This is a genomic window from [Clostridium] saccharolyticum WM1, assembly GCF_000144625.1.
Taxonomy (GTDB): Bacteria; Bacillota; Clostridia; order Lachnospirales; family Lachnospiraceae; genus Lacrimispora; species Lacrimispora saccharolytica.
In genome coordinates this window covers 922,436-980,106 of record NC_014376.1, presented here as the reverse complement: position 1 = coordinate 980,106, position 57,671 = coordinate 922,436, and the positions used below count along the sequence as shown (strand labels likewise).

Annotated in this window: 57 protein-coding genes (2 of these 57 running past the window's edge); 4 read left to right on the top strand and 53 right to left on the bottom strand. The window is 45.0% G+C overall.

Annotation, left to right across the window (positions count from 1 at the left end):
* The 15 genes from recO to mtaB form a co-directional block, all read right to left on the bottom strand.
* Nucleotides 1-287, bottom strand: partial view of a DNA repair protein RecO gene (gene recO / locus CLOSA_RS04675; protein ID WP_013271619.1) — the beginning only. It extends 379 nt beyond the left edge of the window; the window shows 287 of its 666 coding nt (coding positions 1-287); it begins with the start codon at nucleotides 285-287; its stop codon lies beyond the left edge, outside the window.
* A 17-nt stretch (nucleotides 288-304) separates the two neighbouring features.
* A complete protein-coding gene (gene era / locus CLOSA_RS04670; RefSeq protein WP_013271618.1) occupies nucleotides 305-1,210 on the bottom strand; it encodes a GTPase Era in 906 nt (301 codons plus the stop codon).
* A 174-nt stretch (nucleotides 1,211-1,384) separates the two neighbouring features.
* On the bottom strand, nucleotides 1,385-4,309 hold the full coding sequence (locus tag CLOSA_RS04665) for an insulinase family protein (protein ID WP_013271617.1): 2,925 nt from the start codon (nucleotides 4,307-4,309) through the stop codon (nucleotides 1,385-1,387).
* Between the two features lie 187 nt (nucleotides 4,310-4,496).
* Nucleotides 4,497-5,321 carry a YdcF family protein gene (locus CLOSA_RS04660; RefSeq protein ID WP_013271616.1) on the bottom strand — a complete coding sequence of 275 codons (825 nt, stop codon included), beginning with the start codon at nucleotides 5,319-5,321 and terminating at the stop codon, nucleotides 4,497-4,499.
* A gap of 467 nt (nucleotides 5,322-5,788) precedes the next feature.
* Entirely contained in the window at nucleotides 5,789-6,523 is a 735-nt protein-coding gene (locus tag CLOSA_RS04655) for a DUF3307 domain-containing protein (protein WP_013271615.1), read from the bottom strand.
* Entirely contained in the window at nucleotides 6,513-7,382 is an 870-nt protein-coding gene (locus CLOSA_RS04650; protein WP_013271614.1) for a SatD family protein, read from the bottom strand. Before CLOSA_RS04650 ends, CLOSA_RS04655 begins: the two co-directional genes overlap by 11 nt.
* A gap of 222 nt (nucleotides 7,383-7,604) precedes the next feature.
* A complete protein-coding gene (locus CLOSA_RS04645; protein ID WP_013271613.1) occupies nucleotides 7,605-8,834 on the bottom strand; it encodes a peptidase U32 family protein in 1,230 nt (409 codons plus the stop codon).
* A gap of 59 nt (nucleotides 8,835-8,893) precedes the next feature.
* Complete coding sequence (locus tag CLOSA_RS04640) at nucleotides 8,894-9,535, bottom strand: O-methyltransferase (protein WP_013271612.1); 642 nt, start codon at nucleotides 9,533-9,535, stop codon at nucleotides 8,894-8,896.
* On the bottom strand, nucleotides 9,532-9,927 hold the full coding sequence (locus CLOSA_RS04635; RefSeq protein WP_013271611.1) for an endolytic transglycosylase MltG: 396 nt from the start codon (nucleotides 9,925-9,927) through the stop codon (nucleotides 9,532-9,534). The genes CLOSA_RS04640 and CLOSA_RS04635 overlap by 4 nt, the downstream gene beginning before the upstream one ends.
* A 92-nt stretch (nucleotides 9,928-10,019) precedes the next feature.
* Nucleotides 10,020-11,687 (bottom strand): ribonuclease J, encoded by a 1,668-nt coding sequence (locus tag CLOSA_RS04630; protein WP_013271610.1) that lies wholly within the window; start codon nucleotides 11,685-11,687, stop codon nucleotides 10,020-10,022.
* A 15-nt stretch (nucleotides 11,688-11,702) separates the two neighbouring features.
* Nucleotides 11,703-12,170, bottom strand: a complete 468-nt coding sequence (locus CLOSA_RS04625; protein WP_013271609.1) for a Fur family transcriptional regulator — start codon at nucleotides 12,168-12,170, stop codon at nucleotides 11,703-11,705.
* Nucleotides 12,171-12,275: 105 nt separating this feature from the next.
* Entirely contained in the window at nucleotides 12,276-12,557 is a 282-nt protein-coding gene (locus CLOSA_RS04620) for a DUF1292 domain-containing protein (protein ID WP_013271608.1), read from the bottom strand.
* Nucleotides 12,547-12,987: a Holliday junction resolvase RuvX gene (gene ruvX / locus CLOSA_RS04615; protein ID WP_013271607.1), complete on the bottom strand. Its 441-nt coding sequence runs from the start codon at nucleotides 12,985-12,987 to the stop codon at nucleotides 12,547-12,549. The genes CLOSA_RS04620 and ruvX overlap by 11 nt, the downstream gene beginning before the upstream one ends.
* Before the next feature lie 261 nt (nucleotides 12,988-13,248).
* Nucleotides 13,249-13,509 carry an IreB family regulatory phosphoprotein gene (locus tag CLOSA_RS04610; protein ID WP_013271606.1) on the bottom strand — a complete coding sequence of 87 codons (261 nt, stop codon included), beginning with the start codon at nucleotides 13,507-13,509 and terminating at the stop codon, nucleotides 13,249-13,251.
* Nucleotides 13,510-13,589: 80 nt separating this feature from the next.
* Entirely contained in the window at nucleotides 13,590-14,954 is a 1,365-nt protein-coding gene (mtaB, locus tag CLOSA_RS04605; protein WP_013271605.1) for a tRNA (N(6)-L-threonylcarbamoyladenosine(37)-C(2))-methylthiotransferase MtaB, read from the bottom strand.
* Between the two features lie 152 nt (nucleotides 14,955-15,106).
* On the opposite strand from mtaB, the gene CLOSA_RS04600 reads away from it, so the two are divergent.
* Complete coding sequence (locus tag CLOSA_RS04600; protein WP_013271604.1) at nucleotides 15,107-15,340, top strand: HPr family phosphocarrier protein; 234 nt, start codon at nucleotides 15,107-15,109, stop codon at nucleotides 15,338-15,340.
* 143 nt (nucleotides 15,341-15,483) lie between these two features.
* Here the strand turns inward: CLOSA_RS04600 and thiI are convergent, their stop codons facing one another.
* The 10 genes from thiI to hrcA form a co-directional block, all read right to left on the bottom strand.
* Nucleotides 15,484-16,662, bottom strand: a complete 1,179-nt coding sequence (gene thiI, locus CLOSA_RS04595; RefSeq protein ID WP_013271603.1) for a tRNA uracil 4-sulfurtransferase ThiI — start codon at nucleotides 16,660-16,662, stop codon at nucleotides 15,484-15,486.
* 46 nt (nucleotides 16,663-16,708) lie between these two features.
* Nucleotides 16,709-17,863, bottom strand: a complete 1,155-nt coding sequence (locus CLOSA_RS04590; RefSeq protein ID WP_013271602.1) for a cysteine desulfurase family protein — start codon at nucleotides 17,861-17,863, stop codon at nucleotides 16,709-16,711.
* A gap of 76 nt (nucleotides 17,864-17,939) precedes the next feature.
* Entirely contained in the window at nucleotides 17,940-18,677 is a 738-nt protein-coding gene (locus CLOSA_RS04585) for a 16S rRNA (uracil(1498)-N(3))-methyltransferase (protein ID WP_013271601.1), read from the bottom strand.
* A gap of 114 nt (nucleotides 18,678-18,791) precedes the next feature.
* Nucleotides 18,792-19,748: a 50S ribosomal protein L11 methyltransferase gene (gene prmA / locus CLOSA_RS04580; protein ID WP_013271600.1), complete on the bottom strand. Its 957-nt coding sequence runs from the start codon at nucleotides 19,746-19,748 to the stop codon at nucleotides 18,792-18,794.
* A gap of 9 nt (nucleotides 19,749-19,757) precedes the next feature.
* On the bottom strand, nucleotides 19,758-20,504 hold the full coding sequence (locus CLOSA_RS04575) for a sulfite exporter TauE/SafE family protein (RefSeq protein ID WP_013271599.1): 747 nt from the start codon (nucleotides 20,502-20,504) through the stop codon (nucleotides 19,758-19,760).
* Between the two features lie 577 nt (nucleotides 20,505-21,081).
* The gene (locus CLOSA_RS04570) at nucleotides 21,082-21,636 is read right to left on the bottom strand and encodes a hypothetical protein (protein ID WP_013271598.1); all 555 of its coding nucleotides are present in this window, start codon (nucleotides 21,634-21,636) and stop codon (nucleotides 21,082-21,084) included.
* A gap of 39 nt (nucleotides 21,637-21,675) precedes the next feature.
* Nucleotides 21,676-22,812: a molecular chaperone DnaJ gene (gene dnaJ, locus CLOSA_RS04565; protein ID WP_013271597.1), complete on the bottom strand. Its 1,137-nt coding sequence runs from the start codon at nucleotides 22,810-22,812 to the stop codon at nucleotides 21,676-21,678.
* Between the two features lie 133 nt (nucleotides 22,813-22,945).
* Nucleotides 22,946-24,808 carry a molecular chaperone DnaK gene (gene dnaK, locus CLOSA_RS04560; RefSeq protein WP_013271596.1) on the bottom strand — a complete coding sequence of 621 codons (1,863 nt, stop codon included), beginning with the start codon at nucleotides 24,806-24,808 and terminating at the stop codon, nucleotides 22,946-22,948.
* Nucleotides 24,809-24,876: 68 nt separating this feature from the next.
* The gene (grpE, locus tag CLOSA_RS04555; RefSeq protein WP_013271595.1) at nucleotides 24,877-25,527 is read right to left on the bottom strand and encodes a nucleotide exchange factor GrpE; all 651 of its coding nucleotides are present in this window, start codon (nucleotides 25,525-25,527) and stop codon (nucleotides 24,877-24,879) included.
* 11 nt (nucleotides 25,528-25,538) lie between these two features.
* The gene (hrcA, locus tag CLOSA_RS04550; RefSeq protein ID WP_013271594.1) at nucleotides 25,539-26,588 is read right to left on the bottom strand and encodes a heat-inducible transcriptional repressor HrcA; all 1,050 of its coding nucleotides are present in this window, start codon (nucleotides 26,586-26,588) and stop codon (nucleotides 25,539-25,541) included.
* Nucleotides 26,589-26,857: 269 nt separating this feature from the next.
* On the opposite strand from hrcA, the gene CLOSA_RS21670 reads away from it, so the two are divergent.
* The gene (locus CLOSA_RS21670; protein ID WP_013271593.1) at nucleotides 26,858-27,424 is read left to right on the top strand and encodes a 3D domain-containing protein; all 567 of its coding nucleotides are present in this window, start codon (nucleotides 26,858-26,860) and stop codon (nucleotides 27,422-27,424) included.
* 285 nt (nucleotides 27,425-27,709) lie between these two features.
* Nucleotides 27,710-28,432 carry a 3D domain-containing protein gene (locus CLOSA_RS04540; RefSeq protein ID WP_013271592.1) on the top strand — a complete coding sequence of 241 codons (723 nt, stop codon included), beginning with the start codon at nucleotides 27,710-27,712 and terminating at the stop codon, nucleotides 28,430-28,432.
* Between the two features lie 109 nt (nucleotides 28,433-28,541).
* Here the strand turns inward: CLOSA_RS04540 and hemW are convergent, their stop codons facing one another.
* From hemW to gpr, 4 genes are all read right to left on the bottom strand, one after another.
* The gene (gene hemW / locus CLOSA_RS04535; RefSeq protein ID WP_013271591.1) at nucleotides 28,542-29,765 is read right to left on the bottom strand and encodes a radical SAM family heme chaperone HemW; all 1,224 of its coding nucleotides are present in this window, start codon (nucleotides 29,763-29,765) and stop codon (nucleotides 28,542-28,544) included.
* Nucleotides 29,755-31,569 carry a translation elongation factor 4 gene (gene lepA / locus CLOSA_RS04530; RefSeq protein ID WP_013271590.1) on the bottom strand — a complete coding sequence of 605 codons (1,815 nt, stop codon included), beginning with the start codon at nucleotides 31,567-31,569 and terminating at the stop codon, nucleotides 29,755-29,757. Before lepA ends, hemW begins: the two co-directional genes overlap by 11 nt.
* Nucleotides 31,570-31,675: 106 nt before the next feature.
* Nucleotides 31,676-33,082 (bottom strand): stage II sporulation protein P, encoded by a 1,407-nt coding sequence (locus CLOSA_RS04525; RefSeq protein ID WP_013271589.1) that lies wholly within the window; start codon nucleotides 33,080-33,082, stop codon nucleotides 31,676-31,678.
* A 56-nt stretch (nucleotides 33,083-33,138) separates the two neighbouring features.
* Nucleotides 33,139-34,116: a GPR endopeptidase gene (gene gpr, locus CLOSA_RS04520; RefSeq protein ID WP_013271588.1), complete on the bottom strand. Its 978-nt coding sequence runs from the start codon at nucleotides 34,114-34,116 to the stop codon at nucleotides 33,139-33,141.
* 303 nt (nucleotides 34,117-34,419) lie between these two features.
* Between gpr and rpsT the strand changes: the two genes are divergently transcribed.
* Nucleotides 34,420-34,683, top strand: a complete 264-nt coding sequence (gene rpsT / locus CLOSA_RS04515; protein WP_013271587.1) for a 30S ribosomal protein S20 — start codon at nucleotides 34,420-34,422, stop codon at nucleotides 34,681-34,683.
* Between the two features lie 117 nt (nucleotides 34,684-34,800).
* On the opposite strand, the gene CLOSA_RS04510 is transcribed toward rpsT, so the two are convergent.
* From CLOSA_RS04510 to CLOSA_RS21655, 24 genes are all read right to left on the bottom strand, one after another.
* Nucleotides 34,801-36,474, bottom strand: a complete 1,674-nt coding sequence (locus tag CLOSA_RS04510) for a glycoside hydrolase family 13 protein (protein WP_013271586.1) — start codon at nucleotides 36,472-36,474, stop codon at nucleotides 34,801-34,803.
* Nucleotides 36,475-36,487: 13 nt separating this feature from the next.
* On the bottom strand, nucleotides 36,488-38,206 hold the full coding sequence (locus CLOSA_RS21665; RefSeq protein ID WP_013271585.1) for an amylo-alpha-1,6-glucosidase: 1,719 nt from the start codon (nucleotides 38,204-38,206) through the stop codon (nucleotides 36,488-36,490).
* Nucleotides 38,207-38,218: 12 nt separating this feature from the next.
* Nucleotides 38,219-41,191: a beta-phosphoglucomutase gene (gene pgmB, locus CLOSA_RS04500; protein ID WP_013271584.1), complete on the bottom strand. Its 2,973-nt coding sequence runs from the start codon at nucleotides 41,189-41,191 to the stop codon at nucleotides 38,219-38,221.
* Between the two features lie 17 nt (nucleotides 41,192-41,208).
* Nucleotides 41,209-42,033 (bottom strand): carbohydrate ABC transporter permease, encoded by an 825-nt coding sequence (locus CLOSA_RS04495; protein ID WP_013271583.1) that lies wholly within the window; start codon nucleotides 42,031-42,033, stop codon nucleotides 41,209-41,211.
* A gap of 12 nt (nucleotides 42,034-42,045) precedes the next feature.
* Nucleotides 42,046-42,942 carry a carbohydrate ABC transporter permease gene (locus tag CLOSA_RS04490; protein ID WP_013271582.1) on the bottom strand — a complete coding sequence of 299 codons (897 nt, stop codon included), beginning with the start codon at nucleotides 42,940-42,942 and terminating at the stop codon, nucleotides 42,046-42,048.
* Between the two features lie 154 nt (nucleotides 42,943-43,096).
* Nucleotides 43,097-44,461: an ABC transporter substrate-binding protein gene (locus CLOSA_RS04485; protein ID WP_013271581.1), complete on the bottom strand. Its 1,365-nt coding sequence runs from the start codon at nucleotides 44,459-44,461 to the stop codon at nucleotides 43,097-43,099.
* A 22-nt stretch (nucleotides 44,462-44,483) separates the two neighbouring features.
* Nucleotides 44,484-45,503 (bottom strand): LacI family DNA-binding transcriptional regulator, encoded by a 1,020-nt coding sequence (locus CLOSA_RS04480; RefSeq protein ID WP_013271580.1) that lies wholly within the window; start codon nucleotides 45,501-45,503, stop codon nucleotides 44,484-44,486.
* A gap of 578 nt (nucleotides 45,504-46,081) precedes the next feature.
* Nucleotides 46,082-46,939 (bottom strand): CPBP family intramembrane glutamic endopeptidase, encoded by an 858-nt coding sequence (locus CLOSA_RS04475; RefSeq protein WP_013271579.1) that lies wholly within the window; start codon nucleotides 46,937-46,939, stop codon nucleotides 46,082-46,084.
* A gap of 195 nt (nucleotides 46,940-47,134) precedes the next feature.
* Nucleotides 47,135-47,965, bottom strand: a complete 831-nt coding sequence (locus CLOSA_RS22050) for a peptidoglycan recognition protein family protein (RefSeq protein WP_013271578.1) — start codon at nucleotides 47,963-47,965, stop codon at nucleotides 47,135-47,137.
* Nucleotide 47,966: 1 nt separating this feature from the next.
* Nucleotides 47,967-48,122, bottom strand: a complete 156-nt coding sequence (locus CLOSA_RS22570; protein ID WP_013271577.1) for a hypothetical protein — start codon at nucleotides 48,120-48,122, stop codon at nucleotides 47,967-47,969.
* 75 nt (nucleotides 48,123-48,197) lie between these two features.
* Nucleotides 48,198-48,617 (bottom strand): phage holin family protein, encoded by a 420-nt coding sequence (locus tag CLOSA_RS04465; protein ID WP_013271576.1) that lies wholly within the window; start codon nucleotides 48,615-48,617, stop codon nucleotides 48,198-48,200.
* A 10-nt stretch (nucleotides 48,618-48,627) separates the two neighbouring features.
* The gene (locus tag CLOSA_RS04460; RefSeq protein ID WP_013271575.1) at nucleotides 48,628-48,768 is read right to left on the bottom strand and encodes an XkdX family protein; all 141 of its coding nucleotides are present in this window, start codon (nucleotides 48,766-48,768) and stop codon (nucleotides 48,628-48,630) included.
* Nucleotides 48,761-49,165: a hypothetical protein gene (locus tag CLOSA_RS04455; RefSeq protein ID WP_013271574.1), complete on the bottom strand. Its 405-nt coding sequence runs from the start codon at nucleotides 49,163-49,165 to the stop codon at nucleotides 48,761-48,763. The genes CLOSA_RS04460 and CLOSA_RS04455 overlap by 8 nt, the downstream gene beginning before the upstream one ends.
* A gap of 135 nt (nucleotides 49,166-49,300) precedes the next feature.
* The gene (locus CLOSA_RS04450; protein ID WP_041708466.1) at nucleotides 49,301-50,362 is read right to left on the bottom strand and encodes a hypothetical protein; all 1,062 of its coding nucleotides are present in this window, start codon (nucleotides 50,360-50,362) and stop codon (nucleotides 49,301-49,303) included.
* Complete coding sequence (locus tag CLOSA_RS04445) at nucleotides 50,355-50,789, bottom strand: hypothetical protein (protein WP_013271572.1); 435 nt, start codon at nucleotides 50,787-50,789, stop codon at nucleotides 50,355-50,357. The genes CLOSA_RS04450 and CLOSA_RS04445 overlap by 8 nt, the downstream gene beginning before the upstream one ends.
* Before the next feature lie 18 nt (nucleotides 50,790-50,807).
* Nucleotides 50,808-51,203: a phage tail protein gene (locus CLOSA_RS04440; RefSeq protein ID WP_013271571.1), complete on the bottom strand. Its 396-nt coding sequence runs from the start codon at nucleotides 51,201-51,203 to the stop codon at nucleotides 50,808-50,810.
* A 46-nt stretch (nucleotides 51,204-51,249) separates the two neighbouring features.
* Nucleotides 51,250-52,185 carry a phage tail protein gene (locus tag CLOSA_RS04435; RefSeq protein WP_013271570.1) on the bottom strand — a complete coding sequence of 312 codons (936 nt, stop codon included), beginning with the start codon at nucleotides 52,183-52,185 and terminating at the stop codon, nucleotides 51,250-51,252.
* Nucleotides 52,178-53,326 (bottom strand): baseplate assembly protein, encoded by a 1,149-nt coding sequence (locus CLOSA_RS04430; RefSeq protein WP_013271569.1) that lies wholly within the window; start codon nucleotides 53,324-53,326, stop codon nucleotides 52,178-52,180. Before CLOSA_RS04430 ends, CLOSA_RS04435 begins: the two co-directional genes overlap by 8 nt.
* A complete protein-coding gene (locus tag CLOSA_RS04425) occupies nucleotides 53,326-53,625 on the bottom strand; it encodes a GPW/gp25 family protein (RefSeq protein ID WP_013271568.1) in 300 nt (99 codons plus the stop codon). The genes CLOSA_RS04430 and CLOSA_RS04425 overlap by 1 nt, the downstream gene beginning before the upstream one ends.
* Before the next feature lie 10 nt (nucleotides 53,626-53,635).
* Nucleotides 53,636-54,025 (bottom strand): phage tail protein, encoded by a 390-nt coding sequence (locus tag CLOSA_RS04420; protein ID WP_013271567.1) that lies wholly within the window; start codon nucleotides 54,023-54,025, stop codon nucleotides 53,636-53,638.
* Nucleotides 54,022-54,435 (bottom strand): phage baseplate assembly protein V, encoded by a 414-nt coding sequence (locus CLOSA_RS04415; RefSeq protein ID WP_013271566.1) that lies wholly within the window; start codon nucleotides 54,433-54,435, stop codon nucleotides 54,022-54,024. Before CLOSA_RS04415 ends, CLOSA_RS04420 begins: the two co-directional genes overlap by 4 nt.
* 13 nt (nucleotides 54,436-54,448) lie before the next feature.
* Nucleotides 54,449-55,636 (bottom strand): LysM peptidoglycan-binding domain-containing protein, encoded by a 1,188-nt coding sequence (locus tag CLOSA_RS21660; RefSeq protein WP_049791639.1) that lies wholly within the window; start codon nucleotides 55,634-55,636, stop codon nucleotides 54,449-54,451.
* Between the two features lie 81 nt (nucleotides 55,637-55,717).
* A complete protein-coding gene (locus tag CLOSA_RS04405) occupies nucleotides 55,718-55,918 on the bottom strand; it encodes a tail protein X (RefSeq protein WP_013271565.1) in 201 nt (66 codons plus the stop codon).
* Between the two features lies 1 nt (nucleotide 55,919).
* Nucleotides 55,920-57,671, bottom strand: partial view of a phage tail tape measure protein gene (locus CLOSA_RS21655; protein ID WP_081443001.1) — the 3' portion only. Its footprint extends 1,068 nt past the window's final position; the window shows 1,752 of its 2,820 coding nt (coding positions 1,069-2,820); its start codon lies off the right edge, out of view; it ends in the stop codon at nucleotides 55,920-55,922.

Genomic DNA, 57,671 nt, shown 5'->3' with positions numbered 1-57,671 from the left:
AAATAAGAGCCATAGCAGGTTCCTTCCATATCCAGAGAAAGGGCATCAAAGTAATTGATGATCTCCGCCGACCGAAGGGTATAGGAATCCCTGCCCTCATACAGGGAAAACTGCCCGAAGGCAAAGGGGCGGCTTACTGCCATAAGAGGACTTCCCGGTCTTCTGGACCCTCTGGCAAATGCGGTGATTTTTCCTCTTTCCCTGGTGAGTATTACAAGGCGCTTATCCATCTCTCCAACCGGGGACACACGAATCACCATCCCCGTCATGGTCTCAACTTCCCTCAATTCCTACCACCACTTTTTTAAATTTCTTTTTCATTATATCCATAATTCTTCATATACAGCTCGCTGTCACGCCATTCCTTCCGGACCTTTACCCAGAGCTGTAAATTTACCTTTGTATCCATCAGGTCTTCGATTTCCCTGCGGGCAGCGGTTCCGATTTTTTTCAGCATGGTACCGCCTTTTCCAATAATGATCCCTTTGTGGGAATCCCTTTCGCAGATAATATCAGCTTCAATATCCATAATGCCGTTATCCCGTTCTTTCATCTTTTCAATGGTCACCGCGATTCCGTGGGGTATCTCGTCGTTTAAAAGGCGAAGAGCCTTTTCCCGGATTAGCTCTGCTGAAATCTGGCGCATAGGCTGGTCGGTCACCGTATCTTCGTCGTAATACTGCGGCCCTGCTGGAAGATATTTATAAATAAGCTCCAGCAGGAGATCCGTATTCTTATCCTTTAAAGCGGAAACCGGAACAATTTCAGCAAACCGGCAGACATCCTTATAAGCACTTATAAAGGTCAGAATCTCCTCCTGATTTTTCACCGTATCAATTTTATTAATAGCCAGGATCACCGGTGTTTTTACTTGATTTAACTGCTCTGCAATATGCTGCTCTCCCGCACCGATGTAGGTGGTGGGTTCCACCAGCCATAGCACCACATCCACTTCCTTTAAGGTTCGTTCTGCAACGCTTACCATATATTCTCCCAGCTTGTTCTTAGCCTTATGGATACCGGGAGTATCAAGAAAAATAATCTGCCCTCTTTCATCCGTATACACGGTCTGGATCCTGTTTCTGGTAGTCTGGGGCTTATCAGACGTTATCGCGATCTTCTGTCCGATGAGATGGTTCATCAGGGTAGATTTCCCAACATTCGGGCGCCCGATCAGGGTTACGAAACCTGATTTATAATTGTTTTCCATATAAGTTCTCCTTTCCTCTTTCGTGTCCATGGTTTTTGGACATAGAGGTATGCCTGTTAAGGCGTTTCCTCTTTCGTGTCCATGGTTTTTGGACATAGAGGTATGCCTGTTAAGGCGTTTCCTCTTTCACGTCCATGTTATTTGGACATAGGGGAACGCCTGCAAGGCGTTTTATCATGAGTGGAACAGGTTCTTGGTCTCCCCAAACAGCTCCTTATCCGCGGACATTCTTTCTTCATTTCCAATGACGCATAAGCTTCCCGTATCCAGAACGGCTTTTACAAGAGGTGCTAAACTGCGGATGTCTTCCTGAGTCGCGGTTAATACCTCTTCCCGCTCTTTTTCCATCATTTCCCGGTCCACGCCGGATAAATAGGCGGAAAGACCGCGGTTACCTTTGGTGGACGGAGGGTACGGCACATCCATATCGCTGATGGTGCCGATGACATATTTTGTCATATCCCGGTCCGATGACTGGAAATTTTTCAAATACTCTACGATCCCATCATAGATCCGGTTCGTTTCTCCTACATTGGGATCCCGGTAGGAGGTGAAATACCCTTCTCCGGATCGTCCGAATCCGCTCATACAGCCATAGGCTCCGCCCTTCACTCTTAAATGGATCCACAGATAATCATAGCTTAAAATGACCTTTAAGATCTTAAGAGCTCCGGTATATTCCCGGCCGCTGCCTGCAAAGGTTCCGCATCTTGCCACATAATTGACCTGGGAAGCCGTATAGAAGCCTTCGTTCCTGTTTCCTGCCGTAAAAGCAAAAGGATAATGTTTTGCCTCTCCTTCAGGCAGTACATCGGTAAGCTTTTTTAAAGCCTCGGGAAGCAGCCCATAGCCTTCCTCATCCGCGGTATAGCTGACCAGCATGTTTTTCCCGGTAAAAAGCTTCTTCATGACCGCTTTCAGCCGTTCAATGATCTCCTTCTTATGGGAGGGGTATTCTTTCTCCAGATTTTCCAGAAATTCATAGTATCCGATTCCTCCGGTCAAATCGTTATAGCTGGAGGTAGGGGAATAATAGGAAGTGGCTCTGGCAACCGCTGCCGAATGGCAGGAGCCTTCCAGCTTCATCCTGGCCCTTGATCTGGTCTCACTGATAATTTCACCCACCCGCTTTTCATCATCCAATATGGAACGGGTCAGGATCTCACCCAGAATGGAGAATCCAAAATCCACCTTCTCATAAAGCACCCTGGCACTTGCTACGAAAAATCCTTTAAACTCTCCCTTATTTTTCAAGTCAGGATAAGAGGTCACGCTGAAGCTGACGCCGCCGCTGTTTAAATGGATCTCACTGGTCAGGTCTCCGTAGGTGAAGTTTTCCGTATTCACATACCCAAGCAGGGATTTTAAAAATCCCACATATGGCAGATCCTCGTAAGGAACTGCAGAAGTATCGAAAAGCACTTTCAAGTATCCGATACCAGAGGTAAACATCTCATGATGGATCACCTTAATGCCATGGGCTGATTTTTCCTCCCATAGGATCTCTTCCGGCTCTCTGGTAATGTCTTCTCTCCGAAGCATGGGGATCATTTCCAAGGTCTCCTGGGGAGAGGGCGTTTCCTGGTATTCCCTTAAAGCCCTGGTCTGTTCCACCAGATGGAGAAGCTCCTCCTGGGAGAGAGAGGCTTTATAGACTGCCAGCTTTTTAGCTACCTTCTCCTCTTCCATTGCCGATAAATTCTTTTTGGGGCTTACGGTTAAGAAGGCTTCAAAAGGATTATCCAGAAGGTATTCCCTGATAAGCTGTTCAAAATATCCGTCATCCACCACTTTTTTCAGATAATCAAAGGTATCCTGATATTCCAGATGCATAATAGGATCTCCGTCATACAGCCAGCTGTCCATGCATTGAAGTCCATACATGAGTCCCTTTGGCGCTGAACCGTAATCCGCCTCACGGTAACGGAATTCGTAAAAATTCATTCCGGCTTTCAGGCTCTTCTTATTGATTCCTTCATCCGCAAGCTTTCTTAAGGTTCCTTTTACAACGGCAAGAAATTCCCCTCGCTGCTCCTTGTTGGCATTTTTAGCAATGACGGAGAAATAAGGCTGAAGAATACCGTTGTCATATCCGCCTAAAATGTCCTGCCCAATCCCTGCGTCAATGAGTGCCTGCTTTAAGGGAGCACCCGGAGCATCCAAAAGGGTGTATTCCAGGATCTGAAAGGCTATATAAAGCTTGGGATCCAGCCCTGTTCCCACTGCCGTACTGATGGAAAGATAGGTGGCATTTTCTTCGGATTGTCCTTCGGTGATGGAATAAAAGGTCTCTGCTTCCACCGGTTTTAGAAAGGGCTTCTGCCTTGGAATCCTGGATTCAATGACTGTTTCATCGTATTGGCTTAAATACTTCTCATCAAGCCATACCAGCTTTTCCGCCATATCCATATCTCCGTAGAGGTAAATATAGCTGTTGGAAGGATGATAATATCTCTTATGGAAAGCCAGAAAGTCCTCATAAGTCAGATCCGGTATAAAGGCAGGATCCCCCCCTGATTCCTGACCGTAGCAGTTATCCGGGAACAGGGTTTTTCTGGTATAACGGTCCAGCACTTCCTCCGGGGATGAAAATGCCCCCTTCATCTCATTATATACGACTCCGTTATATATCAGATCAGACTCCAGGCTTTCCAGCTCATAATGCCAGCCTTCCTGCATAAAAATCTTTGGTTCCTTATAAATATTGGGATGAAGCACTGCATCCAGGTACACGTTCATTAAATTCTGAAAATCCTTATCATTGCAGCTTGCCACCGGATATACGGTTTTATCAGGATAGGTCATGGCATTTAAAAAGGTGTTAAGGGAGCCTTTCACCAGCTCCACAAACGGATCTTTAACCGGAAACTGATCCGACCCGCAGAGTACACTGTGCTCCAGAATATGGGCAACTCCTGTGCTGTCTGACGGCGGAGTACGGAATCCAATGGAAAACACCTTGTTCTCATCATCGCAGGATATGCAAAAAATCCTTGCCCCACTTTTTTTGTGTCGGAGCACGCATCCCGATGCATTGATTTCTTTCATTGCTTTTTCTTCCACAACCTCATAGGCTGCAAGGTTTTTAAATAGATTCATTCTGTAATTCTTCCTCCTGCATTCTATTATACGTAAGTCCCCAGTGCATCCGGTGAATTTGCAAAATTCGCCGGCTCACAGGGATTCGCCCTATGAAACAGGCCATGAGAAGATTTTTAATGTGCAGGCACGACGAAAATCTTCTCATGGCCTGTTTCGTACTGCTCGTTGCTTACGTGGATATTAATTACATGTTGCCCACTAATTTGTCTTTTAATATGGCCGCGCATTCTCTGACGCAAAAGTGTACGAAAAGAACAGGGTCGGATCCGCAGGATATGCCGTAGATATCCGGAATTCCCCATTTTTTCCCGATCTGCTGTGCCCGGTACACATGAAAATCACTGGTAAGAACTCCGATCTTAATGGGCTTATCCGGCACCTCCGCAAAAGTTCCGGGTTCCATGAAAATCGGATTATTTTGCCTGCGTGCTTTCCTCTCCGCCTGATCTTCTTCAATGGCTACACGGCTGTATGCAATATTCTCAACGGTACTGGTAGACCGGGTTTCTAAAATCAGCTGTTCCTCATTGACTCCGTTAAAAACAAGATAATCCCGCATGGCTGCGGCTTCGCTTACAGGCTCATCCGCTCCCTGGCCGCCGGAAAGCACTAATATCACGGACGGATTCTCATCGGCGTACTCAATGGCCTTATCCAGCCGCTTTTTCAAAGACTTACTGATTCCTGTCTCCTTTACCCTGGCTCCCAGTACGATGACATAATCCAGATTGGAAGCATCCCGGGCAGCAACTCCCGTAAATACAAGAAACTCCACCACCATAAATACCAGAATACCGGTACAGCACATGGTGATCACCGACACCGGAATCCACAGAGGGATCTTTTCCTTATGCTTCACATAGGTTTCCCATCCCAACGGCAGCAGTATGCATACGGCGGCGAACATAAGCCAAATAAAGGAAAGGGAAGTGGTCAGGCCTGAATAAAAAACGATCACAACATAATAAATAATGCAGGAAACGGCTATCAGCCAAAAAATTAACGCCATATGCCCGCCTCCATTCTACAGGTTTTGAAATCAGGTAAATTCTGGACATGATACCTTTATAGCATACCACAATATGGAGATTTCTACAACTATCACTAAAAACAGCCAAGGAAAACCTTCCATCCGGCAATCAGTAAGACCAAGGCTGTTTATAAGTATTTTTTCCTGTATTTATCAGATTTTAAAAGCGCCTGCAGCAAACCGCCGTTCCCTGCTGTCTGCTGTAAACGCTTATTTGTATTAGGCTTCCCATATATAATTCCAACATTGAACCTCCTTCTCAGTATTAACCATATTTTTTCTATAAACGCCGTATTCCTAAAATATAATCATTATCTTTCTATTTGATAGGAAAGAGGGAAAAAACTTGTAAAGAACGACACTGTTAAAACGATAAAAATGAGACGGAGACCCCAATTCTTCGGATCTCACCGTCTCTTCCCTTTCCACCTTATGAATCGATGTTATTAAATTTTAAAATAACTGTTTGCTACAGCACAGGCAATGGCAATGAATGCACTCAATAAAGTGCCTATCAAATACTTTTCTGAAAACGCCTGATCTTCCAATCGTTTAAAACGAGCCACGCTCTTTGCCGTCAGCACAAATCCAATGGTACTGTATTGTCCGATCATTCCCAGTAAAAATATAATTTCCCGTTCCAATATTCCTATATAAGTACCGATTTTGGGATTTTCCGTATCACGCTCCTTTGTCACCGCCTCAAAGACCAGCTTGATCAATAAGGAAGCCGGTTGGCCGCAGATCAGAATTCCCATTGCCATATTAATAATGTCAGCCAATATTTTTGCATCATAGCGTTTTTCTAACATATGGATATACGCCCCGCCGGTAAATCCGGCTATTCCCCATCCTATTATGAGAATAGCTGTATGCAGCATCTGGTCAAAGAAAAACAACCAGATCTTTTGACCGGGATCCAGGCTTTTGTTTTTTTCAATCCTTATCTTATAAAAATCAATCCCTCCATGAAACAAGCCGGCAACGAAAGAAAAAACTAACAGTCCGGGCACCTGATCCCTGGTCAGGGGAATCACTGCGCAAATAAATAACACAAAGGAATAGCTCAAAGAGTGCAGCACCAGGGCCGGGATACTATTCTTTTTCTTATTTGCGGTTTTGCCGGTCTGAACATAGAAATCTCCTATGATGTGTCCGATTATCAGTAATTTAAGAATCATTTTTTTCACCGTAATTGTTTATTAAATATTGAAGCGCCATGAAATCCATGCTTCGGATCAACTGGACATTTCCCCGTTTCATCACCGTATCTATATTCTGCCTGGATCTCTGCACGATATCAGCGATCCTGGTATTCATTCCTTTTTTGGAAACAGCCTCATCAGCCTCTGTCATATGACCGGTGATGATTATTTCATCCTGCCTAAACAGATCCGTTTCGGAAAAATCCGTACTCTGAATCTGGTTCCTGCCAATGGATCTTTTATATGTCTTTTCCTTTACTCCATAGCTTTCTTTTAAGTTCAGCATATCCAGGCCATGATCATTTACTTGTCCCTTTTCTCCCACAAAGGGGTAAAGAAGCTCTGAAACCAGCTGAAGAAAATTCTGCATATAATTCTGCCCGGCTTTGTATCCCCAGGAAACATTCAGCAGATAATTGGCAAATATGTCTTTTTCTGATTTTGAATTGATTCTGATATTTTGAAATTGCTTTTTATATACCTCTTCAATTGCATTTCTCGCATTATGATAGGCAGGGCCATCCTGTTGCGCAGAGGTTCCTCCCTCGATCCTTATATTCCATTCCCCAACCCCCAGCCCTGCACGCAGCTGTACCGGGTGCACCATAAGCTCCAAAATTCTCCAATAGGAAACTGCTGCAAATGGACTTTCAAACAATCCCTGCAGCTCATCCCCTGCGCTAAAGGTTACATCACAGGCAAGTTCTTGTTTGCTGGCGTCATTTAACATCTTAATGCATTTGGTTAAGTACTCCTGTACCTCATTGCGTGTATCGATATCATAGGTTTTTGATCTTTTTATATCTATGATTATTGCACAATAGTTCCGATTCATAGCCTGCCTCCGCTTCCTATTATACTCTCTTCCGGCAAAATGTCAAACACATATGTTTGCTTTTTTATATTATCATACATTTTTGTCTGCTTTTCATATCTGCAGACATGATCAATTCTTGCCGGGAAATGCAAGACCCATAAATTGCCTTCTTATTTCCCTTCACAGCAAGGCTGGCAGGCAAAAACCCGCAGGATCACGATCCTGCGGGTTTCATTTATGTTAATCCATTTCACTGCGGCGCAGAATGTCATAAGGTTCTATTTCCACATCCAAATCTACAGAAAGATTCTGCCTGGAGTGGGGAGCACTTTCCTGAAGTTTGCCTTCTTCATCATAGATGGCTTTTACAACAGCCTCCAGATTCCGCCCATCAGGTTTCATCACCTCGATGGTCTCCCCAATGGTGAACTTATTTTTCTGTTCAATGCGGGCAAAGCCCTTTTCATCCACTGCTTCAACCGTTCCCAGATACGTGTAGTTTTTCACGTAAGTATTATTATCATAAATCTGAGTGGTGGAATCGGGCTTTCCGAAATAAAATCCGGTGGTAAATTCCCGGTAAGTACATTTGCCGATTTCAGAACGGTACCACTCCATATTGGTCCGGTAAAGCTCCGGGTCCCTGTTATAATCATCAATGGCCTTCCGGTAGGTTCTTGCCACAGTGGCTACGTAAAGGGCGGTTTTCATGCGGCCTTCGATCTTAAAGCTGTCAATTCCTGCCTCCATCATCTCCGGGATGTGCTGGATCATGCATAAATCCTTGGAATTAAAGATATAGGTTCCCCGCTCATTTTCATATACCTGCATATACTCTCCCGGACGTTTCTCCTCCACAATGGAATATTTCCAGCGGCAGGGATGGGTACAGGCTCCCTGATTGGCATCTCTTCCGGTCATGAAATTGCTTAAAAGGCAGCGACCGGAATAGGAAATACACATAGCTCCGTGGATGAAGCTTTCAATCTCCATATCCTCCGGAATCCTGCTCCTTATCTCCTTGATCTCCGCCAGGGAAAGCTCTCTGGCGGAAACCACCCTCTTGGCTCCCAGACGGTGCCAGAATAAATAGGTCCCATAATTGGTGTTATTGGCTTGGGTGCTGATATGGATCTCCATATCCGGTAGGATGCGCTTTGCGATTTCAAATACTCCCGGATCGGAAATGATCAGTGCGTCAGGCCGTGTTTCCTTTAATTCTAGAAAATATTCTTCCACTCCGGCCAGGTCGTCATTATGAGCCAGTATGTTAGCCGTAATATAGACCTTTACCCCTTTTTCGTGGGCAAAGGCAATCCCTTCCCGGATCTCTCCCATTGTGAAGTTCTTGGCTTTGGCACGGAGGCCAAAGGCTTCTCCTCCGATGTAGACAGCATCGGCCCCATAAATCACGGCGGTTTTTAATACTTCCAGGCTGCCTGCCGGAATCAAAAGTTCGGTCTTTCTCATGAAAATCCTTTCTTGTGTATATTTTTTTAAGTTGGATTCCGCATTGGATCATCCAAACGTTATTTTAAGATACTGACAGTAATGCCATCTCCGATGGGAACAACAGACGTGGTCAGCCGCTCCGAGTGCTTTAATTCATACAGGTATTCCCGCATTCTTCCGTGAATGGTCCTGTTCCGGCGTTCCACAGCATAGCGGGATTCTATGATATCTCCATCCTGAAGAACATTATCAGAAATCAACATTCCACCGGGGGACATCAGCTCTAAGATCCTAGGAAGCCAAAGAAGGTACTGCCCCTTAGCTGCATCCATAAATACAAGGTCAAAGGGGCCGGAAAGCCCCTTTAATATGTCCTGGGCATCTCCTTCCAGCAAGGTAATCCGCCCAGACTCCCCGGCCTCTTTGAAATTTTCTCTGGCCAGGGGAATCCTTTTTTCATATTTTTCTATGGTGGTAATATGACAGTCTGACGGCATGACCTCAGCCATCAAAAGAGTGGAGTAGCCTACCGCCGTTCCCACCTCTAGAATAGCCTTTGGCCTTATAGCTGCCGTCATGGTCTGAAGAAAAGCAGCCGTCTCTTCCCTGATGACAGGGACATTATCCTGTCTTGCCTTTTTTCCGATCTTTGACAGGAGGGGGCTTCTGTCTGATTCCAGAGATCTGATATAATCTGTTATCCTGTCATTAACAATCATTTTTCCTCTTCCTTTTCCCCTGTGTTTTCATTCATCATCTGAAGAATCTCCTTGGAGGTCATGGAAGTATTAAAGGTATAATCTCCCGGATTTACCTTATAATCAAAAAACTCTGCCTGAATGATGAAGGAGTATTCATTGGCAATCAAACCATTTTCCTTTAAAAGCTTTGCCGTCTGGGCCACGGAGGTTCCCTTGGCTACGGTTAATTCCTTGTCCCTCCCCGGTTCTTCTTCCATGGCAGAAGCGTAGAATATTTCATGGCCGAAGGCATATCCTCTGGTAACTCCCTCATAAAGCAGAAGGACCACCAGGGCTAAGATAATAAGCCTGCTTGAGACCGCAATGACTGCTCCTGTTATTTTATTAATCTCTTTCGTCGCCCGGCTCATATCCTGCTTCCTTTCATTTTTATCGCCCGCTTCCCAGTCATAAAGGGATGCCCGCAGGGTCTTTCACCTGCAAGGTACGTTTTTTCCCTGTATTACACTTCCATAATGATCGGCAGAATCATAGGATTCCGCTTCATCCGCTTCCATAAAAAGTCGCTTAAGGTGTCACGAATCACATTCTTGATTTTCCCCCAGTCATTGACATGGCGGTCCAGACAGTCTGTTACCGCGTCGTTGACAATATTTCTGGCCTCTTCCATCAGGTCCTCTGATTCACGGACATAAACAAATCCTCTGGATACAATATCCGGCCCTGCCAAAAGCTGATTGGAGTATTTTTCCAGGGTAAGAACCACCACAATAATTCCGTTCTGGGCCAGGTTCTGTCTGTCTCTTAAAACGATATTTCCCACATCGCCGACACCAAGACCGTCTACCAGGATTCCTCCTGCCTGGACGTGGTCTACAGTCTTCCAGGATTCCTGTCCCACCTCAACCACATCACCGGAGGACATAATGATTACATTCTCCTTCGGGATGCCCATGGCCTGAACCAGATTTCTCTGAGCCATGATATGGCGGTATTCCCCATGAACCGGAATGGCATATTTGGGGCGTACCAAAGCATACATCAGCTTGATTTCCTCCTGGCAGGCATGTCCTGACACATGAGTGTCATCACTGATCACTTCTGCTCCCTTCATGGAAAGCTCATTAATGACCTTTGACACTGCCTTTTCATTACCGGGGATGGGATGGGAACTTAAAATTACCACATCGCTTGGCTTTATGGATATTTTCTTATGGGTACTGCTTGCCATACGGGAAAGGGCAGCCATGGATTCGCCCTGGCTTCCGGTGGTGATGAGCACGGTCTGCTCATCCGGATAATTTTTTAACTGGTCAATATCAATAAGGGTTCCATCCGGAATATTAATATAGCCGAGTTCACTGGCCGTTCCGATCACATTGACCATGCTGCGGCCCTCAACCACGACCTTTCGTCCATATTTGGCTGCAGAATTGATGACCTGCTGCACCCGGTCCACGTTAGAGGCAAAGGTAGCCACAATGATGCGGTTGTTTTTATGATCCGCAAAAATGTTGTCAAAAGTTTTTCCCACGGTTCTTTCCGAAGGGGTAAATCCAGCTCTGGTGGCATTGGTGCTGTCACACATCAGGGCCAGAACCCCCTTTTTTCCCAGCTCGGCAAAACGCTCCAGATCCGCCGGTTCTCCGAATACGGGAGTATAATCAATCTTAAAATCGCCTGTATGCAGGATCACGCCTGCCGGAGAGAAAATGGCAAGAGCGGAAGCATCGGCGATGCTGTGGTTTGTTTTAATAAATTCAATACGAAAACAGCCTAAATTCACCGACTGTCCGTGCTTAATCACCTTTCTTTTGGTGTTTTTAAGCAGATTATGTTCTTTCAGCTTGTTCTCGATCAGGGCAATGGTCAGCTTTGTTCCGTATACCGGAACATTGATGTCCTTTAATATATAGGGAAGGGCCCCGATATGGTCCTCATGTCCATGGGTGATGAGAAATCCCTTCACTTTATCGATATTCTGTTTCAGATAAGAAACATCCGGTATGACTAAATCAATACCAAGCATGTCATCCGTAGGAAATGCCAGTCCGCAGTCCACAATGATGATGCTGTCTTCACATTCAAATGCAGTGATATTCATACCGATCTGCTCCATTCCTCCTAAAGGAATGATTTTAACTTTCGCGTTGCTGTCTTGTTTTTTCAATATTTTACCTCCATCTTATGATTTTCCGTCCTGTTCTTCTTCCATTGCCTCCCGGCATTCCCTGCAATACCCGTGCAGCTTCACCTCATGATCCGTCACAAGAAAGCCTGACCGGTCAAGAAGGGCCTGCTCCAGCGTATCCAGCAAATCGCCTTGAAAGGAAAATACGTTTCCGCATCGGTTGCAAATCGCGTGGTGGTGGTGGTGTCTGGACTCACGATCCACGCCCCCTAATTCATAGCGGGCGAATCCGTCATCAAAACTGACCTTATCGATCACTGATAAATCCACCAGTACCTGCACGGTCCTGTAAATCGTAGCAAGCCCGATCTCCGGGTACGTCTGCCTAGCCAGATCATAGATCTCTTCCGCAGTCAGATGCTGCCCGGGGCGCTCTGCCATGAGTTCCAGCACCAGCATGCGCTGGTTGGTCACTTTGAGTCCTTTCTCTCGAAGCATATTTTTAAAAATTTCCTGTTTCATTAACAGTCCCTCAATTACTCACCATCATTTTTTTGTTCTGATTATCAAGAGGATATATTTGCATATCCGGCTGATTCACAAACTTAAGTTTGAAAGATGCTTTTTTCAAACTTCAATATCCACATCTGCTCCGTCCAGCAGTTCGGAAAATATCTTAAATAAATAATCTATCTCGTTATCATCCTCTACAAACTCATACAAAGCCAGGGCCTCTTCCTGCTTTGACAAATCCTTTAAGATGTAACATTCTCCTTCATCATCTTCATCTGCTGCATCCGTTACCAGCAGATAATTCCTTCCATTAATTCTGGTTTCTTCCAGAACGTAAAAATCCACAGTTTCCCCGTTATCTGTTGTCAGGGTGATTTTCTTCTCTTCACTGTTCATTTCCTGTCTCCTTTGGCAAGCTGTCCAGATAGCCCTGCAGAATCAGTCCCGCTGCCACCTGATCAATGACTGCCTTGCGGTGTTCCCGCCTCACGCCGCTTTCCTGTAATATTCTCTCCGATGCAACGGTAGTAAGCCTTTCATCCCACAGGATGACGTTCAGCCCTGTCCGTCTTATGAGCATCTCTTTAAACTGTTCTGTTTTCTCAGCCCGTTGTCCGGCTGAATTATTCATATTTTTGGGATACCCCAGGATAATTGTTTCGATCTCATATTCCCGAATCAGTTCCTCAATCCGGGCACAGGTTTTTCTCAGTTTATTCTCTTCTTCTCTCGTAATTGTCTCCACTCCCTGGGCGGTTATACCAAGTAAGTCGGAAACAGCAACTCCTACAGTTTTAGAACCGTAATCAAGCCCCATAATCCTCATATTTTGTCTCCTAATGAATCAATCAGAAATGCCTGCATGTCCTAATCGGTATACCAATGAATCAATCCGGCATGTCTGCAAATCCGGTTGATGCCCGGTCAAGCGGGGCACGACGTTCACAAACTCAAGGCTGACAGACGCTTTTTTCAACCTTTGTGCAGCAAAAGAAAGCTGGTCCAAAGCCAACCGTATAAAAACAAACTGTCAGACTCCGCCTACTTTCACTTCATCTGACAGCTAGACTTAAGATTATCCACAAACTTACTTCAACATCGTATCAATATATACCCCCATCAGCTCTTCCAGAATCTCATCCCGCTCTACTTTCATGATAAGACTTCTGGCGTTCTTATGGCTGGTAATATAGGTAGGATCCCCTGACATAATATAGCCTACGATCTGGTTAATAGGATTATAGCCCTTTTCAGTAAGGGCAATATAAACCTGTTCCAGTACCTGGCTTACATTCAGTTTGTTCTCCTGTACTGCTTTGAAAAATTGCGTATTATGAATATCGCCCATGTTTCTCACGTCCTTTAACTGTTCTACTCTATTCTAAACCAAAAAGATGGATTCGGCAAGACTAAAATAAATTTTGTGTCTCAGCGTTTTAAAAATGCCACCTCTTCATTCATCATTTCCATAAGTTTTCCCTCGATCACCATACCCCTTAACCCTTCTTCATAAGGAACCGCTGCTTTCACATATTCCCTGGTATGGCCGATCATATAGCGGGTGCCATTCCACCAGAATTCCTCCTCTAAAAGCACCTCTGTCCTGCAGCCTAACCATGACTCCCGGTAAGCAAGAGACATTTCCTTTTCCAGGCATAGGAGTTCATTGCTGCGATCCGTCTTCGTTGATTCCGGTATCTGATCAGGCATCACCGCCGCCTTAGTGCCGTTTCTTTTGGAATATTTAAAAACATGCATCTCATAGAACTGAACCTTTTCCAGATATTCCCTTGTTGTCTTAAATTCTTCTGGCCTTTCTCCCGGAAATCCCACGATCACATCGGTGGTGATGGCCGGATTATGAAAGGCACTGCGCAAAACATCACAGCAGTTGAAATATTCCTCTGTGGTATAGTGCCGGTTCATTCTTTTTAAAGTATCATCGCATCCGCTTTGCAGGGACAGGTGGAAATGGGGACATATCTTAGAAAGCCGGGCAAGCTCTGCGGCAAACTTTTCGGTCACAATTCTGGGCTCCAGGGAACCCAGGCGGATTCGCTTTAAACCTTCCACTTCGTGTACCCTTTTCACCAGATCCAGGAGCGTAAGCCGCTCTTTTTCCGGAAAATCCATTCCATAGGAGCTTAGATGGATCCCTGTAAACACGATTTCCTGGTAACCGGAAGCAGTCAGGCGTTTCACCTCTTCCACTACCTCATCCGGCTTGCGGCTTCTCACCCGGCCTCTGGTATAAGGGATGATGCAGTAGCTGCAAAACTGGTTGCATCCGTCCTGGACCTTAATAAACGCCCTTGTGTGGTCTGCAATCCTGTTAATGGACAGATTCTCATACTCCCTGGTGTCTCCGATATCAATAACCGCATCCAGGCCTGCCTTTGGGGGCAGAACGGGATATCCGCAGGCAATCTCTGCCTCCGGACCCTTCCTGCTTGCAAAATATTCCTCCAGAACGGATACAAGCTCCGTCTTTTTGTTATTGCCGATAACCAGATCCACCGCTTCATCCTTTTTAAGCTCCTCCCCTGCTGCCTGGACATAACACCCGGCCGCCACCACCACAGCACCCGGGTTCATTTTCTTTGCCCTGTGAAGCATTTGTCTGGACTTACGGTCTGCAATATTGGTCACGGAACAGGTATTGATGATATAAACATCAGCCCCTTCCGCAAAGGGTACGATTTCATATCCGGCGTTTTCAAGAAGCTGCTGCATGGCCTCTGTTTCATAGGAATTGACCTTGCATCCTAGATTATGCAGGGCTGCCTTTTTCATTTTATTGTTCTCCTATCTAAATAATCTGTCTATTTTCCATATTTTCATGTAAAATTACCATTGACTTTTACACAATATATCAGTAGTATTGAAGTGAAAAAGGGGCGGTTCCCTGAATAAAATAAAAGAGATCACTCAAGGAGGTTTTTCACATGAAAACAGTTCGTATATCTTTAAATTCCATCGACAAAGTAAAATCTTTCGTAAATGATTTAACTAAATTTGATACTGATTTTGACCTGGTTTCCGGCAGATACGTAATTGACGCAAAATCTATTATGGGCATATTCAGCCTGGATCTTTCCAAACCCATCGATTTAAATATCCATTCCGAAAACAACGCCGATGAAATCTTAAATGTTTTATCTCCATACATTGTAGATTAAGCATGATTTTCTTAGGGAAGCCAAGCACAGGCTGAACCTGGAAAATCATTCGTTCCATGAGCCGTTAAGCCGAAGGAACTTTCTTAATGACTTCGGGGTCCGTCCTTTTCCCAAAGGAGCCGGACCCCGATTTTATTTTTCCCTTAACACCAAATCTTTTCCACGGTTTGAATAGCCGTCTCAACCAGTTCTCCTATGTTTTCCTCTAAGTTCTCCTCAGACCGTTCAATCATCTTCAGATTCGGTTTTGTTACCGGATGCTTTGCTACAAAAATGGTGCAGCAATCCTCAAAGGGAAGCACGGAAGTCTCATAAGTACCGATTTTCTCCGACACATCCACGATTTCCTGCTTGTCAAAGCCGATGACAGGACGGAATACGGGCATGGTGGTGGCTGCATCCGTGGCTGTCAGGGACTGCATGGTCTGGGAAGCCACCTGTCCGATGCTCTCTCCGGTTATAAGAGCCATGGCACCGCACTCTCCTGCAAGCCGCTCCGCGATCCGCATCATATAGCGTCTCATGATAATGGTAAGCTCCTCATGAGGACATTTATCGTAAATGTAAAGCTGAATATCCGTAAAATTCACAACATGCAGATGGATCGGGCCTGAATATCTGGAAACCAGTTTCGCTAAATCGATTACCTTCTGCTTGGCACGTTCGCTGGTATATGGGGGTGCATGGAAATATACGGCATCAATTTTTACCCCACGCTTTGCGATCATATAGCCTGCCACCGGGCTGTCGATGCCGCCGGACAAAAGGAGCATGGCTTTTCCGTTGGTTCCCACCGGCATTCCGCCAGGACCTGGAATGGATTGGGAATAAATGTTGATTTTATTCCGCACCTCTACATGAAGCATAACATCAGGCTTATGGACATCTACCTTTGTCCCGGGAAAAGTATGGAGAATCAGTTCCCCTAAATCCCGGTTGATCTGTTCAGAATTCACCGGATACTTTTTATTTCCTCTGCGGGTATTGACCTTAAACGTAAAATTCTGATCCTCGTAAAATTCCTCTACATAGGACAGCACCTGTTTCTTTAAATCCTCATATCCATGATCTTCCACCTGGACCATGGGGCAGATGGCTGCAATGCCGAATATGCACTTGAAAGCTTCTATCACTTCATCAAAATCATATTCTGACTCAGCGTTCACATAGATACGTCCAGACTCCTTGGAAACTACAAAATCTCCTTCCACCCATTTTAAAGAGTGGCGGATCTGGGTCACCAGGGCATCTTCAAACAGATAACGGTTTTTTCCTTTTACCCCGATCTCTGCATACTTAATTAAAAATGATTGATATTGCATCTGTTATCCTTTCTATATTCATGTCCATGCTTTTGGGACGTTCTTCCTAGCCTCTCTGGTACCGCCTTAAAACGGGCAAAAGTTCCTTAAGCACATCAATGCAGTAATCCACTTCCTCTTTGGTATTATAAAATCCGAAACTGAACCGCAGTGTGGAATCCAGAAGCTCAGGCCTTACGCCGATTCCCTTTAATGTACCACTGACAGCCGGATGATTTGATGAGCATGCAGATCCGGAGGATACAAATATGTTCCGTTCCTCAAGAGCATGTAAAAGCACCTCGCTTCGCACACCGGAAAAGCTGGCACTGACAATCTGCGGTGCAGATAAATCTCCGGGAAGGCTGTTTACCGTAACACCGTCGATCTCCGAAAGCCTGGTGATCAAATTATCCTTAAGAGCGGTCAGGGACTGTACCTTTTCTCCATGATCCGTATACATGATTTTAGCCGCCATACCCAGACCTGCGATCCCAGGAACATTTTCCGTACCGGAACGCATGCCTCTCTGCTGACCGCCTCCATAAATCAAAGGCCGTATTTTCACCCCCTGGTCAATGTATAGAAAGCCCACCCCTTTTGGCCCGTGTATCTTATGGGAGCTGACGGACAAAAGGTCGATCCCCTGCCGCTTTGGCCTGATGACAAATTTTCCATAAGCCTGAATGGCATCTACATGGAATAAAATGGACGGATTCTTCTTTTTGATGACCTTTGAAATGGCTTCTATGGGTTCCACAGCGCCGATTTCATTATTCACATACATGATGGAAACCAGTATGGTCTCCGGGCGGATCGCCGCTTCCAGATCTTCCAGGCGGATATGTCCATGGGAATCCACAGGAAGGTAGGTCACCGAAAAGCCCTGTTCCTCTAAAAAGGCCAGAGGATTGTACACCGAGGCATGTTCAATGGCGGTGCTTATGATGTGGTTTCCCGCCCTTTTATTCGCCATGGCCCCCTCAATCAGGGCCATATTATTGGACTCGGAGCCGCCGGAAGTGAAGACGATCTCCTTTGCCGCCACCTTTAAAGTTCCTGCGATGATTTCTGCAGCCTCCTTTATATACCGTTCCGCTTCCATCCCCATTTTGTGCTTTGCAGAAGGATTTCCGTAGTCCTCTGTCATAATTTTAACAACTATATCCTTTACCGGCTCCAGCACCCTGGTGGTCGCCGAATTATCAAAATAAGCTTCCATATGTGACTCGTTCCTTTCCTCTTACTGCCAGTATTTCCGGACATAAGGGATACCCACAGGGTTTTTCCATGGCCTGTCAGTCTTCTAACTGGAAGGCCAGCACAGATACAATCGCAAGACCGGCGGTTTCCGTCCTTAAGATCCGTTTTCCCAGGGTGATCTGCTTTGCTCCCAGACGTTCTGCAAGGTCCATTTCAGAATCCTCAAAGCCGCCCTCCGGTCCGATAAATATCCCTACGCTCATTCCCGGCCTGATACTTGACAGTATCTCCTTGGTCTTTGCCATGTCCTTTGCATGTTCAAAGGGGATGACTATCATATCAAGCTCCTTTCCAAAGGCCAGGGCCTCCGGGAAGGTCATGACTCCGGCCACCTCCGGTATAATAAGCCGCCCGGACTGCTTGGCAGCACTTTCTGATACTGCCCTCCAGCGTCGCAGCTTTGATTCTTCTTTCTTTTGATCCAGACGCACCACGGCCCGCTTGGTCTCCACCGGAATGATTTGGTACACACCAAGCTCCACGGCCTTCTGGATAATCAGCTCCATCTTATCGCCCTTTGGCAGACCCTGGAACAGATAAAGTCTGGCAGGAAGCTCTGTACCGCCTTCTTCCACAGAAAGGATCTTAGCGGTCACTTCCGCAGATGCCACATCCAGGATCTGGCATAGGTAATCCTTGTCCACCCCGTTGCTGACTAAAATCTCTTCTCCGGCTCCCATGCGCAGGACATTTTTAATATGGTTCACATCCGGCCCCAGGATCCGGATGAATGACTCCTCAATCTGGTCCTGGCTAACAAAAAAATGATGCATTCTTTTCCTCTTCCTTGTCCATGTATCTTGGACATAAAGGGATGCCTGCAAGGCGTTCCTCTTCCTTGTCCATGTTTTTTGGACAGAAAGGGATGCCTGTAAGGCGTTCCTTTCCTATTTTTTTCTGACCGTTATGGAAACCCATTCGCCCTGATAGGTCGTCTCCACAAGCTCAAAGGCGGTATTTTCCTCCAACGCCTTTTTAACGGCCTCTTCCTTCTTATTAATAATACCGGAAGTGATAAAGAAAGCGTCCTTTTTCATGTGAACAGAAATTTCCTTCTGGAGCAGGAGAATGATGTCTGCCAGGATATTGGCCACTACCACATCATATTTTTCAAAGCCTGCAGCCTCCTGTACGGCCTTGTCATCAATGATATTGCCCTGCAGTACTTGAAACTTGTCTCCGGATATATGATTGGCTTTCATATTTTCCCTGACCGCTGCAATGGCATTTTCATCTAGATCCGTTCCAAATACTTCTTTTGCTCCCAGCTTTAAGGCGGTGATCCCCAGGATGCCGCTGCCTGTACCCACATCAAGAAGGGTGGTCTCCGGCGTTACGTATTTCTGAAGCTGCCGGATGCAAAGCTGGGTTGTCTCATGCTGACCTGTTCCAAAAGCCGTTCCCGGATCAATTTCGATCAGAAGCTTATCCTTATCTTTCTCTGGGATCTGCTCCCAGGTAGGCTTGATCAGGATATCATCAACGGTAAAGGGCTTAAAATACTGTTTCCAGTTGTTGATCCAGTCCTTGTCCTCTGTTTCGCCGGACTCTATGGTACATTCGCCTAAGTCCGTGAACATGGAAAGCTCTGAAAGCCCTTCTTCCACACGCTTTAACATGCCCGTGATATCAGAATCCAGTTCTAAGTAAAAGCTGACCTTTGCAACGCCCTCATCCGGAGGAAGTTCAGGCAGAATGTCAATAAACATGCCTTTTGTCTCCGCTTCCGTAAGGGGAGTGTTATCCTCAATTTCTATTCCTTCTATTCCGATCTCATCAAACATGCTGCTGATTAAATCCACGGCTTCTGTCGTGGTGGTCAGCGTAAACTTTTTCCATTTCATAGCTAATTCCTATCCTTTTATAATTTTCACAAACAGACATAAAAGCACCACGAATACCACCGGGCGCACTACCTTTAATCCATTTTTCACCACAAGTCCTGACCCGATATAATGGCCGGCAATGCAGAAAAGCCCTGATGCCAGTCCCAGGGGAATCAAAACCTTTCCGTTTATTAAAAATGTCACCAACGCAGCGATATTGGATGACAGGTTGATCACCTTGGTGGTACCTGATGCGCTCCTGACATCCATTTTTGCAAGTCCGGTGAGAATCAACAGCAAAAAGGTCCCTGTACCCGGCCCGTAAAATCCGTCATAACAGCCAATGACCAGCGCAGCGCACATGCTGATCAAAATCATCTTTTTCTCAGGCAGGCCCTTATCTTCCTCCCGTTCTCCCAGGTTTTTGTTCCTGAGGACATAAAAGGCCACAACCGGAAGCACCGCCAGCATCATCCCCTTTAATACCCGTTCACTGGCCAGCATTGACAGATGCGCCCCGATTACAGAACCGGCCACGGCAAGAAGTGCTGCAGATAGAGACAGCTTTGCCTTAATATAACCGCCTTTCGCATACCTGGCCGTAGAGATTACGGTTCCCATGGTAGAACCCAGTTTATTGGTCCCAATGGCAAAATGGGGCGGTATCCCTGCCGCCAGATAAGCCGGAAGGGAGATAAGTCCTCCCCCTCCGGCGATGGAATCTACAAAACCCGCCAGAAAAACAAGAGGGCAAACGATCAAATACTGGTGCATATGCGGTATCCTTTCTTTGGCATGATTTTCATGACGAAAGCAAAGCTCCTTCCGCCTGCCGTCAGGAACCCAACGTTCTTATTATTAAACCACATGATATCATAACATACAATGAAAAGTGTTGCAAGCGTATAACAGGAACCAAATTCGGCGGGTTATATCAACTTTTTTAAAATATTTATTTTTTTTTGAAAAAGTATGCAATAAAAATTGAAGCTGGTGCATTAACTAATTGAACGGATGAAAATACTTTTGTTTCGCACCGAGAACAAGGGCAAAAAAAAATATCAAGTAAACGAAATTCCTTGATGCATTACACCCCATCACACCCGCCTGAGTGATTGGTACCGGAACAGGATCTATTTTCACAAATTACAAACCAATAACATTTGTAATGAAAAACAGGGGACGCGTCTGATAGCTGAAGTATTTCAGCCATCAGGCGCGTCCCTTGTTTTCGCTGCAATAAATGAAGATCCCCGCAATTTCTTTGTTTCCGAAACCGCCTCCCCGCATATAGCAGCATCTTCCTATGCAGAAAATTCCCGCCATGCCTTATACAGCCTTTCCATTAAATTCACGGAATCCATGCTCCGTCCGCTCCCACCTTATATCCGTCCGGAGTAGTCGTATTGGTGAGCAGTTTTCCTAAATAACCGTCGGACTTGGTATTAAAGCAATATGCCTTTCCGTCAATGATCTGCCAGCCAATCCGCATGGCCCCCAAGGTACCGTCATCTACGGGATTTAAGTAATACCGCAAACCACCTTCATCGGAAAACCAGCCGGTGATCATATGACCTTCCCAGTTAAACCGGTACCATCTGCCGTCAATATACTTCCAGCTGTTGGACGGCCAGCTTCCGTCACTGTACTGAAACCACCAGCCGGAAGGGCTGTAACGCCAGCCTCTGGGACAGCTGTAGCTGCCTGGTCCGCCGTCATCGTCGTCATCCCAGAAGTCAAAGGATTCACTACCCTCTACAGGCCCTTTGATTTTTGTACCGGAACCGTTCCAGCCCGGAAAATCCCGGACGGTCTGCCCGTCAGCGGCCATAACGGCCACAGGAAACATAGATGCCATCAAGATCACCGCTGCTCCTAAGGCAAGCTTTTTTGTAAACCTTCCCATACCTTCCCTTCTTTCCAAACCATGTACCTTCCGGGATCTCTATTTAAAGATCCCTTTCTTTTTATGTTTTTCACCTTCCCCTGTGCCGTTCATCGCTTCTTCAAACTTACGAAGTGCTTCCTTTTGAGCCTCATTCATCCGCTCCGGCACCGAAACCACCAGTGTAACAAAATGATCCCCGCGGATCGTCCGGTTGCGCAAGGAAGGAACGCCTTTTCCCTTTAAGCGCACCTTGGTATCGGTCTGGGTACCGGCCTTGACTTCGTAATCCACCTCCCCATCTACGGTCTTGATCCGGATGGTTCCGCCTAATGCAGCATTTGCAAAGGAAATAGGGACCGTTGAGAAAATACTGGTATCCTGACGTTTGAAAATCGGATGGTTGGATACCACGGCCTCTACCAGCAGATCGCCTCTCTCCCCTCCATTGGTTCCCGGCTCTCCTGCACCTGCAAGGCGCACAGACTGTCCGTTGTCAATCCCCGCAGGAATGGTGACTTTGAATTTCTTTCTCCTTGTAATATATCCGTTACCGTAGCAATCCGGGCATTTGTCCTTAACAATTTTCCCGCTGCCTTCGCAGTCCGGACAAGTCTGGACATTCTGTATCTGACCGAAAAAGGATTGCTGGGTATACATGATTTTTCCTTTTCCATTACATTTTGGACATGTAACCGGTGAGGTTCCTGCTTTTGCACCGCTTCCATGACAGGAGGAACACTCTTCCTTAAAGTTGATCTCAATTTCTTTTTCACAGCCAAAAATCGCATCCTCAAAGGTGATGCGGATGCTGGTTCTGACATTGGCTCCCCTAGATGGCCCATTGTAACGGGCGCTGCTTCTTCGTCCTCCGCCAAAGATATCTCCGAAGATATCTCCGAAGATATCTCCCATGTCCGCTCCGTTGAAATCAAAGCCGCCAAAGCCGCCAGCTCCCCCACTTCCGTCAAAAGCGGCGGAACCAAACTGGTCATACTGACGTCTCTTATCAGGGTCGCTAAGGACACTGTATGCCTCGGACGCCTGCTTGAATTTTTCAGCAGCTGCGGCATCTCCGGGATTTGTGTCAGGATGGTATTTTTTTGCTAATGCCCTGTAAGCCTTCTTAATGGCTGCGTCATCCGCATCCTTTGGAATGCCCAGGGTTTCATAATAATCTTTCTTACTCTCTGCCATCTTAGGTCTACCTTTCATAAAATAAGGAAGTACGGCTTGCTTTTTCCAAAAAATGCAAGCCCTAGGAAATTCGGAAAAAGTGCTGTATCGCTACAACACTTTTCCCAAAGTCCTGTCAACCGACCAGACTAGTTTACACCTCTTTGTAATCTCCGTCAACTACATCGCTGTCCTGATAGGCAGCATTTCCTGCTCCCATGTCAGGGCCTGCTCCCTGTGCTCCTGCCTGAGACTGTGCCTGCTCATACACTTTTGCAAACAAAGCCTGTGCACTGTTCATCAGTCTTTCTTTGCCGGCCTTGATGTCTTCGATCTGGGCATCGGTCATATCATCAATAGGAGCTCTGCCTATGGCCTCTTTTAATGCATTTAAGTCTGCTTCCACAGTTGCTTTATCGTTTGCATCAATCTTGTCTCCTACTTCCTGAAGTGCCTTCTCTGTCTGGAATACCATGGAGTCTGCATCGTTTCTTGCATCAATGCCTTCCTTGCGCTTCTTATCCTGAGCCTCATACTCGGCTGCTTCCCTTACTGCCTTATCAATATCGGAATCAGACATGTTGGAGCCTGAAGTAATGGTAATATGCTGTTCTTTGCCTGTTCCAAGATCCTTAGCGGAAACATTTACAATGCCGTTGGCATCGATATCAAAAGTAACCTCGATCTGTGGAACACCTCTTCTTGCAGGCGGAATTCCATCCAGACGGAACTGGCCTAAAGTCTTGTTATCTCTGGCAAACTGTCTTTCCCCCTGTACCACGTGGATATCAACTGCAGTCTGGTTATCAGCCGCTGTGGAGAAGATCTGGCTCTTCTTGGTAGGGATGGTGGTATTTCTTTCAATCAGTCTGGTAGCTACCCCGCCCATAGTCTCAATGGACAAGGACAGTGGAGTAACGTCCAGAAGAAGGATATCACCTGCACCAGCATCGCCTGCAAGCTTTCCGCCCTGAATGCTGGCGCCGATGGCAACACATTCATCTGGGTTTAAGGTCTTGGAAGGCTCTTTGCCTGTAAGCTGTTTTACTTTCTCCTGAGCGGAAAGCATACGGGTGGATCCGCCTACTAACAGTACTTTTCCTAATTCTGCAGAAGTGATGCCTGCATCTCTTAAGGCGTTCTGAACCGGAATTGCGGTACGCTCAATAAGATCGGCAGTCAGTTCATCAAATTTTGCTCTGGTCAGATTCATATCCAGATGCTTTGGACCTTCAGAGGTAGCAGTGATAAACGGTAAGTTGATGTTCGTAGTAGTAGAAGAGGATAATTCCTTCTTTGCCTTCTCAGCAGCCTCTCTTAATCTCTGCATTGCCATCTTATCGCCGGATAAGTCTACACCTTCTGCCTTTTTAAATTCATCCACCATCCATTGGGTAATGCGGTTATCAAAATCATCACCGCCCAGACGGGTATCTCCGTTGGTGGAAAGAACTTCGATGACTCCGTCGCCGATTTCAATGATGGAAACGTCAAAGGTACCGCCGCCTAAGTCATAGACCATGATCTTCTGCTCTTTTTCATTGTCAAGTCCATAAGCCAGAGCTGCTGCCGTCGGCTCGTTGATGATACGCTTTACGTCAAGGCCTGCAATCTTGCCTGCATCCTTGGTTGCCTGACGCTGTGCGTCATTAAAATATGCAGGTACCGTAATAACTGCTTCAGTTACCTTTTCACCTAAATAAGCCTCTGCGTCAGCCTTTAATTTCTGAAGAATCATGGCAGAAATTTCCTGTGGACTGTAATTTTTTCCGTCAATGGTCACCTTGTAGTCTGTACCCATATGTCTTTTGATGGAAGAGATGGTGCGGTCAGCATTTGTTACTGCCTGACGCTTTGCAGGCTCGCCGACTAGTCTCTCTCCGTTCTTCGTAAATGCAACAACGGACGGTGTGGTTCTTACCCCCTCGCTGTTTGGAATTACAACCGGTTTTCCGCCTTCCATAACGGCAACGCAGCTATTTGTCGTACCTAAGTCAATACCAATGATCTTGCCCATAGTTTTTTCCTCCTATTAAATAAACCAAATGTAATTGATTGCCATTTTCCCGTTTCAAATTTATATATCTAATTAGCCACCTGCACCATGGAATGTCTTACCACGGTGTCGCGGTAGGTATAACCCTTCTGGAGTTCCTGGGAAACAATATTCTCGCCCAGTGACTCGTCTTCAATGTGCATAACCGCATTATGAAAATCAGGATCAAACGGCTTTCCAACTGCTTCGATTGGTTTCACGCCGGCCTCTTCCAGGGTTTTCATAAGCTGCTTGTAGATTTTATCCATGCCGTCTGCAAACGGAGCGCTTTTCTCCTCATCTGAAATAGCGGCTAAACCTCTTTCAAAATTGTCCACCACCGGAAGGATTCGTTCCACAATATCCTTTGCGCCGATTTCAAACATGGCTGTTTTTTCCTTCTCAGTTCTTTTGCGGTAATTATCAAATTCTGCCATGGTCCTTTGCAGGCGGTCTGTTAATTCTTCTATTTTTTCATCCCTTGGGTCTTTTTTCTCTTTCTTTTTTCCGAAAAAGCCCTTTTTTCCGGATTCTTCCGCGGAACCTGCCTCTGTATTTTCTTCCTCTGTAACGTGTTCCTGGGTTCCGCCGTCTGTACAGGCTTCTGCGCCTTCTATTTCTTTTTCAGTGGAAGCGGCATCTTCTGTAGGAACAGCCTCATCTGCCAGCTTCTCATCTGTTTTCACTTCTTCCTTGCTCAATGATCTACCCTTTACCTTTCATCTTTTTTCAATATGGCATCCAACTGCGTCATGAGATTACGCAATGTACTGAGTACCTTTTCATAATCCATCCGTTTCGGACCTATGATACCAATGGTGCCCCTCAAGCCTTCGCCCAGCTCATAATTGGCGGTTACAATGCTGCAGTCCTTCATCGTCTTAACAGGAGCTTCGTCGCCGATGTATACCTGGATTCCGGATCCGCTCTCGGAGCTGTTCACATCATCGACCAGTCCCTGTAAAAGGTCCTTCTGCTCCAGCGTTCCGATAAGCTTACTGGCTTTTTCTCCATCGCTTAATTCCGGATACTTGAAAATGTTCGTAGCTCCGCTGGTATAAATCTGAAGGTCTTCATCATCCCCCCGTATGGCGGCAGCCACCTCAGTCAGCACCCGGTCCACCACATCGCAATGGGTTCCCGCCTGAATTTTCAGCCTGCTGATCACTTCAAGATTGATCTCCTCTATGGTCAGCCCGTTAAGGGCATTGTTAAGAAGAATATTAAGATTTAAAAGTCCTTCGTCATTTAATTCGGTGTGAATAGGAATCATGGTGTTTTTAATGATATTGCCCTCCACCACGATCACCACTAGTAGCTTTTCTTCGTCAACCTTGGAAAGCTGAATAAACTTCAGTTTGTTCCGGTGATACTGGGGTGCACTGATCATTGCCGCGTAATTGGTGTTCTGAGCAAGAAGCTTTGCCATCTGCTTGAGCAAAAGCTCTACCCGGTCCACACGCTTTAACATCATATCCTTGATCTCAGTGACTTCCTCTTCCTTTTCCTGCATGATCTGGTCCACATAAAAGCGGTATCCTCTGTCAGAAGGGATCCTTCCTGCAGAGGTATGGGGCTGCACAATGTATCCAAGTTCCTCCAGATCAGACATCTCATTCCGGATGGTGGCAGAACTTAAGTTCAAATCCGTATACTTTGATATGGTACGGGAACCCACCGGCTCTCCGGTTTCCAGATAAGTTTTGATGATGGCTTTTAATATGGTTATCTTCCGCTCATCCAACTGATCCTTGTCGTTCAATCTGCCCCACTTCCTTTCTGAGTCTTTTTGTTAGCACTCGACGTTTAGGAGTGCTAATACCTTCTTTTCATAATATATTCTTTTTTTCTACTTTTGTCAATACATTCCTATAAAAATTTTTGATTAAGATTTTATGACCTGCTTGTACATTTTTTCTCATTTTTATATAAAATATTACAAAGCTATTGACATTATTCTCTTGACATTTAACACTTTTGTAATATAATGGTAACTAAGACACCATAACAACACGATTGCGAGGTAAATCAATGAATAGTTTTTCAGGAAAAAAAAGCATTACCGGATTCCTGACAATCCTTTGTATCCTGCTGTTATCTATGACTGCACTGGCAGCTGAAACTACGGATAAAGACCAAGCGGTGAATCAAGCACAGTCCGAAAGTTCTGGAACAGATCACCAAACCATACAAACAGGCGGCGATCAGGCCGCATCATCCAATACGGATACACCTAAGGAAGAGATCGGACCCGGCATCAGGAAAAAAGAGACAGAGCCGGAGGAGCCGGCAAAACCTGTTTATGAAAAAGGGGGATCTCTGGGGCTCTTCACTGCTACTGCATATTGTCCCGAAAGCTCCGGAAAACAGTGTGTGACCTATTCCGGCACCATACCCCAGCCTCAGCACACCATTTCTGCTGATATCGCCCTGCTTCCCCTTGGAACTAAGGTTATGATCGACGATATCGTTTATACCGTTGAGGATATCGGAAGCGGTGTAAAAGGGAATAAAGTAGATATATTCTTTGCAAGCCGCAGAGAAGCCCTGGATTTTGGAAGACAGACCAAAGAATTATTTGCAGTCATTGAACGGTAAAAATTGTTCTTGCAACGCCGCAAAACAGTGTAACATCTCACTGTTTTGCGGCGTTTTTTTTTGCGTGGGCATTGAGCCGGACGAATATGCTTGTGTAAATCAGGTCGGTGCTGAAGCAACTAAAAATACTCCCAGAGTGAACTTTTCTTTGTGTTATCCTTGACAAATCTGGAAAAATGTGTAAAATGATTACTTGTACCTCATTTATTACAAATCTGTTACATATAATTATAAATATATTAAATTATATTACAGTTTGTAAAAAAGAAAGGAAGTATTTGTAATATGAAAAGAACAAGCCAAATTCAACGGTTCCTTGGGACCTTACTAATGATGGCATTTTTCCTGATAAGTACGTTTTCCACTTCTGCCGCCCAGACGGCAGGGATTATTGACAATGCGGACGAAAGCGGCGTCAGAGGCTGGGCGATTAATACCACCGATCCCGCCGCTGCAGCAGAAGTAAAGGTTGTCATTACCAACCAGGCCAACGGGCAGACCGTGGCGGAGCTTATTACCAACGCCTCTCAATACCGGGAGGATTTAGTATCCCACGGGACCGGTAATTATGGCTTTGATATACCGGTTCCATGGAGTTCTTATGGAGACGGCACCTACCTGGTTGAGGCCTATGGGGCCGGCCAGAAGCTCTCAGGCACCAGGATTCATCCTGTGGGCGACCTTGCTGCTGCGAATCTGCAAAACAGCAGTTCCAGTCTCCGCTCTCTTGGAGTATTCAGAACCACGGCCTACTGCCCCTGCCGCAAGTGCTCCGGAGGCTGGGGAGGACGTACCAGCACAGGAACCATTGCTGCAGCAAACCATACCATTTCCGTTGATCCTAGAGTGATTCCCTATGGAAGCCGTATCATGATCGGAGGAGTCGTCTATACAGCAGAAGACTGCGGAGGGGGCGTCAAGGGAAACCACATTGATATTTTCTTCAACACTCATGGAGAAACCCGGGCCTACGGCTCCAGGAATGTGGAAGTATATCTGGTACAATAATCAGTAATCACAGAAAAAAGCCTGGGGAATATTATTCTTTTCCCCAGGCTTTTCCCTTTACTCATTTGGTTCCCGGCGGCCCAATGCTTTCATCTTTGAAGGACTTTCTTTACACGAAAAACTGGCTCATAACATAATTACTGATATCGGTCCCTCTGGAGGTCAGGCGATAATACCCGTCATTCTGTTCCATAAGGCCGTCCTTTTCCATGGCATCCAGCACCGGTCCGTAAATACTACGGATATTGTGTCCAAAGCTGCTGACAAACCCCTGGGCTGAAACGCCCTGGGTCAGGCGCAGCCCCAGAAACATATACTCTTCCATTTTTTCCTCCAAGGTAAGCCGCTCAAACTCCTGTCTCAGCACTTCCTGAAAAACTTCCTCCCGGTCAAGGCGGGCGCTGCAATACTCCTTGTAAACAGAAGTATTGTGAAAACGGCATCCACTCAAGTAGGATGAAGCTCCCAGGCCTAAGCCCAGATACTCCGTACCTGTCCAATAACCGATGTTGTGCCTGCACTCGTAACCCTTTTTGGAGTAATTGGATATTTCATACCTTTCATACCCTTGCTCTTTTAAAAAATCCCTGGTCAAGTAGTACATGTCCCGCTCCGCATCCTCATCCGGCAAATCCGGTAAATCCGGCAAAGACTTTAAACCATGGACCTTCTCCTGTGTAACCGTATGATTTTCTACTTCAACCGGTTCCCCATACCGGTCATAATAAGGGGTTCCCTCTTCCACGATCAGGCTGTAGGCAGATATGTGCTCCGGCTTCAGCATGGTCACCTTTTTTAAGGTATTCTTCCATGATTCCACAGTCTGACCGGGAATTGCCGAGATCAAATCCACATTCACGTTATCAAATCCCGCCATACGGACTCTCTGATAGCTTTTTAAGAATTCATCGTAGGTATGGATTCTGCCTAAATACCCCAGTTCCTTGTCATCTGCGGACTGAAGCCCCATGCTGATCCGGTTTACCCCTGCTTCCCGGTAACAGGAAAGGGACTCGGCCGTCACCGTACCGGGATTAACCTCCATGGTGATCTCCGCATCCGGCAGGATCTCAAATCCATTGGTAAGGGCATGAAAAACTGCAGACATGTCCTCGATATTTAATATAGAAGGAGTGCCTCCCCCTATGAATACACTGATTACCTGGTATTCTCTGACTTTGGCACTCTGGCATTGGATCTCTTCTATTAATTTTTCTGTATATTCCCGCTGCATCTGCCGGTTTCCGGGAAATGACAGGAAATCGCAATAAGCGCATTTACGTACACAGAACGGGACATGTACGTAAATCTCCAGATTCTTTTTATTCATCATCTAATTTCAGTACGCTCATAAATGCCTTTTGCGGTATCTCTACGTTACCGACCTGGCGCATACGTTTTTTACCTTCCTTCTGCTTTTCAAGGAGTTTTTTCTTACGGGAAATATCACCGCCATAGCATTTGGCAAGAACATCCTTTCTCATGGCCTTCACGGTCTCCCGGGCAATGATCTTGCCGCCGATCGCTGCCTGAATGGGGATCTCAAATAGCTGTCTGGGAATCTCATCCTTCAGCTTTTCGCACATTCTACGGCCCCTGTCATAGGCGGATAATGCATGGACAATAAAGGAAAGGGCATCCACTTCTTCCTTGTTCACCAGGATGTCCAGCTTTACAAGCTCTGACCGCTGGTAGCCCTTCAGTTCATAGTCAAAGGAGGCATATCCCCTGGAACGTGACTTTAATGCATCAAAAAAATCATAAATGATTTCATTTAACGGAAGCTCATATTTTAACAGTGCCCTGGTTGCTTCCATGTATTCCATGCCCAGATACACGCCCCGCCGTTCCTGGCACAGGGTCATAATGGCTCCTACAAATTCCGTGGTCACCATGATCTCTGCGCTGACAATCGGTTCTTCCATATACTCAATTTCCGTTGGGTCAGGCAGGTTGGAAGGGTTTGTCAGCTCCAGCTTTTCCCCGTTCTTTTTATAAACACGGTAAACAACGCCGGGGGCCGTAGTCACCAGATCCAGATTGTATTCCCGTTCCAGACGCTCCTGAATGACCTCCAGATGAAGAAGACCTAAAAATCCGCAGCGGAAGCCAAAGCCAAGGGCCAGAGAGGTTTCAGGCTCAAAAAACAGAGAAGCATCGTTAAGCTGAAGCTTTTCCAGGGCATCCCTCAGATCATTGTAACGGGCTCCATCGGCAGGATATAAACCACAGTAAACCATGGGAGTCACCTTTTTATACCCAGGAAGCGGGGTCTGACAAGGACGGCCCGCATGGGTAATGGTATCTCCAACGGCAGTATCCTTTACATTCTTTATGCTGGCTGCCAGATATCCTACCATACCAGCGCTTAAGGCTTCGCAGGGAAGGAACTGGCCTGCTCCGAAATAGCCGACTTCCACTACCTCCTCCACTGCTCCCGTAGCCATCATCCGCACCTTATCGCCTTTTCTTACGGTTCCTTCCTTTACCCGGAAGAAAACAATGACGCCTTTATAGGAATCATAAAGGGAGTCAAAAATCAGGGCCTGAAGGGGAGCTTCAGGATCTCCCTTGGGAGCCGGGATCTTTTCAACAATCGCTTCCAGGACTTCCTCTACATTTTCTCCTGTTTTAGCAGAGATCCTGGGAGCATCGTGTGCCTCGATCCCTATCACATCCTCGATCTCCTCCACCACACGCTCCGGCTCTGCGCTTGGAAGATCTATTTTATTTAAAACCGGAAATACATCAAGGTCGTGATCCAGGGCCATATATACGTTGGCCAGGGTCTGGGCCTCGATCCCCTGGGAAGCATCCACCACCAGGATGGCTCCGTCACAGGCTGCAAGGCTTCGGGAAACTTCATAATTAAAGTCCACATGACCTGGTGTATCAATCATGTTAAAGATGTATTCTTCGCCATTTTTTGCTTTATAAACGGTACGCACTGCCTGGGCCTTGATGGTGATTCCCCGTTCCCGTTCCAAATCCATATTATCAAGCACCTGGGACTGCATTTCCCTGCTGGTCAACAGTCCGGTTTTCTCTATAATCCGGTCCGCAAGGGTTGATTTTCCGTGGTCAATATGAGCGATAATACAAAAGTTGCGTATTTTATTCTGCTGGGCAGCTGCCATATGGTTAATTCCTCTTTTCTGATGTTTCTGGTGTGCTCCGGCTTTCCCCATCCTAAGGGCATAATCCGCCAGATTACTATGATATCTTTAAAAATATACCATTTTTTTAATTTCCTTGCAACACCATATCCAAAACTTCTGCCAGAGGTTCCATGGCGTTTAACGCTTCCTGGTATGTATTCGTCTGGGCACCTACTTCAATGAGGGAAGATCTTGCTCTTAAGTGCTGGTTATAACGCAGACCTTTTATGTATATTTTCCGGGTCAGATTGGGAAAATAGGCGGCTGCATCAAGCTGCATCTGGAAGCTGAATGCAAGATTCTGCTCCCTGTAAGGGTTGGGAAGATATTCAATGGGACCTTTTGGCGTCTGGCTGACTCCGTTGAAAAACATAATGGGCGCGGTAGGCTTCCCATTGACCTGGTTCACCATATGCAAATGCTCATTGACTCCGTCCCGGTGAACATCCAGAATCACCTCAATGGAGGGGTTCTGCTGAAGGATTCCGGTAATCCCATCCAGGGCATATGTATATGCCTTGTTTCTGTCCAGCTTTCCGTTCTGTAAATCATAAACGGAAGTATCATGGATCACATGGTAGCCCTTAGCGGTCAAAAGCTCCGTAAGATAGCTTCCGATTCCAACTACAGTGGCATTGGGATTATCCGGCCCATAATCCTTAAATTCCTCCTGGGAATGGGTATGGTAAATGAGGATCTGAGGTTTGTCATTCCCTCCTTCCAAAGTAAAATCCTGGGAAAGGAAGTTTTCTGCTTTCATTAAATCCCTGCCGGCCGTTGTGGAGGAATGAACGCTGTAGAAATGCTTTATAAGAAAATCGTAATCAGCCAGCTGCTCTTTGCGGTATAAGCTCCCTGCTATAGGCCATACATTGCTTACTGCGCAGGTCATAGCAGGGTCTTTTTCCCCTTTTTTCTTATCTCCTGTTTCAACTGCTTCCTGATTCGTCTCTGAAGCCTGGCCTGTTCCCCCACCGGCTGCAGTTTCCCCTCCGCCAGCCGGGTGGGTCTCTGGCCGGGCATTATGGGTACCAGCATTCATGCTTCCGTCCTCTCCGCTTTCCTCTCCGCCGTCATATAGAAGGAAGCTGTGTTCCTCATAAAATCTTCCGCTTTCCAGATACCCCTCATAGGCCGGATCCGTATCCCCATAATCTGATTCTGTATTTGGGCTGCTGCCGGCATATCGGTAAAGAGGAGACTGGTTGAAAAGGAAATCACAGAGAACGTTTATCAAAGATTTCTCTTTGCTTCCCGATAAGATGCCGTTCTGGCTGTTTTCTTCCCATACTGCAGCCGGATACTGATGCTTCCATATATAGGAAATCCCAAGGCCGGCCCCTTCTTTTGCCCAATTTTCCGCTTTATGAAAATCCGCCTTTTTTCCCGCCTCTGAGACTTCCTTTCCAAAGAGAAGGACGGCCAGAACCAGGCTTACTGCTATCATCATTTTTCTTATAAACCAGTTAATTCCCTTGTTTCTGTGTTTCATAGCCGCCTTCCTGCATGGATTATTCATAATATCCTATGCAGAATGCCTGTCATTTACTACGAATCTTCTTGTCCCAAAAAAGCCAGATGGATTCCTTCTGAAATGGTAAAGCTCAGCTCCTTTACCGTTTCATCAATATCCGGAGGGGTCACATACAGAGGACCAAACTCCGGCTCCAGCAATTCCCGTATTAAATCATACTGCTCATCTGAGTTCAGCTTTCCGATAAAATCTCCCATTCCCTTTGTTTCCATGCTTTTTGAAAGTGCGCCTATCATGGCGGAAACCGTATCGTGGACAATGGCGGCAGCCCCTACAACCGTAGGCACCCCAATGGCCATGACCGGAATCCCAAGACTTTCAGAGGTAAGACTGTGTCTGTGGTTCCCCACTCCTGATCCTGGATGAATCCCTGTATCCGTAAGCTGAATGGTGGTTCCAAGCCGCTTCACGCTTCTGGCCGCCAGGGCATCAATGGCAATGATAAGATCCGGCTCTGTTTCTTTTATGATTCCCTTTAAAATCTCGGCACTTTCCATTCCGGTCTGGGCCATGACTCCCGGAACAATGCCGCTGATCACAGGCATGCTTCTTCCTTTCCAAAAATCCTCACCATACTGGACCTTTAAATGCCTTGTCACCTGTAAATTATTAAGGACTCTTGGTCCAAGGGAATCAGGGGTTACGGAAGAATTGCCAAGCCCTGCCACCAGCACATGAAAATCCGGTTTTCTGTAATCTTTGCCCTTAAGAAGCCGTTCGATCTGGTTTGCCAGTTCTTCCGAAACCTCCCTGTGATAATTTTCGTCTTTCAGTGAAAGTTCATCGGCTTCCAGGGTAATATAGGTCCCAATGGGTTTCCCCATGGCCTTCTCCCCTTTTTTGTCAAGAATCTTTACCTCGGTCATTTTGATGTGGCTGTCTGCCCGGTGCCACTCCCGGAGGGACACTCCTGATACTTCCCCTCCGTCACCTGGGAAGCTTTCTCTTTCTTCTACCGCAAGGTCTGTACGAACTGTAAACGTATTTTCCATTTTTTCCACCTTTCCTCTTTATTTCCCATACTTATGGGTTGTAAAGTTATGCCATTGGCATTCCTTATGACTGCTCTGTAAGGCAATTCGCTTTCCTGCCCATGTTCTTTTGGGGATAAAGGTATGCCTGTGAAGCTTTCCAGCATTTCTAAGGTATTTTCTGCAAAAATACGGGAATTATGTATTGACATTTACGTCGAAATTCGTTAGAATACAAAGGTATGTTTACATTGAACTGTCCGTGTCCAGGCTTTGATGCAAAACAAAGAATCATCATATATCATTTTATTGGAGGTGTACCGATTGGCTAACATTAAATCTGCAAAAAAGAGAATTTTAGTAAACGAAACAAAGGCTGCAAGAAATAAAGCGATCAGATCCAAAGTGAAAACATCTATCAAAAAGGTAGAGGCTGCTATCGTTGCCGGTGACAAGGCTGCTGCACAGGCAAACTTAGCAAATGCTATCGCAGAGATCGATAAGGCTGCTACAAAGGGCGTATATCATAAGAATACCGCTTCCAGGAAAGTATCCAGAATCTCGAAAGCTGTAAACACATTGGCTTAATTTATAGAACAGACTTTTATCCCATTCAGAATAACCCACTGAGTGGGATTTTTTATACGGTTTTAAGGCTTTTGCAGAATAGGTTCGTAAACTATTCTGCAAAAGCCTTAATCTTTGTCAAAGGAGATCCGATGATTGAAGGATCACCAGCGCTTCATATGGCTTCAGCTCTCCGCATTTTCTCTCTCCTGTCTCATAATTGCTGATCATAACTGTCCCTGATTCAAATTCCTTTGGTATGCTGTACGTTACCGTCTGACTGCTAAAGCTGCATACCACCAGAAGCTTCTGTTCTCCCAAGGTCCTGATGTAGGCATAGATATGAGGATGGTCAGGAAGGAGCAGCTCATAACTTCCGTAAACAATGATGTCATGCTTATGGCGCAGAGCGATTAATTTTTTATAATAATGGAATACAGAAGTCTCCCGTTCCATCTGTTCCTTGGCATTGATCCTTTTATAATTGGGATTTACCATGATCCATGGAGCTGACTCTGAAAATCCGGCATAGGCGCTTGTATCCCACTGCATGGGTGTCCTGGCATTGTCCCGGCTCTTGTACCTGATATACTTCATCATTTCTTCTCGGGTAAAAATCCCTTTTTCCGTCAGCTCATGGTAAGCATTGATGCTGTCTAAATCCCGAAAATCCCGGATGGTCTCAAAGGGTACATTGGTCATTCCCAGTTCCTCCCCCTGGTATACATAAGGAGTCCCCTGCATCATGTGAAGGCAGGTGGCAAGCATCTTGGCGGATCGCTCCCTGTATTCCTCACAGTCGCTGCCAAAGCGGGAAACAACTCTAGGCTGGTCGTGATTGTTCCAGAACAGGCTGTTCCAGGCAATCCCCTCAAGCCCTTTCTGCCATTTTGTCATGACCGCCTTAAGATCCGGAAGATGCATTTTCTTGTCCGTCCATTTGTTGTCAGGGTCCCCATCCACATCCATGTGCTCAAACTGGAATACCATATTAAGTTCCTTACCTTCGGAAGATGCGTATTTGGCAGCTTCTTCCAGGGTGACTCCGGAACACTCTCCGACGGTCATAATATCGTAACCGGATAAAACCTCCCGGTTCATTTCCTGTAAATATTCGTGAACCCTGGGGCCGTTGGCAGCAACGTTAAAACTGGCATACCCATTGATCATGGCCGGTCCGTCAGGTAGTCCTTCCTCCTTGGAAATCAGGCTGATTACATCCATGCGGAATCCGTCAATCCCCTTATCCAGCCACCATTTCATCATATCATATACCTCTGTCCGGACTTTTTTATTATCCCAATTCAAGTCAGGCTGCTTTTTTGAAAAAAGATGAAGGTAATACTGGCCTGTTTCCTCATCATAGTTCCAGGCAGAACCGGAAAAGCAGGATCCCCAGTTATTTGGCTCCTTACCGTCTTTTCCATCTCTCCATATGTAATAATCCCGGTATGGATTGTCTTTTGATTTTCTGCTCTCCACAAACCAGGAATGCTCGTCTGAGGTGTGATTTACCACAAGATCCATGACCAGCCGGATTTTCCGTTGATGCAGCTCTGCCAGAAGCCGGTCAAACTCCTCCATGGTTCCGAATTCATTCATGATTTTACGGTAATCACGGATATCATAGCCATTGTCATCGTTTGGAGAATCATATACCGGAGACAGCCAGATCACATCAATCCCCAGTTCCTTTAAATAGTCCAGTCGTTTTATGATCCCTCCTATATCACCGATCCCGTCTCCATTGCTGTCACAGAAGCTTCTGGGGTAAATTTGATATACTACGGATTCTTTCCACCAATTTTTCATTGTCTTTCCCTCCTTAATCTATGATAAATTCGCGAAGCAGAATAAGAAACACACTGGCCGTCCAGGTGAAGCCGTGATCCCGCAGGCCCCGCCCGTCCAATGCACTGTAATTTTCATAAAAACCCTTTTCTGAGCAAAGCCGGCAAAAGCGTTCTGCGTAGACACGTGCCTCTTCCCGTCTGCCGCACCGGCTTAATGCATCCGCCAGTATCATGGTAACAGGAGGCCAGACCGCCCCCCGCCAGTAGCCGTCTTCCTCAAACAGCGGACTGTCCAAAGGCTCTGAAGCAAATCCCCAGGGGCCGGCCAGATGGCCCTTCTTTAAAAGCCTTGAGACCAGATTTTCCCGCAGCTTCTCCGGCAGGCGCTTCCCAAGGATCAGAGGAAGACAAAGGATGAGGGAATCGGACGGCACCACTTCCATCCCGGGGATCTTCACCGCCTCAAAGCGGCCATCCCTCACAAAATAGGACAGCAGCTTAGAAAGCAGATCCTCCCCCTGTTCTTTCCACTTTTCAGCCTCCTGCCACCGCCCAAGCGCTCTTGCCGTATGTTCCAGAAACTCCATCTGCAATACAAGCCAGGCCGATAAATCCGGTGACTGAACCGGAAGGCCCAGACGAAAAACGGTAGCATTGTCCCAGCCGGAATCATTGCCGTGCTGGTAGGTAGGGATGCCATTTTCCTCCATCCGGTAAGTCAGCCACCATCGGGTAAAGGCGGCGGTGGAATGATAAAGCCTCTCCTTTACCTCCCTGCCCGGATCGTGGATCTGAAACATTTTTTCCAGGATAAAGCCCTGAACCGGAGGCTTCACAAAGGACCGTATGATCTTCCTGGCCTGGTATGCATCGGGATATGCTCCATACTCATCCTGCTGGTCTGCCATGGCTAAAAACTGACCGTAAGCCAGCTCCGGATGGGTAGAAACCATGGCCAGGCCATTAAAGGCATAATCCCAGCTCCATACCAGATTCATCCAGTTTTTCGTCATGACCATTACCGGCCTTTTCATGTACCCGGATGGTTGAAGCACAGAATGCCATAAGATATAAGAAGCCTCCCTAACGGCCTTTTCATAAGCGGAATCTTCTAATTTAAGGCTTTTTATAATTTTCGCCTCAAACTCCTCATATTCCTCTTTAACTGCCTGACGGCAATGATCATAGCTTATATACTCTTTTTTATGAGGGCTTAAACCGGTAAGGATAACTTCGGCCAGCAGCTCTTTCCCCTCCGGACTTAGGAGGAGCCCTGTTCTGCTGCTTCCATAGCCATTTTCCGGACAGGCTGACCGGTCCTCTGCTTTTCCCTTCCGAACGGAAACATGGAGTGCCATATCATCTCCGGCTATTTCAAAGCTTCCATCCATGTGTTCCATTACCCTGTCATAGGATCCTGCTTTTGTCTTCGTGATAAGAACGGAGCTGTCAGCTTTCAGGAGAAACCCGTCCTCATCCCTAAAGCATATGGAGTATCCTCCGGTTTCAGAAGATACGTTCAGTTCCCAGGGAAACATGGTAACAGTAATTTTTTCCACCGGCTTTCCATCAGGTTTTATAAGTATGATGGGATAGGTTTCCTGCTGGGAAAAGGTGCCGTAAAGTACCCGTACCCCAATGTGGCCGTCAAACTCCTTCGTACCATCCTGCGGGCAGGAAAATGCCAGGTAAGAGCCGTACCTGCTAAAGGGTACTGTTCGTATATCCAGCTGCGTACTGCGTTCCTCCATCTCTTCTCCTCCTTATTCCACAATTTCCAGCAGCTGCCGGAACGATGACAGCTTATAATCTGCCAATGGGGATTTTACTGCATCTCCTACTGCCGCACAATCCATGCCCCCGGCTTTTGCGGCTTCCAGCCCTGCCTTTGCATCTTCAACGACCAGACAGTTTTCCGCCTCGCAGTTTACCATGGAAGCCGCCTTTTGAAATACTTCCGGATGAGGCTTTGAATGGGTGATCATATTCCCATCGGAAACTGCGTCAAAAAAGTGTTCCAATCCCAGCTGCTTTATAATCAGTCCTGCATTTTTACTGGAAGAGCCGATGGCCAGCTTCATACCCCGTTTTCTCAGTTCTAGTAACGTATTCTTTGTTTCTTCGGATAAATCGGAGGGGGTCATGCCTTTTAAAAGCTTTTGATAACCTTCATTTTTTTTCGTAAGGTATATTTCCTTATCTTCTTCCCCCATAATTTTATCATACCGTTCCAGTATGATATCAAAACTTTCCTTTCGGCTGACGCCCCTCAGCCGGTGATTGATGCTTTCGTCAAAATAAATCCCCAGCTCATCAGCCACCTCTTTCCAGGCCAGATAGTGGTAATGATCCGTATGGCATATCACTCCGTCCAAATCAAAAATGACTGCTTTATAATTCTTTTTCTCTGCATAAACAAAGGTGCCGGGATCTATCTTACAGCTTCTGCCAAACACCGTAAGAGCTACCTGGCCGGCTCCGTTATTCTCAATTCTGACGCCTTTCTTATCCGCTGAAATCCTCAGCTCCCGGCCCTTCCATACCAGGGGAAAACAAAGCTCCTCCCAGTCTTTGGGAAGCTTCGGATTAAGCTCTAAATTGCCCTTGCGGATCCTTACCCCGCCAAAGCCCATGACACAGCTTAACCAGATCCCTCCTATGGAAGCACTGTGGATCCCTTCCTCTGATGATTTCATATTAGGTCCCAGATCAATGGAGCAAGCCGCCTGATGCATCCGTAAGGCCATGTCCTCCATCCCGTAATCATTGGCTAAAATCGAGTGAACGCAGCGGCTTAAGGATGAATCATGAAGGGTTTTATCTTCATAGAACACGAAATTCTTTCTCTTGGTTTCCAGAGAGAACCGTTCCGGAAGTACAAAATCCAGCATAACCGTATCAGCCTGTTTGGAAACCATCAGCTTCGACATCTGCTCCATATTATAATCCTCATGGATACCCAAAACCTTTCCGGAAGCCTTATAGGGCGCCAGATCAATGGGCTCTAAGCTCATGTACTGGTCTGTCTGAGGGACAATGCCGTTTTCATCCGGCATTGGCAAATAGAGCTTTGCCCTCTTTTCCCTGAGCCTTTGCTTTAACTGGCTGAAATGGAACTTCTGGTCCAGCCGTTCCGAAACCTCAAGATTCTCCTTTGGCAGGGCTTCTATCACATACTCTGCCAGCTCCATGTTATAATCCGCCATATAATTGGTATAGGCATTATTGTCCACATGTTCCTTATACTCATCAGGACCGATTACATCAAGAATCTCGTAGCAGCCCTTTTTCTCGTTCCATTCCAGGCGGCTGGCCCAGAAAAGAGCCGTATCCAGAATAATCTCATATCCGAACCGGTCCATGTACTCCTGGTCCCCGGAGACCTGATAATACTGCCACACGGCATAAGCCACGTCTGCGCTGATATGGTGTTCAATCAAGCCTGTCAGGCACTTTTGTACCTTTCCTGTCACCACATCAGTACCCAGGTAAAGGGGAGTTACTTCACCGTCGTCGATCCAGGCGCACTCCCAGGGATACATGGCCCCCTCCCAGCCATTTTCGGCTGCTTTTTTACGGGCGCCATAGAGATTTCTGTATCGGTATTCCAGAAGCGTTCTGGCGGTTTTTGGCTCCGTAAGAGTAAAATAGGGCAAGATAAACATTTCCGTATCCCAAAAGGAATGGCCTTTATAGCCTTCTCCTGTCAAAGCCTTTGCACCGATCCCTACCCGGTTGTCATCCTTTTTCACCATAATATTCAAATGATACTGGGCAAACCGAAGGGCTAACTGATGAAAATCAGCATTTCCCCGTATGGTCACCTCATGGTCTTTCCAGTATTCCTTCCACACTGCTTCTGACTCCTCCATCAGCAGTCCGTAACCCTTTTCCGATTCCATCCGCAGGCACTCCATGCCGTCTGCTTTCAGCCTCTCTGAAATACCGGAAGGTTCTTCCCTTTCATAGGCCCGGTCCCTGGAGGAATGAAAACAGGATACCTTTTCCAGCCGTATGGTCTCTCCGGCCCCTGCTGCCATGGACCACCGAAGATCCATCGTTCTTCGCCCCATAACCGGAAGGGCCTTTTCCTCCCGGTTGATCCGGCAGGCACTGTGTACCGCTGCCACAACCCGGGACTCCGTAGTCTCCCCAAGGAACTGCATGATAACGCCGTCATGGATTCTTCGCCTTAATTGATCAAAATGCATAGCCCCGTGGTTTGTCACATCCCCGTGAATTCCCGTCTCAATGACCAACTGGGCGTTTTTGTCACAGGTCAGCTCCAGGTATTGTGCCGCAACATGTTCATTCTTCAGTGATACGAACCGCTTAAACACAGCCGTTACCAACGTCCCGGACGGGCTTTCCCATATGATTTTTCTTACGGTCTCTCCGTTTTTCAAGTTCATGACTCTTGAATACTCCGTCAGTGTTCCTGACTGCAGATTCAGACGGTACCCATCAACATAGATGTCCATGGCGGTTACATCCGGAATATTGGGCAGTTCCGTTACCTCTTCCATTCCCGCTTTATTGAATGTCCCGGTAATGAACGTGTTCCTTACCTCTTCCACATACCGCTCTTCCAATGCGTTTCGCATTCCTATGTAACCGTTGCCCTGGGCAAAAACCGCTTCGTATTTTCCCAGATTCCGGGCATCAAACCCTGTTTCCTCTATCAGCCAGTTTGTTAAATCCCCCTGGCCCTTAATAAAATTCATAGTGTTAATCATTCTGTCCTCCTGAATTGTCAGCCTTTTACGCCTGATGCCGCAACACTGGCCTGTACCTGCTCCTGAGCCAGCGCATATAAAAGGATGCCTGGAAGCACGACAAGAGTTAAAGCGGCAAACAGCTTGGTGTAATCATATGAAAATGATTCGGTAAAAAATTGCAGCGCCACCGGCAGTGTCCTGTTCTTGTTGGAAGAGGTCAGCAGGGAAGCGTAAAAAAATTCATTCCAGTTATTTAGGAACATGAGAATCCCGGCCGTAGCCAGCCCTCCTTTTGCCAGAGGAAGGTTGATCTGGAAAAATACCCGCAGAAAGCCTGCACCTTCCAGTCTGGCCGCCTCATCTAAGGATGAGGGTATGGACATAAAGGTGGATTTTAAAATAAACATGGACATCGCCAGCCCCATGGAAAGATAAACCACAGCCAGACCCCAGATATTGTCATAAAGATTCATTTTCATGATCAGGGAAAAAATGGGCTGAGCCTTGGAATGAGAAGGCACCAGCAAAGTGATGGTAAACAAGGCGAATATCAAAGATTTTCCGGGAAACCGGTACTTTCCGATCACATAAGCACCCATGGCAAAGAACAACAGCGACAGGAGGGTTGAGGAAATACAAACCAGAAAGGAATTGGCCGCATACCGGAGAAAATCATATTTCTCAAATAAGTATATGTACGGCTCAAAGCTGAAGGCTGAAGGCAATGTAAATGGATTTCCAAGGATCTGTGCGTTTGTTTTAAAGGATGACATGATCACCCAGAGAATGGGAAAAATGGATATAACCACCGTAAATCCCATAGCAAGATACATAAAAAATAAGGTAATATTTTTCTTCATTGCAGCCTCCTCCTAATAAATGCTGTCATTCATGCGGAATATATAATTGACGGCTGCCAGAATGATGAGTCCCAGAGCAAACATGACCATACCGTTTGCATTGGCATACCCGTATTTCATATCAGATATGGAATTGACCAGGATCAGCGGAATATTCATGGTATCGTCTCCAGGTCCCCCTGCGGTAGTCAGCCTGATCTGCTCATACATGGCGATCCTGGAGGTAATGGAGCAGATCACTCCGGTACCAATGGCATTTCTGCAAAGGGGAAGCATGATATGGCGGGTCAGCTGCCAAGAGGTTGCCCCGTCTACTCTTGCAGCTTCCATCACTTCCTCAGGAACTGCCATTAAATCATTTAGCACAATCAGGGTTACAATTACTGCATAAAAGATCCAAGTACACGTAACCGCCCAGAAGGCATATGGGGACTGGAAGAACCACTGGACATGAAAATCCGGGTGAAATCTCCGGATCAGGTTATTTAAGATCCCCATATCGTCATTGAAAATAAATTTATATATCATGGCCCATGCAGCGGCTGAAATCACGTTGGGCACCATAAAAACCACCCTGGTGAATTTCCACCCTTTGGGTTTTGCATACAGGATGAATGCCATCAGCACACCAAACCCTACATGGAGGGTCGCTGCAATCACGGACCAGGCAAGAAGATTTTTTAAGGATATGAGAAAGGTTTTGGAGTGAAATAAATCCATATAATTTTTAAGTCCTATGAAAACCGGTTTGTTGAAGCCATCCCACTTGGTAAAGGACGTTGCAATTACCGTAAGGATGGGCGATAAGTAAAACAGCAAAAATATCAGGAGGGAGGGCAGCAAAAATAAGTAGCACCACTTATAATTCCTTCTCTCCAATCCAGTGGAATTTGATTTTCCTGCTTTCATGTTCTTCCCCTCTTTCTAAAAAATACTGTTGCAATGCACCTGTGTTCAGGCTTTTTGCAACAGTATTTAACCGAACTGCTATCCGGTTATGAGCAAGCAGCAATGCGGACTGCGAATATCCGCCTGACTTCCCATGTTTTATTTATGTTTCATTTTATGTTTCGTTTTTTGCTTCTGCAGCCTTCTGGGTCAGCTGGGTACAAAATTCTTCCGGTGAAAGAGTTCCGTCTGCCAGCTTGGGAAGCAGCTTTCCGAATTCTGTGTCAGCAACAGAGGCAGGCATTACGTCAAAGATCGAAGCCGTGTACCTGGTTTTTCCATCCATGCTTTCAGCAAGCTGGGATAAAATGCGGTTTTCCGCCTGTTTCTTTAAGAATTCATCGCTGTATTCCAGTTTAGGAGCCACTCCGCCTTCTGTCAGGACCAACTGCTCGATTTCTTCCTTGGAATCACGGAAGGCAAAGAAAGCTTCCGCCAGTTCCTTTTCCTCATCAGATGCGGTATTGGCGATCCAGAATTCACCATATACTTTTGGATTGGCTATGGCAATATTACCTGGATAAATATCTGAGGTCACTTCCTCACCTGTAAATCCGTTTGACCATTTATCCGCAGCTTTTTCATCGAAATCAGAAGCCATCCAGGAGCCGTTGCATATAAGGGCGGCACTCTTGCTCATAAATGCATTGGCTGCATCTGCGTAAGCTGCACCAATGGTGTTGGCTGATGCATTTTTCTGAAGGAGCTCCTGCAAAATGGTGGTTGCCGTGAGGATCTTTTCATCGGTGTAATCATAGAGCTTATCATCTACAAACTGAGCCAGATACTGTTCTCCCCCCTCCTGGTTGGCGATAAGAGCAGTGAGAAGAAGTCCTGTGGTCCAGGCATTTTCCGCAGTCTGGAATGCGATTTTATTGTCACCGATGCTTTCTATAAATTCGTCAAGGTTCATATCCTTAACGGCTTTTTCCGGCTGATACATGGTATTGTTATAATACATGCCCACTGGTTTTAATACAGAAAGAGGCTTGCAGATCAGTTTGCCATCCACGGTACAGTAATCTATGGATTCATCGATCCAGTTCTTTTTTATCTCTGGGTTGGAATCTGCAAATTTGGTCAGATCATATGCCATGCCATTGGCCAGAACCACATTTTTAAACCACTGAAGATCGATTCCGCCGGAACCGGGGGAGTGGACAATGGCCGGAAGCTTGTTCTGCTGAGCCAGTTGTTTAATCTTTTCCGCATATTGGGCCTGGGGAACCTCTTCGATCACGAGCTTATACTTGCCTGCATATTTCTGGTTAAACCGTTCTACCTCAGGAAGGAAGAAAACAGCCCCTACATTTTCACCCGCCAGGTAGGTGGGAAACGTCATCTGGATTTCCTTGCCTGATCCATTTTCTGCCTTTCCTGCTCCTGATGCGGTTGTATTACTGCTCCCACCGGAACAGCCGCTGATCACCGTTGCTGCAGCCATAACCACTGCCATAAATCCCGCCAATTTTCTTTTCATAAGAATCCTCCTTGATATTTATTTATAATTGCTTTACACTCTTGCCATCCTCAAGAAAATATTTAGTCATATGAATTCTGGAATACTTTTCGTCATTTACCATCTTCATGAGAAGCTTTGCTGCATCATAGCCTTTCTGCCACATATTCTGATTAATCCGCGTAATAAAAGGATCTATGTATTTCATAAAGTAGTTGCCGTCGTAGCCTGTGATGGAAAAGTCCTCCGGGCTTTCATACCCCAGCTCCTGTACCGCCCTTAAAACACCTATGGCCGTTAAGTCACTCATACAGACAAATGCCGTACCTGCCTCCCTCTTATATTCCATCAGCATTTTTTTCGTTCCTTCATACGCCTTTTGCTCCATAAAATCCGTATAGATTATTTTGCAGCTTTTGGGATCAATGCCGTTCTTTTTAAGGGCATCTAAGTATCCCTGCTGACGTCTGATGGAAACATCGGATTTTTTCCGTCCATAGACAAGAATCAGCTTCCGGTGCCCCCGGTCGATTACGTATTGCGTGATCTGCTCAAATGCCTTTCTGTCATCTGTCATAACAGCCGAAGTGCATGTTCCGTCCAGCTGGATATCAATGGACACACAAGGCATGTTAGAGTGAGGCAGGGTTTTTACCAAAGGATCGGTTATCCTGAGTCCCATGATTACAGCTCCTGACAAGGAATATTCTCTGCAAAATGTATCAAAATCCTTTTTTTCCTGTTCTTCCTTCCCAATGGAATACATGGCCAGATTGATCTCATGCTTCATCATGTAGGAATAAGCTCCCTGGATTACATTCATCATGAACTCATTTGACTGGGCCTCCTCCAACAGGCCGCAGATGAGTAAAGCCACATTTTTTTTGTTCTTTGAAGACAGATTCTTGGCACTGGTATTGGGAACATACCCAAGTCTTTCCGCTGCCTCCGCCACGCGCGCCCTGGTTTTGGCCGATACATCACTGTATCCGTTTAATGCTCTTGATACCGTACTTACCGATAATCCCGTTTCCTGTGCCACATCGTAAATTGATTTTGCCATTTTACACCTCATTTTTCCAAAAACGTTTTTGGTCTTTGGTTTTTTTTAACACTTCTTTTTGGAAGTGTTGTACAATAGCCACGTTTTCAAAAACGTTTTTGATAATATAAAAATAACACTTTTCCGGACCTATGTCAATCTATTTTCCATCTTTTATGATGAATGTTGTATTTACACTTTTATTTTTATGCAATATTACCCAGACATTGATTACGCAGGCATTTGTTGCAGAAATATATTCCGGGAGGCTATCCCCATTTGACGCATGCTGTCCGAATTCTGCGGTACACCGCCCCCTGATTTTCAATCAAATTTTGTTCCACATTCCGTATTTCTTTGGAAGCTGCTGCAGGAAGGCGATGGTTGTATTAAGGCTGTATTATTGATATATGGTTGATGTATTATGGAAGTATTATTGATTTATTATGGAAGTATTATTGATTTATTATGGAAATATTATTGATTTATTATGGATTTATTATGGATCTATAACCGGAATTGCATATGAAACTTAAGCATATGGATGGTTTGGGCCGGAATCGCCTGTAAAGGGAACAAAGGTTTGTTCCTGATAGGATTCACTTCTTTTTCTTTCGAACTATAAACATGAAGAGCACAATGAGAAAAGAAAGAGTCTGGGCAATGGTAATGCGAATGGTGAGAAGCTCATCCGCTCCGGAAGCAGTAACCACATGCAAAAGATTAACCGTGGTATTATTTATAAAATGAGCTGCTATTCCAGCCCACAAGGATCCTGTTAGCTTTAAAAGCATACAGAATTGAATTCCCAGCAAAGTACTGGTGAATACCAGCACCAGGCCAGCTATGAATGCACCCGCTAAGGATTGATTACCGTCTAACACATTTCTCAGTGGCTGAATCACATGCCAGATTCCAAAAAGAAGGGAGGACAACAGGCATGCGGCGGGAAAAGAATGCTTCTCCTCCCACAACCGGACAAATAATCCACGGAAAACTCCTTCTTCCATAATCACATTCATTATGTTTCCTGCTATGCAGATTAGTAGAAAAAGAAGACCGCTTCCCATCCACCGGTTGCCCGATATCGAATAGCTGGTTACGTAAAGCTTAAGGACCGGGGGAGCACCTGCTGCCTGCTGCATCAGTATTTCTGCCCCATATCCTGCTGTAAAAACAACGATCCCCAGCAATGTACCTGATAAAAGACCGGGGATTCCATTTTTCCCGGTAAAACCGATTTCTGACCATGAATAGCGGAAAAACGGCAGTGCTGCTGCAAGCAGAAAAATTCCGGCAAGTTTATGGATAAATGCTTCCCCGATCACCGATTGGTCGGTGCGGATGAAGAAGGATTCCAGTACCCGGAATGTAAAACAAATGATATAAAATATAAAAATAGCTGGGATTGGATTCTGCTTGTGATTCGCCTTGTAATACTGCTTGTGATTCGGCATTGGGATACCTTTCTGTCTGTTTTACTTAATAAAATTCTGCTGCCAGTCCACGGGTTTCCTTCTCATAAAAGGACGGGGATACACGGTTATCCGTTATATAGGCCATTTTAACACAGGGTGGATATTATTTCCAGTACCTTGAAGTTGCTTTTATTTTTTAAGACGGGGCCGGTTTACCGGACTCCCGTCATTTACTTAAATTATGTGCAGGGCCCCTTTTTCATCGGTATCCAAATACAGACTTCCTTCAAACATGCTTCCGTCATCTGTAGCCCGGTATAGTTCTCCCTTCCAGGTGACCCATTGGTTTTTTGCCATTTCGCCATTGTCATTTAAATAATACCATTTACCGTCTGACCCGGTCTTCCATGTATCTTTTACCATTAATCCTGCGCCGTCAAACCAGTACCAGCTTTCCCCATCCTTGTACCAGTCGTTTTTCACATAGTTTCCGGTATCTCCAAGGTAAAACCTCCATCCACCGTCCTCCTCAAACCAGCCGGATTTTAGCTGGGGCCTTTCAGTGAGGGATGTTTTAAAATCGCTCCATGTATGCTGTGTATGATTGTATACATAAGGATTCGGGCAAATCTTACCCGTCACATCATAGTGGCGGATCACGTGATCTACAGGCACATTATACTGCTTCATCAGCTCTCTTGTCAGCTGGGCAGCTGCCTTTACCGTAGCGTCTTCAAAATACCAGTCTCTGCTTGTATCTGACTGGCTGCCCTTGTTTCTCACGCATAGTTCTATTCCCAGGCTGTTGCTGTTACGGCATTCCGGGTGAACATATGTCTTTGCCCCACAATGCCAAGCAATGTCTTCGTCCTCAACAGACTGCCAAATTTCTCCGCTGAATCCAACAAAATAATGGGCGCTGGCCCCAATGTATTGAGAGGCGTAATATTTGCAGTTTGCTTCTGCTCCTCCAAGTGCACCCACATAGTGGATTACTATATATTTTATCCGGCCGGTCTGACCGTTGCTGTAGTTATAGGGAGTCAATAGTTTGTGAACTTCCATATTAAATTCCTTCCCTTCTGCCTACAAAACCCATCTCATCTGCATCAAAGGATTCCCGGAAACGTTCAATTTCCGTGTAATCGGAGTTCTTCAGATTTTCCTGTATTCCCAGCAGCTCCATATTTGACATATCTTTTGTTGCCTCGCTTTTGACCATAACGTTACCTTGTCCTTTTTGATTTATCATATGATGGATGGGGCGGGAATGTACCGGGGGGTGGGATTTTAGTTGTTATTGTAATGTTTGTGATTTTTTGTTTAAAATATCTATGGCATTAATTAGGGCTGTTGGGAGAGGCAGGCCCATGAGGCCTGCATTTTCTACTATGGATATTAGCTCGTTTGCCATAAAGCCGATGATGACTGTGTCGCGTATGTATGGGGTGCCTAGGGATAGGTCTAGGCGGTGGGCCACCAGTACGAACAGGAGTGCCATACACTTCCTGCATAAACCTTTAAAGCCGGCTTTGGACTCCAGTGTTCCAGATTCTGTCTTTGCGCTTTTATGGAATATTCCGGCTACTGCTAGGCCTGAAAGAAAATCAATGGCCATAAAAAGCATTAAAGTTCCTATCCCGTTATCCCACCCCCCAAATAATGATACTATAAAACTACCTGCTACCCCCGCTGATGTACATAATATATTTTTCATTCTCACTATCCTAACTCTTTCTATATTCTTTTCCGACGATCTCCTGAAACTCATATGCATTGATCCAGCGTCCGACGGCGTTCCAAACCATTCCCTCTGACCAAAGACCTACATCGTAATATCTCTTTACCTGTTCAAACTTTTTACTCATGACCTGCCTCCATTTCAATACCGGCCATCATGGACAGATACGCCATTCGTGCACTCAGCACAAGTAACTGTTTTGAAGATTCCTCATATTGTTTTTGTATTAACGTAAGCATTTTATAATCTATAAAGGGATAACATGCATAACCAATAAAATTTTTATGACCAGACTCATCTAATTTATATAGCAATTCTCCGGTTTTTTCGTTTCTGGCATTGGTTCCATCCATATTAAACAGCATTTCGTATTGAGGTTCGTATTTATACCCTTGAATACAGGAATCACAAAGGTCTCCAAACATCTCTATTCTCGTTCTTTCAACCTCAAATAAATGTGAGTAGTTTTCTGGCTCTACATCTAATGCGATTATTTCATATTGTTCATTTACATATATCTTCATATAGTCTCCTTTCATTAAAATAGATAGCGTTTCATCAATTAATCAATTACTTTAATTTCTGCCAAATTGCCTTTAAAGAAATTTAGTATATTTATAAAGGATATTTAACTGCATTTAACTGCGTCAGTGTAGAAATTAATTTAACCAAATTCTCTGAATAGTTCCATTAAAGGATGTACCTGACTTAGTGTAAAAGTATACCCCAATCTTTACAACCATTTGTATTTGTGACAAAGGGATACTCAGTACTTTATCTACTACATACGTGTTGGTTGGATGTGAAACGAGACCAAGCTGACTATTATACAGAGTGGTTCCAGGCTTAACTATTGCTAAATTAAAATTCTCCCCAGAATCATCTGTTTTAGTTAAAGAAAATTGAATATTAAGATAGGATTTCCCAGTTAAATTAATATTATCTACTGACATTGAAGCATAACTCCCCCAAGATCCATTCACTACGCCCGAATAATTAATCTGCCCAGTTTCAAAAGAGAATTTATTTTTGTCGGTTGAAGTAAATCCTGATATATTATTCCCTCTTATATAAAGGTCATTTGCTGTTGGTACATAACCCTCAAAGGTACCTACTATACCCCCTATATTCACACCCTTTTTAATATTCCATGGCTGATATTCTGGAATATTCGCCTGAATCCAATTGACACCATTTAAGTAATGTCCATTCCTGACTCCTAAATTAACGGTACCTGCCCAATTACTCATGTTGGTAGCCCAAGCCCGATCAGTGCCGGATACATCCGCTCCTTGAATGGGTATGGTCCCTGTAACTTTACTTCCATTCGCCCAAGCTGTCTGCCCACTTAATATCTTTGCAGATGTAGCCGTTGCGCTGGTCTGGCTTACCAAACTGTTAGCAACCACCTTACCTCCCCCATTGTGAAAACCGGCAGGCACTGTATAGGATGTACCAGCATTCAAACTCAGGGATACAGCGCCATGGTTTACCATGGAACCATTTCTCTTAATCTTTGGATTAGTGTTATAATATGTTTTTCCTTCCAGTACCTGACTATCTGATGCGTCACCAGTAAGTTCCAATGAACCCTCTACCACTTCATCATCGGAATCAGCTGAAATTACACTATATCCCTTTAATACCTCAGCTTTTGTGGCCGTGCATTCGTCAGACCCTGCTCCTGATCCACTACCCCCGGCAATAATCACTTTACCCATTGACACTCACCCCTCTCAAATACACACTAAAATCTTCTGTTGGCTTTTTTTCTCCGCAATAAAATATTACATAGCCATCTCCTGATTCGCCGTCTGTAATCATACTAATCAGTTTCCTTTTTAATTTCACTTCTGTAGGACCTAATTCCTTTGGAGTACAGGGATGAACGGTTGGGTTATCAGTTGCCTGAACTCCAGTCACCACGACCTTTTGACAATATGGAGCTTCACTGCTCCATCCGGAAGCAGGGAGATTAACCAAAACCGGCAGCTGACGACTTTCCTCCAGCGTCTTGTTGTAAAATGTATTATTCAATAACTGTTCAATTACTACTGCCATCTGATCACCGTCTGCATCCGTATCTCTGGTCCAATGCTCCACCTCCAGTGTATATTCCGGTGGATTTTTTATTTTACAAAATTCCATTCCATATACCTCCTTTTGTTAAAATACTTCATCCATATCATAAATCTGAGGAATATCTTCATCTTTGCCCTTACGCAAAAATGTCCGGTAAGCCACCAAATCTCCATCATCATCAAAGAGTCCCATTTCTGATATTTCCTTACCAGTCAGATCTCCTGCTTCCAAAGTAGCTGTATATCGGCAACTGGTATGGTCTTCACTTACATACACATAAGCTTCCACATCCTTTTTCATCAGCTCATTATAAAGTCCAATTTCATTTCCCGTCGTGTTCTTAGGAGTTCCCGCTTCATTTACCCCTCCGTCACCCCAGGCTATTTTTTTAATCTTCGGCAACTGCCGGTCTCCGGCATGTGCCTCACATAATTTTTTTCTGGCTATTACAGTCATTACACCGTTTGAACTTTCTGCCATATTCTTTCTTCCTTTCATCATTCATTATTTTTATTTCAAGTATTGATTAAAGTATTGACAGGCCACCATTTAAAGCTCTGTTACCATTTAATTTCCATCCCGAGGATAATCGGTTGATAGTTGTAACTCTCACACTTGGCCTCACATACTCACCAACTTTAGCTTTAAAAAACATTGCATTCTTTGTCCCAGCCATCGATGCTGTCCGGCCAGAAAACCTCATTCTTTCTTCTGTGTCCATATTTTCTGGTACCGAATAAATCACATGACACTGTTCTTTCAAAAGAATATTCTCTGAAATTCTTATTTCCCAATTTTGCTTTACCGGATAAAAATCTATCTTTTCATCACTGTCATATCCACTTAATCTTTTACCATCAAGCTTCCAAAAACCATCCAGCTTTAAATAAGGAGTATTGAGGCGAGGATAAAACTTCCCTCTAAAACGAACCGCATTTTCAAGATCAATCTTACAATCAGCCTTGGATTTTATTACAAACGCCACATGCTCCAGCCAGGATCGGGCATTTTTATAAAGTTCTATTTGCCTTTTAACTTCCAATCCATAACCTAACGGGATTTCATGTTCCCCCACCTGTACCAGCACTTTAAAATAGTAAGGTTTTCCCTCATATTGAAACCATTCTCGTATTTCTCCGCCATCCAGCGCTGTATCTAAAAATTCCTCCAGAACTCCCGGTGTACCTGCATGCATATACCAGGCGGTTGTCTGTGTGATCAACTGCTCCTTCAAATTTCTCGGCATGGTCTGATCATAATATTGGGTATTCAGCTCCAATGCGAGGAGATCAAGCACCGGCTCCGGCACCTTACCTAATTCTCCATATATATAACACGCTCTGGAAAACTCCTGCAGCTTTTTCATCGCCTGACCTATTGCAAAGCTGATTGCTTTTGTTTCCGGAGAAATCAGATTAACCGGCATAATATCTTTCATTTCACCTTTATAAAAATCAATCATCCTTTCTTCCTCCGTAATTCAAGGCAATCTTTCCGGGAAACGCCATCGCAGAATCAGGTGTTTCCGTAAATACCGGCGTTTGTACTTCTACCATCTTTACTCCAGCTTCCATTACCAGATAAATCAGTTTTGAAGGATTAATATCTCTGCCTACCTTCTTCTGCCATGCTATGTAATTATCACAGGCTGTCTGTACTGCGTACTTTATGGTTTCTTCCTTATCACTGTCCTCATTGCGGATATAATAAACAAAATCAATATTATATTCTATTGGCCTGGGTTTTTTCACAACAACATGGTCTGTTAAAGGCCGTACGTTGCTATTTTCCAAATATTCTTCCAGCTCTTTAAGGAAACCGTCATCAGGAATCGTCCCATCCGCCATAGTTACGTAAATATCTACTTCACCAGGAGCTTCTGAAGTAATCCGGCATTCCCCTACCGAAGGGCTGAATGTCTTTACCCAGTACTCATAAGCACGCTCCGGTCCAGCCGTTGAATAGCTGATTGGCGCCAGATAAATCCGTTCCGCCAACTCCTCATCACTTTCCCGGTCTGCGCCTCCGCTGGTCTGAGTCAGGTTAGATACCTTAAGAGTGTAGGGAAGCAAGTCAGTGAGCGTTCTAATCTCACCAGGCAAATAACCATTTCCTTTTATTCCGGTAATCTGGCACTTTGCCGGAATATCTGCATAAAGCTGGCCCGGCATTATTTCCCCTATATCCGATGTCTCAAAATACAGCTCCGGGCCTTTTACCCTGGTTCCCTTTGGAATTACAACCTTTCTTTCAACTGCAGCCGACAGAGTAAAACGTATCATGGTGCGGGCAGGAGATGCCTCATTCCTTTTTACCTTCTTAAAGGCCGCCAGATTGTCCAGAAATTCGCCGGTACTGTATTTTAGCAATCCCATTTTTCCCGCTCTGTCCTCATATTGGTATCCCTGGTAAATTGCAACTGCGCAGGAATATAAAATCAGGCGGTACGGATCTGCCAATGACAGTGAAATATTTTTTCCGGTCAATTCCTTATACTTTTTCTCATAATCTTCTATAAGCCGTGCCTGAAGGTCTGAAAAACTGGTATCTTCAATAAAACTGACCTCCGGATAATCGGAAAACCTGTTGTTCATGTTTTTCATCAAGGTTCCTCCTTTCCTTTAAAATATATGTGAGGGACCAACATTCCCTCTTTCTGCTCAAACACGATGTCATGGATCCTTACTCTTGGCTCATACCGCTCCACCTTTTTTGCAGCTTCCAGAAAAAACAGGCTTTCTGCTGCTTCCGGCATTTCATCCAGACATTCCCAAGAAATACCAAACTCTCTGTCGGCAGGTTGAGCGCCGGCCCTTGTTCCAAACAGAGTGGTCAGGTTACGTTTTAGTTCCTCTGCCTGCTCTCCACATACGTCCGAGATGGACACTTCATATCTTTCCATTGCCGCCACCTCACACATATTCCTGTAACGTCAGGGTAACATTGGCACGATATAATTCTCCGCCTCTTAATATAACTTCCCAGGCCTGAGAACATTTCGTTATTACCCATTTGTTTTTCCCTACTAACTGCCTTCCAATAACCAGTTCATTGGCTTCTCCTGACTCCGTCATTCGCTCCATGATTCCTAAAAGCGCCCTGGGTTTTACTCCCAGAGAGGCATCCAGAGTTATGTCAAAGGTTACTGTCTGTAAATCTGCCCCTCCTAATTCGCACAGCGGTTTCTGGCCGATCCGATTCATCGTATTCCATGAAGCTGAAATCTCTCTTCTAAAATTCTGAAATGTGAAAACCCGACTGTCATTTACCCGGAATCGCAGTCCACCTAAAAGTCCAATCATTCTTCCAGCCTCCTTTCCAGTGTCTCCAGCCTGCTTTTCATTTCTAAAATCTCTGATAACGTAACTGTCCCTGCTTCACCTCTTAAACTAATCTGCGGGGAATGGATTAAAAAATTCCCATTCTGAAGCATTTCGTAGGAGCCGTCTTCCAGATCCTTTCTGTATTCCGCCTGTTTTGGCGGTTGATCGATTTCGTGCCAGAATCCCCCCAATACCACTCCTGAACTGGTATCATTAGATAAATGAAGCACAATCACCTGATCGTTCACTTTAGGAAGCTTGAATTCCCGGTGAAAATGAAACAATGGCAATTCAGAGGTTGTGCTGTCCTTATCCGGATAATATACTCTTACCGAACCGGTTTCAGGATTTATCGATGATATCCGTCCAACCCGAATCACATCCTTCATACTTTTCCTCCTCTCATGGTATTAAAAGAATCAATTCCGGATAAATCCAATACCCATTATTGGAGTCCCTCTTTCCGCGTCTTTTTGCTTCCGCCTCAATGACTTTCTGATTTGCCTCGTAAATCTCCCGGCATCTGGCTCCATCCCCATAAAAACGTTTTGCAAGACTCCATAAACTGTCACCTTTTTGTACCGTATAATTATTTACTTCTTTGCTGCTGCCGTCTGTCTTCTCTGCATTTCCCCTCTGATCATTGTCTTTAGAAATAAAGCTTAAGCTGACCTGCATATCATAAGTTCGATCTGACAGACTGTGAGAAATCCTCTCTACAAAATATTTTCCATCCAGATTTCCAAAACCTGACAGTAGAACATTGGCAGTTGCATACAAAGACATTTTGGGCGGAATCGTCAGCTTCATAGTTTTCTCTTTTCTATTCGCATTCCTTAAAATACTATCTCCGATTCGTCTGGCATCCACCTCATTGTCTGCCTTTTGGCTTGTTTTATAGAGCCGTTCTTCTGTTCCTACCATGACTTCAACGGTTTGACTGTTGCTGGGATTCGTATAACTTACCTTTACTCCGGTGTAGGTTCCCTGCATAGTGCTGTTATAAGACCATTTTGAAACCATTTCAGGTACGATTGTCATAACCGTAGGCTTATCAAAATATTGTTTTAAGTCCCATATTACCAGTCGGTTGAAAAAGATTTTCATCCCTAATCCATACCTTTCGCAAATACTTTTTAAAAAGTCACTGTCCGGCTGATTGTCCTGCTCGGTTTTTGCTACCTGGATATCCTCTGATTCGTAAACCAGCTCCAAACCATATTTTCCTGCAATTTCAGAGGCAATCAGCCTTACAGTAGCAGCTTCCCAAGTTTTTGTATTTTCTGTTTCTTTAAAACCGGTATCCACCGGTGCTGAGACCCCATTGATGGAACAGGAAAACGGAGGGCAGGAAAAGGAGAAATCATCTACCAGGAAAGCACCACACATCACAGTCATTTTTTCTCCCTCATAGTTCCAGTTTTCAAGAATGATGGAAGGGGAAATCTTGTCCCCTTTTTCAGGCAGCCAGGTACGGCTCCATTTTAAATCACGGTCACTTAATGAAATGGATATATTATCCGATTCGTCAACGGAATCTTCATATGAAAAACTCTCTATGTACGCAGATAAATCTTTCCATACCTCCACTCCATTGTATACAACATTTAAATATTTCTTTCTTGGATTGCTCGTAGACTTTCCCTCCTTTCATACCATATATCACTGCTTTCATTTTCTCCATTCCGGCAAACCGATGATCTCCCTGTTTGGCAAGCTCGGGGTGTTTACCAGAATCCCTGCCGGAAATACAAAATAATCCAGCAAACCAAAATTGTTTCTCATTAAATGATCAAGGTATTTCTCAGCTCCATACGCTTTTTTTGCAATCATGTCCCAGGTATCGCCTTGAACTGTTTTATAATTCCCCATATTACCTCATAAATGCTACTCTAAACTGTTCATGATTATATCGCTCCAAATAAGCCTTAAATTGTTCATAAGTCGTACGTACTACTTCAGGTATTTGTCCAGAAGGTGTTGGGTTACCATTCATGTAAATGGTTGGACTAAACACTGGCGCAAAAGAAGTATTATCTTCGTTAATAACTGGTGATCCTGAAGAAATCATTGAATTATATAAATTGCTATAATTGTTTGCCTGATAAATATTTTTTAAATATTCAAAATTCTTCCAAAGGATGCTTTCTGGGGTCTGCTTAGGTATGCCATCTACAGTATTTGTTTCTGTGAACTTTTTTGCTGTTTCATAATTCACTGGAATTGGTATTCCATCACTATCTTCTCCATATTTTCTTAAATCAACATTTAAGTCTTTAGCAACTAATTCTACTTGTGGTAATTTTTCTCGAATAGCACTAATAAATTCATCCAAGTATATAGCGCCGGATTCCCTGGTAGACATTACTACAGTGGATAGTGCGGTATCTTCACCAACTTTATCTCCGATAAGTTTCCACATTTCGATATCAGAACCACTCACTGCTCTCCATGCCTTTGTATTGTCCATTGACTGCTCTGCAGCTAAAATATCTTTGTCATAAACATTTCCTCCAGAATTTTTGTAAAGTTCAATTATCTTCCCCATTGTCTGTTCTGGCTCTAACAAATTTTTAAGAAGCGTGTATACGGCCCCTTTAGTAGAATCCAACGGGTCCGTGGTCTCTGTTGCTTCGATTAATACTTTATTAAATGCCTCCTGCCATGCTTCAGGGGTATAAATATTACCTTTATCAACCATTGCTCCAATTTCTTCAGATATACGATTTTGAACCTCTGCTAACACAGGCTCTATTTCCGGTCCATATTTCTCTGTAATAACACCTTTCATTGCGGAATAACCATTCATTGTCACCTGAAGCTTTTGCCGATAATAAGACTGCTTAGTATTCTTCATCAGCTCATTGTACTGTTCTTCATCTATTCCATTTTTTAAACCATTTTCTCCGGCTTTCCTTTGAACGAATAATGAAGTAATTATTGAATAGTAAGCATCGTCAATATTCTCCATTGCTTTGCTATTATAATCTAAAATTGCCTGCTGATAGTTCTGGTAGGAATCATCGGATAGATCCGGATCAGTTATCTGCCACTGGAGCATTTCAAAATTGGCTTGATTCTCAGACTGTGTAATTAATTCCACTAATTTCAGGGCTTCATCCTGCTTTACTTGTAACCCTTCCTCTTCCTCTTTTGATAGCCCATCATTCGCTTTCTTATCCAAAAGCTCATTTATTTCATTTCTCTTCTGATACAGGTCCTTTTTCATAGATTGATAAAAGGTTCCGCTGCTATCTTTTAATTGTTCTCCCTCTTTGCTGCTTCCAAATACTAAATCTATTGCAAGACTAAGTTCATACCCTTTACTGTCTACATAATCCTGGGCACCTTGTAAATAATTCTTAATAGCAATCTCATAAGTCTCAGTATCTTCCTCATCGAATTCAACTCCTACAGACAATTTCCATTTTGTCTTGGCAATTTCATGAAAATCGCGCTTCATAGATTGATATATTTCTTTTGATTTAGCACCTGCACCTTTGAATTGATCAATTGTTTGAAATAGTCCTGCCCCCAGTGTATTTTTTGCCGCTTCATTAAGTTCCTTGACCGACAGCGTTAAATCGCCAAAATGTTCTTTTAAATTACTTTTAATAACTTGGTC

What these genes read in the sequence shown, in the direction of transcription:
- era (WP_013271618.1), bottom strand. Translation starts at nt 1,210, where the DNA reads ATGGAAAACAATTATAAATCAGGTTTCGTAACCCTGATCGGGCGCCCG.
- CLOSA_RS04665 (WP_013271617.1), bottom strand. Translation starts at nt 4,309, where the DNA reads ATGAATCTATTTAAAAACCTTGCAGCCTATGAGGTTGTGGAAGAAAAA.
- CLOSA_RS04660 (WP_013271616.1), bottom strand. Translation starts at nt 5,321, where the DNA reads ATGGCGTTAATTTTTTGGCTGATAGCCGTTTCCTGCATTATTTATTAT.
- CLOSA_RS04655 (WP_013271615.1), bottom strand. Translation starts at nt 6,523, where the DNA reads ATGATTCTTAAATTACTGATAATCGGACACATCATAGGAGATTTCTAT.
- CLOSA_RS04650 (WP_013271614.1), bottom strand. Translation starts at nt 7,382, where the DNA reads ATGAATCGGAACTATTGTGCAATAATCATAGATATAAAAAGATCAAAA.
- CLOSA_RS04645 (WP_013271613.1), bottom strand. Translation starts at nt 8,834, where the DNA reads ATGAGAAAGACCGAACTTTTGATTCCGGCAGGCAGCCTGGAAGTATTA.
- CLOSA_RS04640 (WP_013271612.1), bottom strand. Translation starts at nt 9,535, where the DNA reads ATGATTGTTAATGACAGGATAACAGATTATATCAGATCTCTGGAATCA.
- CLOSA_RS04635 (WP_013271611.1), bottom strand. Translation starts at nt 9,927, where the DNA reads ATGAGCCGGGCGACGAAAGAGATTAATAAAATAACAGGAGCAGTCATT.
- CLOSA_RS04625 (WP_013271609.1), bottom strand. Translation starts at nt 12,170, where the DNA reads ATGAAACAGGAAATTTTTAAAAATATGCTTCGAGAGAAAGGACTCAAA.
- CLOSA_RS04620 (WP_013271608.1), bottom strand. Translation starts at nt 12,557, where the DNA reads ATGAACAGTGAAGAGAAGAAAATCACCCTGACAACAGATAACGGGGAA.
- ruvX (WP_013271607.1), bottom strand. Translation starts at nt 12,987, where the DNA reads ATGAGGATTATGGGGCTTGATTACGGTTCTAAAACTGTAGGAGTTGCT.
- CLOSA_RS04610 (WP_013271606.1), bottom strand. Translation starts at nt 13,509, where the DNA reads ATGGGCGATATTCATAATACGCAATTTTTCAAAGCAGTACAGGAGAAC.
- mtaB (WP_013271605.1), bottom strand. Translation starts at nt 14,954, where the DNA reads ATGAAAAAGGCAGCCCTGCATAATCTAGGATGCAAGGTCAATTCCTAT.
- CLOSA_RS04600 (WP_013271604.1), top strand. Translation starts at nt 15,107, where the DNA reads ATGAAAACAGTTCGTATATCTTTAAATTCCATCGACAAAGTAAAATCT.
- thiI (WP_013271603.1), bottom strand. Translation starts at nt 16,662, where the DNA reads ATGCAATATCAATCATTTTTAATTAAGTATGCAGAGATCGGGGTAAAA.
- CLOSA_RS04590 (WP_013271602.1), bottom strand. Translation starts at nt 17,863, where the DNA reads ATGGAAGCTTATTTTGATAATTCGGCGACCACCAGGGTGCTGGAGCCG.
- CLOSA_RS04585 (WP_013271601.1), bottom strand. Translation starts at nt 18,677, where the DNA reads ATGCATCATTTTTTTGTTAGCCAGGACCAGATTGAGGAGTCATTCATC.
- prmA (WP_013271600.1), bottom strand. Translation starts at nt 19,748, where the DNA reads ATGAAATGGAAAAAGTTTACGCTGACCACCACGACAGAAGCCGTGGAT.
- CLOSA_RS04575 (WP_013271599.1), bottom strand. Translation starts at nt 20,504, where the DNA reads ATGCACCAGTATTTGATCGTTTGCCCTCTTGTTTTTCTGGCGGGTTTT.
- CLOSA_RS04570 (WP_013271598.1), bottom strand. Translation starts at nt 21,636, where the DNA reads ATGGGAAGGTTTACAAAAAAGCTTGCCTTAGGAGCAGCGGTGATCTTG.
- dnaJ (WP_013271597.1), bottom strand. Translation starts at nt 22,812, where the DNA reads ATGGCAGAGAGTAAGAAAGATTATTATGAAACCCTGGGCATTCCAAAG.
- dnaK (WP_013271596.1), bottom strand. Translation starts at nt 24,808, where the DNA reads ATGGGCAAGATCATTGGTATTGACTTAGGTACGACAAATAGCTGCGTT.
- CLOSA_RS21670 (WP_013271593.1), top strand. Translation starts at nt 26,858, where the DNA reads ATGAATAGTTTTTCAGGAAAAAAAAGCATTACCGGATTCCTGACAATC.
- CLOSA_RS04540 (WP_013271592.1), top strand. Translation starts at nt 27,710, where the DNA reads ATGAAAAGAACAAGCCAAATTCAACGGTTCCTTGGGACCTTACTAATG.
- hemW (WP_013271591.1), bottom strand. Translation starts at nt 29,765, where the DNA reads ATGATGAATAAAAAGAATCTGGAGATTTACGTACATGTCCCGTTCTGT.
- lepA (WP_013271590.1), bottom strand. Translation starts at nt 31,569, where the DNA reads ATGGCAGCTGCCCAGCAGAATAAAATACGCAACTTTTGTATTATCGCT.
- CLOSA_RS04525 (WP_013271589.1), bottom strand. Translation starts at nt 33,082, where the DNA reads ATGAAACACAGAAACAAGGGAATTAACTGGTTTATAAGAAAAATGATG.
- gpr (WP_013271588.1), bottom strand. Translation starts at nt 34,116, where the DNA reads ATGGAAAATACGTTTACAGTTCGTACAGACCTTGCGGTAGAAGAAAGA.
- CLOSA_RS04510 (WP_013271586.1), bottom strand. Translation starts at nt 36,474, where the DNA reads ATGAAAAATTGGTGGAAAGAATCCGTAGTATATCAAATTTACCCCAGA.
- CLOSA_RS21665 (WP_013271585.1), bottom strand. Translation starts at nt 38,206, where the DNA reads ATGGAGGAACGCAGTACGCAGCTGGATATACGAACAGTACCCTTTAGC.
- pgmB (WP_013271584.1), bottom strand. Translation starts at nt 41,191, where the DNA reads ATGATTAACACTATGAATTTTATTAAGGGCCAGGGGGATTTAACAAAC.
- CLOSA_RS04495 (WP_013271583.1), bottom strand. Translation starts at nt 42,033, where the DNA reads ATGAAGAAAAATATTACCTTATTTTTTATGTATCTTGCTATGGGATTT.
- CLOSA_RS04490 (WP_013271582.1), bottom strand. Translation starts at nt 42,942, where the DNA reads ATGAAAGCAGGAAAATCAAATTCCACTGGATTGGAGAGAAGGAATTAT.
- CLOSA_RS04485 (WP_013271581.1), bottom strand. Translation starts at nt 44,461, where the DNA reads ATGAAAAGAAAATTGGCGGGATTTATGGCAGTGGTTATGGCTGCAGCA.
- CLOSA_RS04480 (WP_013271580.1), bottom strand. Translation starts at nt 45,503, where the DNA reads ATGGCAAAATCAATTTACGATGTGGCACAGGAAACGGGATTATCGGTA.
- CLOSA_RS04475 (WP_013271579.1), bottom strand. Translation starts at nt 46,939, where the DNA reads ATGCCGAATCACAAGCAGTATTACAAGGCGAATCACAAGCAGAATCCA.
- CLOSA_RS22050 (WP_013271578.1), bottom strand. Translation starts at nt 47,965, where the DNA reads ATGGAAGTTCACAAACTATTGACTCCCTATAACTACAGCAACGGTCAG.
- CLOSA_RS22570 (WP_013271577.1), bottom strand. Translation starts at nt 48,122, where the DNA reads ATGGTCAAAAGCGAGGCAACAAAAGATATGTCAAATATGGAGCTGCTG.
- CLOSA_RS04465 (WP_013271576.1), bottom strand. Translation starts at nt 48,617, where the DNA reads ATGAAAAATATATTATGTACATCAGCGGGGGTAGCAGGTAGTTTTATA.
- CLOSA_RS04460 (WP_013271575.1), bottom strand. Translation starts at nt 48,768, where the DNA reads ATGAGTAAAAAGTTTGAACAGGTAAAGAGATATTACGATGTAGGTCTT.
- CLOSA_RS04455 (WP_013271574.1), bottom strand. Translation starts at nt 49,165, where the DNA reads ATGAAGATATATGTAAATGAACAATATGAAATAATCGCATTAGATGTA.
- CLOSA_RS04450 (WP_041708466.1), bottom strand. Translation starts at nt 50,362, where the DNA reads ATGGGTAAAGTGATTATTGCCGGGGGTAGTGGATCAGGAGCAGGGTCT.
- CLOSA_RS04445 (WP_013271572.1), bottom strand. Translation starts at nt 50,789, where the DNA reads ATGGAATTTTGTAAAATAAAAAATCCACCGGAATATACACTGGAGGTG.
- CLOSA_RS04440 (WP_013271571.1), bottom strand. Translation starts at nt 51,203, where the DNA reads ATGGCAGAAAGTTCAAACGGTGTAATGACTGTAATAGCCAGAAAAAAA.
- CLOSA_RS04435 (WP_013271570.1), bottom strand. Translation starts at nt 52,185, where the DNA reads ATGATTGATTTTTATAAAGGTGAAATGAAAGATATTATGCCGGTTAAT.
- CLOSA_RS04430 (WP_013271569.1), bottom strand. Translation starts at nt 53,326, where the DNA reads ATGAAAAACATGAACAACAGGTTTTCCGATTATCCGGAGGTCAGTTTT.
- CLOSA_RS04425 (WP_013271568.1), bottom strand. Translation starts at nt 53,625, where the DNA reads ATGGAAAGATATGAAGTGTCCATCTCGGACGTATGTGGAGAGCAGGCA.
- CLOSA_RS04420 (WP_013271567.1), bottom strand. Translation starts at nt 54,025, where the DNA reads ATGATTGGACTTTTAGGTGGACTGCGATTCCGGGTAAATGACAGTCGG.
- CLOSA_RS04415 (WP_013271566.1), bottom strand. Translation starts at nt 54,435, where the DNA reads ATGAAGGATGTGATTCGGGTTGGACGGATATCATCGATAAATCCTGAA.
- CLOSA_RS04405 (WP_013271565.1), bottom strand. Translation starts at nt 55,918, where the DNA reads ATGGGGAATTATAAAACAGTTCAAGGCGATACCTGGGACATGATTGCA.